The following is a 56,885-nucleotide window of genomic DNA, read 5'->3' as shown; positions in this document are numbered from 1 at the left end:
CACCGAGGCAGCCATTGGCGGCGGCCTGGGTGGTGCAGGCGGCAACGTTGCCGGGCGAAGTATCGGCGGCAGCAGTGGCGGCCTGATTGGCGCAGCCCTGGGTGGCGGAGCCGGTGGCGCACTGGGTAACTATTACGCCAATGAAAGCCGCTCTGACGACCACGATGGCCATCGTCGCGACCACCACTACCGTGATCGCGACCGACGCGGCTGGAAACATCACAAGCATCGCCATAACAAACACTGGAACCGCGGCTGGCGCCGTCGATAGCACCTGAGCGCAGTCCCGCCAATAGGAACTTTAGTGCCATTTAACCATCGAATAACACAATGAAGCTGTGTGCATGCCTTTAGGGCATTGGCTCCACACAGCCATTCCCCGATTTGGGCGTCTGGTACGAGGTTTTTATGCGTAAGTTAATCATTGCAGTGGCGCTTGGCGCACTGACAACACCTCTGGCTTTCGCCGACGATGGCAAGGTAGCCATTGGCAGTGGCGTTGGTGGTGCCTTGGGTAACGTTATCGGCCAACAGGTTGGCGGCAGCACTGGCGCAGCGGTAGGTGCAGGTCTTGGCGGCGCAGCCGGTGGCGCCATGAGCTCGCGCGACGGCAACAAAACCGAGGCGGCCCTGGGCGGTGGCCTGGGGGCAGCTGGCGGCTCAGTACTGGGCAACCAGGTCGGCGGCAGCACCGGCTCGACCATTGGCGCAGGCCTTGGCGGCGCGGCAGGGGGTGCGCTGGGTAATAACCTGGCGGACGATAACAACCGTCATGACGGCCATGGCAAGCACAAACACAAGAAGCACAAAAAGCATCACTGACATCTGCTCCACGCTTCACGGCTGCCAAACAAAAGCCCGCATCTTTGCGGGCTTTTGTGTGTTCGGGCCTTGGGCCTGCAGAAAGGGCCTTATTACTCGACCACAAGCCTGGCCAAGGCGCTGCGCAACTGATCAGGAATGGGTACCGGGCGATTGCTTTGACGGTCAACAAAGACATGCACAAAGCGCCCGGCCGCACAGGCAAGCTCTTCACCCTGCTTGAACACGGCCAGCTCATATTGCACCGAGCTGTTGCCCAGCTTGCCAACCCGCAGCCCGATTTCGATCCGATCCGGAAAGGCAATAGAGGCAAAGTAATCGCAGCTCGAACTGACCACGAATCCAACCACTTCACCGTCGTGGATATCCAGGCCACCCTCCTCGATCAGGTAGCTGTTCACGGCACTATCAAAGTAGCTGTAGTAGGTGACGTTGTTAACGTGGCCATAGATGTCATTGTCGTGCCAGCGCGTGGTGACAGCTTGCAAATGCCGGTAATCAGTTCGCAGGTGTTGGGCTTGGTTCATGCAGGATCCTTATCCGAAATAGCTATCGAAGAGTCAGTACGCAGACTGATAAATCGCCAAGGCATGCTGCTCGGTCATCTCGCGCGGGTTATTGACCAGCAAACGCTGTTGCAGCATTGCATCGCGCGCCAGTTGCTCAAGCATGTCTTGCCCAACCCCGGCGTCCCGCAGCCGGGTTGGCAGGCCACTGCGCTCGCTGAAATCGGCCAACTCCATGATGAACTGCTCGGTTTGATCAACCGCCGCGCCCGTACGTAGTTTCTCGCCCAGCACCAGTGGCGCAAGCTCCGCATACAAAGGTGCCGCGACACTGGCATTGAAGCCCAGTACATGGGGCAGAACCAATGCGTTGCTCAAGCCGTGGGGAATGTGAAAGTGCCCGCCCAGTGGATACGCCAGCGCATGCACCGCCGCAACCGGTGAGTTGGCAAATGCCTGACCAGCCAGGCAAGCCCCAAGCAGCATTGCCTGGCGTGCCTCACGGTTGCTGCCGTTGTGCACCACCTCATCAAGGTTGGCCGCCAGCAGACGCAATGCCTCGCGGGCCAGCATGTCGGAAAGCGGATTCTTTTTGTGTACGCTGGTATAGGCTTCGATCGCGTGCACCATGGCGTCGATACCAGTGGCAGCCGTCACTGCCGGTGGCAAGCCCAGGGTCAAATCAGCATCCAGCAGGGCCAAATCCGGGAGTAACAGCGGCGAAACCGCGCCCATCTTGCTGGTTTCGCCAGTGGTCACAATCGCCACTGGGGTGACTTCTGAACCCGTGCCAGCGGTGGTCGGCACCTGGATCAACGGCAAGCGCTGGCCCGTCGCATTACCTACACCATAGATATCAGACAGCTGCTGGCTGTTGTGCGGATGAGCAAGCAAGGCAATCAGCTTGGCAACATCCATCGAACTGCCACCACCAAAGCCCACAATCAATTCAGCCTTCAGTTCCCGCGCCTGGGCAAGGGCAGCGTCAACTATGGCTTCTGGCGGGTCGGCAACAACCTGGTCAAATACCTCGAAGGCAACCTGTTCGCTGGCAAACCCAGGCAGCACCGGGGCCAACAGGCCAAGCTGGGTGATACCGGGATCGGTGACGATCAGCACACGCTTGGCACCACGCTCGCGGCAGAGCGCAGCCAGTCGATTGGAAGAGCCTGACTCGCAGATAATCTGTGCGGTTGTCGCAAAGCTGAATGGGCGCATGATCCATGTCCTCTTATTCTCGGTTTGACGTACGGCGCCCTGGAGCGCCACAACAGCCTCACCCATTAAAACGCAAAACTGGCCTCGGGCATGGCCATCAGACAGTCGGCGCCTCCCAGGAGAGCTTCACGATGCATGCTGGCACGCGGCAAAATACGCTGCAGGTAAAAATTCGCACTGTGCAATTTGGCCTGATAGAACTCAGCATCCGTATCACCGGCATCAAGCTGGTCTTGCGCACGCGCGGCCGCCTGTAACCAAAAGCCTGCCAACAACACATAGGCGCAATACTGCAGGAAGTCCACCGAGCAGGCGCCAATCTCCTGGGGGTCACGCTTGCATGCAGCTATGACTTGCGCAGTCAATTCACCACACTCGACAAAGCGTGCCTGCACTGTGGTGGCCATGGCTTGCAAGGCAGGACGCTGAGCTTGCGCGGCACAGAGTTGAGTGAACTCATCGCACAGCTCGGCCAACTGCTGGCCACCGTCCCCCAGCAGTTTGCGGCGGATGTAATCCAACGCCTGAATACCGTTGGTGCCTTCATAGAGCTGGGTAATGCGACTGTCGCGCATGAGCTGCTCGATGCCCCACTCACGGATGTAGCCGTGCCCGCCGTAAACCTGCACGGCATGGCTGGCGACCTCCTGGCCCATGTCGGTAAAGAATGCTTTGACTATAGGAATCAGCAGCGCCACGCGCTTGCCGGCAGCCTTGCGCGCCGCTGCATCGGGATGGCCATGCTCCAGATCGAGCAAGCGTGCCGTGTAGGCCGCCAACATGCGCGAGCCCTCGACCAGAGTCTTCTGGGTCAACAGCATGCGCCGCACATCCGGATGCACGATAATCGGGTCCGCCGCCTTTTCAGGCGCAGCCGGGCCAGTCAAGGCACGCGACTGCAAGCGCTCACGGGCATAGCGCAGCGCCCCTTGATAAGCAGCTTCGGCGATACCCAGCCCTTGCAAGCCAACCTGGAAGCGCGCGTCATTCATCATGGTGAACATGCCAGCCAGGCCTTGATTGGCTTCACCAACCAACCAGCCGGTAGCGCCATCAAAATTCATGACGCAGGTTGCCGCGCCCTTGATGCCCATCTTGTGCTCAAGCGCGCCACAACTCAGGGCGTTGCGCTGGCCAAGGCTGCCATCGGCATTGGCGATGAACTTGGGCACCAACAGCAAGCTGATGCCCTTGACCCCGGCCGGCGCATCGGGCAGGCGGGCCAAGACCAGGTGGACAATATTCTCGCTGAGGTCCTGCTCGCCACCGCTGATGAAAATCTTATTGCCACTGACCCGGTAACTACCGTCGGTCTGGGGTTCGGCCTTGGTGCGCAGCAAAGCCAGGTCGGTGCCAGCCTGCGGCTCGGTCAGGCACATGGTGCCGGTCCATTCGCCACTGACCAGCTTGTGCAGGTAAGCCTGCTTCAACTCTTCGCTGCCGTGAACATTGAGCGCCAATACCGCGCCTTCGGTCAGCCCCGAATAAATCCGGAACGACAGGCTGGCGCCCATCAGCATTTCATGAAAGTTGCATGCCAGCAGCTGTGGCAGCGCCTGTCCGCCAAAGTCAGCCGGACCGGTCATGCTCGCCCAGCCGTTATCCACATATTGCCGGTATGCCTCGCTGAAGCCATCCGGCGTTGTCACCTGGCCATCAACCAGGCTGGCACCTTGCTCGTCGCTGTTGCGATTGAGCGGGGCGACCACCTCGCTGGCATAGCGTGCCGCTTCCTCGAGCACGTCATCAACCAGCTCGCGCTCAAGGCCGTTACCCAGTGTCTGGCAGTGTGCGCTGATATCAAATAACTCATGCATGACAAAACGCATATCACGCAGCGGCGCTTGATAACTCATAGCGATCCCTCCTGCACATCAGCAAAACCCTTGTCGCTGGCAGCCAGTTGCGAAATCAACTGCGCAGGACGCCAATGCTCGCCACGGTTTTCCTGCAGATAGCGTAGTCGCGCCTGAATATCGGCCACGCCCTGGCTATCAGCCCAACTCATTGGCCCGCCCTTATCGGCGGGAAATCCATAACCGTTGAGGTAGACCAGGTCGATATCATGGCTATTGGCAGCGATATTTTCCTGAAGGATTTTCGCCCCTTCGTTGACCAGCGCCAGCAGGCAGCGCTCAAGGATTTCGTCCGGACCGATATCACGGCGCTTGAAGCCAAGCCGCTCGGAAACACCAAGCACCAGCGCATCCACTTCTGGATCATGCTCTGCCTGGCGGCTGCCTTCGGCATAGCGGTAATAGCCCATGCCTGATTTCTGCCCGAAGCGGCCCAGCTCGCAAAGACGATTGTCCACTTGAACCTCTGGCGCATCCTGGCCCCTGCCCGCCAGCTCACGGGCGCGCCACTCGAGATCGATACCGACCACGTCGTACATGCGAAATGGCCCCATGGCAAAGCCAAAGCCTTGCAGGGCTGCGTCTACCTGATGCGGATAAGCGCCTTCAAGCAACATCATCCGCGCTTCTCGCACGTAGGTATGGAGCATGCGATTACCAATAAATCCATTGCAGTTCCCAGCCACAACACTGACCTTGTCGATGCGCTTGCCTAACGCCAGGGCTGCATCCAAAACGGCTTTCGAGGTCTTTTCGCCGCGCACGATTTCCAACAGTTTCATGATGTGTGCGGGGCTGAAAAAGTGCAGGCCCAACACATGGTCCGGGCGCTGGGTAACAGCGGCGATTGCATCGATATCCAGCGCCGATGTATTGCTCGCCAGAATCGCGCCTGGCTTGAGCGTGGCATCAAGGGTGCGGAAGATCTGCTGCTTGAGCTCGAGGTTCTCGTACACCGCCTCGATCACCAGGTCGGCATCGGCCAGCGCGGCGTAATCCGCAACCGGGGTAATACAAGCAAAGCGCTTGGCGGCCTGCTCAGCAGTGATACGCTCCAACTTGACGTTGTGATCGTTGGTCTTGGCGACCATTGCCAACGCCTGCTCAAGCATTTGCGCATTATTGTCCAGCCAAAGCACCTGGATGCCCGCGTTCGCCAGGCTCATGACAATGCCACGGCCCATGGTCCCGGCGCCAATCACGGCGGCGCACTGAATATCAAAAACACTGCTCATGGTTATCCCTCTTGTAATTGAGCGGGCAAAAGATCGCCCATCACCATAAGCAACGCGCTACTATTTTTGAAATTTAGTGTTGTGATACTTAATATTCAGACTATGAATATACTCAGTTTCGACCTTAATCTACTGCGTGTGCTCGATGCACTCATGCGCGAGCAAAACGTATCGCGCGCCGCTGAGCGCCTGGCACTGAGCCAGCCAGCGGTCAGCAACGCACTTAATCGCCTGCGGGTATTGCTCGATGACCCACTGCTGGTCCGCACAGGCAGAACCATGCAGCCAACCCCCCGGGCGCAGGCCCTTGCCGGGCCGATCCGCATGGCCTTGCAGCAAATCGAGCAGAGCCTGAACGCGGGGCAAACCTTTGATCCCGCCAGCAGCAGCCAACACTTCAATATTGCGCTGACCGACTATGTCGAGTTGATCTGCATGCCGCAGTTGATGCGCAAGCTCAGTGACTGCGCGCCAGGCATACGTATTGATATTCACCACCTGAATCCACGCTTGCCCGTAGAGGCGCTGGATAACGGCGAGCTGGACCTGGTCCTGGGCCGTTTCCTGGACATTCCGGCGCGGTTCAGCCGCCAGCATTGGGCCAGCGAGACCTTGCAGCTCGCAGTGCGCAGGGATCATCCACTGGTCAGCCACGGAGTGGATCTTGAGTTATTCCTCAAGCTTCGCCAGCTATGGGTACACGGCGGCCAGACACGCGGCATGGTGGACCAATGGCTCAATGAGCAAGGCCTGCAGCGCGAAGTGGTCTACACCACCCCAAACTACCTGCAAGCGGCGCACATTGTTGCCAGTAGCGACCTGGGCGCAGTCTTGCCGGACCAACTGGCCCGGCATTTTGCGGCGCTGCTGCCCTTGCAACTGTTCGACTTGCCCTTCGAGCTGGAGGCCTTCCACCTCGAAGTGGTCAGCCTCAGCCAGCGCCAGCGCGACCCGGCCCTGCAATGGCTGATCGAGCAACTCCTGAGCATTGCCGCCGACTCGTCCTAGGCTTCAACACAACGGTACAATCACTACACAAACCAGCCCCTGCGGCTAGGCTTTGAAAGGATCCGATAAAATTACGCCCAGCCAGACACCCCCGTAAATGGAGTTACCTGAATGAAACCAATCAAACACCTGTACCTGTACTTCCAAGACGGCCAGCGCTTGGCGATGCGTTTCCCCCAGCAAAGTGCAGACCCCGTCGAGGTTGCGCGGGGAATTCGCAAACAGCTGGAATCACCGTTCCTATCGATCGAAGTCGATGGCGACTTGCTGATGATTCCGCGTGAGAGCATCAAGTACCTGCAAATATCACCGGCGCCGGTTTCGCTGCCTGACCCGGTCATCTCCGGCGCCGAGATGATTGACTAGCACCGCTACTCGAACGTCCTGCCGTCATGCTTGAGCCAGCCATCAACATGACGGCGTCCCGGGTCCCGGTGCGTCCAGTGCACGACGCCGCCTTTGGCGTTCCACTCGTATTCGCCGTAGAACTCCACGCTGTCACCGGCGCGCAAGCCGTCAATGCGTGGCGCAAGATCAATATTGTGGGCGACCAGCACGCTGGGGCCGCCTGCAATCTTGAGAATAAACTTTTGATGCCGCGAGCCTTTGAGATCGTCGCGCAAGACCTTGACCACAACCCCGGAGCCTTGAACCTGAACATCACTCTGCTGGCGGCTGTAGGCCTGCAAGAGCTCGGAGTTGCCAGCCGGTGCCGTGTCGCTGAACCCCGGGATCGAGACGCCCTGCTCCCTGGCAAAACCATAAGCCAGCACCAGCGCCACAATCAGGTAAGCAAGTTTCTTCATCTCGATTCCAGTCCATGTGTTGTGTCGCATTTGGCGACTGTCCCTGTGGAGGCTAGGATTCTAGCCCAGCGCCCCAGACGCTGCACAAACAACCTGGTTCGGTTGTGGCAGTGCAAATTTTGCTACTGTTGCCAGCAAGGTGAGCAGGCTAAACTGGACCCATGACGACAGCCCCCTTTATCAACGCGCTTCCATTAGACCGCAAGGATGCAGGTTCTGGCCTGCGTATTGGCGGCGATTGGACTCTGGCACACTTCGCCACGCTCGAACCACAAGTCATGCAAGCCCGGCAAGATGTAGCAGCCGATGCCACGATCATCCTCAACGACATCAACCAACTGGATACCGCTGGCGCTGCACTGCTGGTCGACCTACTCGGCGAAGCGCGGCTTGAGACCCTTGAAACCTGCTCACCGCAACTGAGCGCAGAACGGCGCCAACTGCTGCAAAGCGTGGGTCATGCCATCACTGAATCCAGAAAGACGCCCCCTGCGCCCCGCCCTTCATCCATCAGTGAGTTTTTCGGCCACATCGGCATTGCTGTTGACGATTTCCTCTGCAAGGCCCGCGAGCTGGTCGGTTTTTTTGGATTGACCGTCTGCACCATGCTCAGCGTAATGCTCAAGCCCAGCCGCTGGCGCATCACCTCGCTGACCTCGCACCTGCAACAAACCGGGCTCAATGCGGTACCAATCGTGGCGCTACTGACCTTTCTGGTCGGCGCTGTGGTGGCATTTCTAGGTGCCACAATCCTGGCCGACTTCGGCGCCAGTATCTACACCATCAACCTGGTCGCGTTCTCTTTCCTGCGTGAGTTTGGCGTGCTGCTCACGGCAATCTTGATGGCTGGGCGCACAGCCAGTGCCTTCACCGCGCAAATTGGCTCGATGAAGGCCAACGAAGAAATCGATGCCATCCGCACCCTCGGCCTCAGCCCGATTGAGCTGCTGGTGGTGCCGCGAGTGTGCGCCATGCTGATTGCCCTGCCCGTGCTGACGTTTATCGCGATGATCTGCGGCATAGTCGGCGGCGCCATGGTCTGTGCATTGACCCTGGATATCTCGGTCACCAGCTTTATCAGCATCTTTCACGAAAGTATTGAGCTGAAGCATTTCCTGGTGGGCATGGTCAAAGCACCGATCTTTGCCTTCTTGATTGCCATCATCGGCTGCCTGGAAGGCTTCAAGGTCACCGGCAGCGCCCAGTCGGTGGGTGAGCGCACGACCTCCAGCGTGGTCCAGTCGATTTTCGTGGTGATCCTGCTCGATGCCATCTTCGCGTTATTCATGGTGGAGATGGGCTGGTGACCAAAGAAGCCGTGATTGAAGTGCGCGGGCTGTGTAATCGCTTTGGCGCGCAGAGCGTGCATGAAAACCTCGACCTCGACTTATACCGGGGCGAAGTGCTCGGGGTCGTCGGCGGTTCTGGTACCGGCAAATCGGTGCTGCTGCGCTCGATTGTCGGTTTGCGCACGCCCAACGAAGGCAGCGTCAATGTTTTTGGACAAACCCTGCTGGAGCTGGACGAACACCAGCGCTCATTGATCGAACGCCGCTTCGGTGTGCTTTACCAGCGTGGCGCGTTGTTTTCGTCACTGACGGTTACCGAGAACATCGCGCTGCCACTGATCGAGCATGCCAAGCTCAGCCGCGCCTCGGCCGAACGCCTGGCACGGGTCAAGCTGGCCTTGGTCGGCTTACCCTGCCTGACTGGCGACAAGTACCCCTCGGAGCTGTCTGGGGGCATGGTCAAGCGTGCCGCATTGGCCCGCGCCCTGGCGCTGGAGCCAGACATACTGTTTCTCGACGAGCCCACCGCAGGTCTCGACCCCATTGGCGCCGCTGATTTCGACCAGTTGATCCTGACCCTGCGCGACGCACTCGGCCTCAGCGTATTCTTGGTCACCCATGACCTCGACACGCTCTACACCATTTGCGACCGCATTGCCGTGCTCTCGCAGAAACGTGTGCTGGTGGCCGACACCCTGGAAAAGGTCGCGGCGACCGATGACCAATGGATTCAACACTATTTTCATGGCCCGCGTGGACGCGCGGCCAAGCAGGCAGCGGACAACGCGCCACGGAGAGCTTAATGGAACCTCGCGCACATCATGTTTTGATCGGCCTGTTTACCGTGCTGGTGGTTAGCGCGGCGCTGGTCTTTGCGATATGGCTGAGCAAACACTCCGCTGACCAGCAATACAACGAATACAGCGTGGTATTCAATGAGACAGTAAGCGGCTTGTCGCGCGGCAGCTCCGTGCAATACAGTGGCATCACCATCGGCGATGTGCAGCGCCTGTTTCTTGACCCCAAGGACCCGCGCAAGGTCATTGCCTGGATACGTATTGTCAGCAGCACCCCGATCAAGACCGATACTCGCGCCCGCCTGTCGATCACCGGCATCACCGGAACTGCGGTCATCCAGATGCATGGCGGCACACCGAAAAGCCCGGCGCTGCTCGGCGAAGATGGCGAACGGCCCAGGATTATTGCCGACCTTTCTCCTCTGTCAAAATTGCTCGCCAACGGCGATGACCTGGTCATCAACGTCAATCACCTGATCAACCAAGCCAACCACCTGCTCAACGACGAGAACCTGGCGCAGGTCTCCAAGACCCTGAAAAACCTCGAAGCAGTCAGTGCAATGGTCGCCGAACAGCGCGACACACTGAACAAAACCGCCCAGGAAATCAGCGTCGCCAGCACTGAAACCGTCAAGCTGATGCGCAATGCCAATAGCCTGCTCAACGACTCTGGGCGCAAGAGCTTTGCCAACATCGAGCGCATCAGTGCATCGCTGGAACGCAGCAGCAGCAATATCGAGCGCATCCTCGACGAGAACCGGGACGCGCTGCGCCAAGGCATGCAGGGTGTAAGCACTCTAGGCCCGGCAATCAATGACCTGCGCGACACCCTGAGCACCATCCGCTCGTTCTCACGCCGGATTGAAGACGACCCGGCCTACCTGCTGCGTAGCGATACCATCAAGGAGTTTCAACCATGAGCCGGTTTATCCGCATCAGTGCCCTCGCACTCAGCGCGCTTATGCTCAGCGCCTGCTCTATCCTGCCGGAGCCCGAGCAGCTGCATGTCTATCGCTTGCCCGGCACCGCGCCGAGCGTTAGCACTCTGGCAACACCCAGCCCCATGACCTTGCAGGTCAATCGCCCCAGCAGCAACCAGATTCTCGACAGCTCACGGATTGTCGTACTGCCCGATGGTAACCAGGTCAGCACCTATCAAGGCGTGCGCTGGAGCGACCGGGCACCGACCATGCTCCGCGATCGCTTGATCGACAGCTTTATCAGTGCCAATAGCTTTGCTGCCGTGAGCAGTGATGACAACCACCTGCAAACCGACCTGCAACTGGTCAGCACCCTGCGTGCCTTTCAAAGCGAATACCGTAACGGCGCGCCACAGGTGCAGATTCAACTCGATGTACAACTGGTCGACAGCCAGCAACAGATCATCGCCAGCAGACGCTTCAGCGTCAGCCAGGCGGCAACAGGCACCTCGGTCGAAAATGTTGTCGAAGCCTTCGGTAGCGCGGTCGATAACCTTTCAACCCAGCTGCTGCAATGGACCCTGAGCCAGAGCCATAAAAGCAACCGCTGAACGCTTACACCTGGGCCTCGACCCACTCACGCACCTGGGCGTAGGGGTAGTCCTGCAAAGCAGCGAACCCCGCCAGGCTGCGCGCCTTTAGCTTGGTCAACAGCGGCACGCTGATGCCACAGAAAAAACGAGTCAGGCATTCGTGACTTGGCATGCCTCCCTTCAATCCCTGGTAACGCTGGATAAATTCAGCGCCCAAGTCACTCACCCTGTACTGATCGAGCGACGCCAGTGCCGGCGGCTCTGGCAGGCGGGCAACCTGGCCCTGGCACACCGAGCAATGCCCACACCGCACTGGCGCCTGGCTATCGCCAAAGTAGCCGGCCAACCGCTGGCTCAGGCATTGATCGCTGGCAAACAGGTCGAGCATGGCGTGAATACGCTCGATCTCGCTGTGCTCTTGCTGCTTGAAGTAGCGATGCAACTCCGCGCCGAGCCGGGCAGGATCAAATGCAGCGTCAAGCAGGGTATAAACCTCGGTCATTTGCTTGCTTTCAAGTTCGATCCAGGCTTTTTCCTGAAAGTAATCCAGTGCTTTTATCACTCGGCTACGCTCGGCCTGGTGCAGTTGGTAAAGCTGATCAAAGTCGACAGTGCACCAGGTTCGCGCGCGTTTCGATGACGCCACCAGGGCCTCGACGAAACCTCGTCGCTCACCATCGAATCTGGCGATCAGCTGCTCAGGCTCAATCAAGTATTTGAAGCGATATTCGGCAAAATAGGCGTATTTAGGCGCAATAACACCTCTAAGCTCCAACTGTACCAGCAGCGTTTTCAAGGCCAGCAAGCGAATATTGCTTTGCTCGGAAAGCGCATTGAATGTCAGCTCCCACTGCCCATCCGCGCCACAGGCGAGCAACTCATTGAGCACATAACCAATGCCTTCCAGTTCGGGCGTGTCGCCGTAGACGAAGTTTTCCAGCACATTGAGGCTGTCGCGGTTGGCCATGACCCAGCAATCCGAAGGTTGGCCATCGCGTCCGGCGCGGCCGATTTCCTGGCTGTAGTTCTCTATCGACTTGGGCAGGTCGTAGTGCACAACGTTGCGGATATCACTTTTATCGATGCCCATGCCAAAGGCGATGGTAGCGACGATGCAGTTCAACTGACCGCCCATGAACTGGCGCTGGATCGACTCACGCCGCTCATGTGGCATGCCGGCATGATAGGCACTGGCAGGAAAACCTTTGGCTGCCAGCAAATCAGCCACCTGCTCGGCGGTTTTCTGCTGGGTGACATAGACAATGCTGGGTTGCCCTGCCTTGGCCGATAACCACTCGACCAAGCGCCGCTGCTTGTCAGCCCCCGCCACCGGTTCTACCCACAAGTTGAGGTTGGGCCGATAAAATCCGGTGGTCACCACATCCGCCTCGGCTATCTCGAATTTTTGCTGCATATCGGCGATGACCGGCGGGGTTGCCGTCGCGGTCAGCAGCAACACCTGGGCAATGTTGAATTGGCGTCGATAGTCCGGCAGCTTCAGGTAGTCCGGCCGGAAGTTATGCCCCCACTCGGAAATACAGTGCGCCTCATCCACCACCAACAGGGAGATCGGCACCTGCTGGATGAAATTGCGAAAGCGCTCGTTTTTCAAGCGTTCGACTGAAATCATCAGGACCTTGAGCTCACCACTCTTGGCATCATGCATCACCTGCGCGATGTCCTCCCGGCTCTGGGCTGAATCGATACTGGCCGCCTTGATCGAGTGGCGCTGCAAAAAAGCCAATTGGTCCTGCATCAAGGCCAGCAGCGGCGAGACCACCAGCGTCAGGTGGGGCAAGTGCATGGCGGGCAACTGATAACACATCGACTTGCCGGAGCCGGTGGGAAATATTGCCGCGACCGAACGCCCTGCCATCACGGCCTTGATCGCGGCCTCCTGGCCAGGACGAAACTGCTGGTAGCCAAAGGTGCGGTGCAAGCTGTCGTAAATCAACAATCTATCCTCGTGGATGCCGTGCTTGATGCTTAAGCAGACAGGAATGTGACAGCTTGAAGGGCCAGTGAACACCATCTCGACGACTGGTCGAAGGCACAAGACCCCGTGGAGTCAGGCTAATCGCCCGTATTCACGGGCCTCCAGGCCGACATCAGGTGCTAAGGGAATATCAATTCGCTGGCTATGACCAATCCATCTAACGCCAGGCGTTACCTTGGAGTAGATTGAACTCATGAACAGTTGCACAGGAGCTTTATATGAAGGAATCGGTTTTTACGGCAGCTTGTCTGCTTTGAGCTGAACCATCAACAAAGCGGGCCGAACATCCTACGCACCTCATGCTCTTGCCTGACAAGAGCCGGTACACGAGGCCAACGACCTTGCCACTGGTTGAGTATCAAAACCCTCAAGTTAGCCGACAACTGGGCCTGGAAACTCCACGTAGCGTGGCCAGCTCAACGTTCAGCACCAACAGTTTGTAGCCGCAAACCAGCATAGGTCGGATGACCACCAGCAAATCTGGAGTTGGCAGCGCTCAGACCGGTTGGACCTACTGCAGAACCGCGAATGACAACGTTGCTAAGTATTCAGAGCACAGCACATAGGCAACATTTATAGCCGTGATGAGCGGCCCCGTTTCACCTGTATCTCCGTAGCTCCACCTGCGTAACGTGTTGGAACTGTATCAGCAGTCACACACAAAAAGCCGCCCTAAGGCGGCTTTTCCGCGTGTGCCTCAATTGCCGGAGCGGCGCAGCGCTTGTGGCGTAAAGTCACGCGGGGTCAGGCCCACGTTGAAGTTGTACATCGGCTCATTGTTATCCAGGCCATCGACAAAATAACGCTCGCCCTTGAAGTCGTAGATGGTTTCCAGGGTGCTGCCAAACATCGGCACATCGTAGTAGCTGATCGGATGGCTTTCCTGCAGGCCACTCAACTCACCATCCTTGTTATAAAGATCGACCGCGAGGATTTGCCAGCTGTCTTCATCGATGTAGAAGCGCCGCTTGGCATAGGGATGGCTAAAACCCTTGCGCAAATCCGCCTCGACAATCCAAACCCGATGCAGCTCATAGCGCAGCAGGTCAGGGTTGACCGTGTTGCGCTTGAGAATGGTCTCATAGGGAATACCCTGCTGGTGTACCGCGTAGCTGTTATAAGGCACCAGCATTTCCTGCTTGCCCAACAACTTCCACTCATAGCGATTCGGTGCGCCGTTGTAGGAGTCGACAACGTCTGCCGTGGCCATACCGTTGGTGTCCGGCTGCAGGGTGTCATACGCCAGCATTGGCAAGCGACGCACACGGCGCTCGCCACGGTTGAAGCGCCAGGCCTTGCGAATCGCCAGTACCTGGTCGAGGGTCTCCTGCACCACCAGCGCCGAACCTGCCAGCTTGGATGGCGCAACCACCTTGTATTTGTAATAGAACAAGGTGTTATCAAGATCCTTCGGCGTTACCCCCTCACGTCCGTACAGAAAGTACACATCGCGTTCGAGCTTGAGCAGGTTGTAGGCCCCATTGGATAGTACCGCAGCCTGGTTTGTCACAAAGCTGATCTGGTCGCCACGGTAACGCATGATGTGGTTCCAGATGGCTTCCTGGCCATTTTGCGGCAGCGGGAACGGGATGCCCGATGCCACTCCCTCCACACCGTTGCCGCCGGATATCAACTGGGCGTTGAGCGCATTGTAGCGAGTGGCATCGTAGATACGTTGCGGCGCAGCTGCGCTACGGTGGGTCGGGAAAACCCGCAGGTGATAATCCGGGTTCTTTTCCAGCAGGACTTTCAAACCCGCAGGCAGCTTGGCTTGATACTGGTTCATGTTTTGGCTGTTGACCTGATACAGCGGCTTCTCGCCCGCGTACGGGTCAGGATGATGCATGCCAGGCGAATAGCTGGCCGGCGGCGTCGCCAATCCACCTTCCCAACGCGGGATGGTCCCTGCGGCATTGCCCGCCATTTCACCACCGAGCGGTGTCAGGTCCTGGCCGAGCCGGCCAGCCTGCGCTTCATCAACCTTGGCTTGAGCCTGCAGCGCCACTGCAGCCAACAACAGAATCGAAAGTTTTCGCAACACAGTACTCCCCCACAGCGCAGACTTCTTTCATGCACCGCTTTTTTATGCGCCAGCATTGACTTGCGCTTTATTGGTCAGTCTTGGTGAGAAGCCATCCTGGCGCCGGGTTTTCCCGGTCTGGTATTCCATCCCTGAAGTGGGCCTGCTGAGGCTGCGTGCATGCCTATTGGCAAGGCGCAGCTTAGCGGCCGCGCGCAGTTTACTCGTTCAAACAAGCATTTGCTTCGGGTGATATGCGAATTAGCGGTTCACTGCACATCCAGCGCCGCATCTAAAGCTGGAATGGCGGGGGCCAGGGCAATTGCAGTTTTTTGTAACCGTCAGGCTCAAGTCGCCAGGCTCGAGGTCAAGCTGGCGTGCGCAAGGTACGGGGACAGATGCAAGCGCAGCCGGGAAGGCCGCGCTTGTTTAGAAGAACCAACGAGCGCTGGCAAAGCCTGGACGGTTTAGCCCTGACGCTCGAACTTCAGGTCCCAGACCCCATGGCCAAGACGTTCGCCACGGCGTTCAAACTTGGTAATGGGACGTTCTGCCGGGCGCGGCACATAGGTGCCATCAGCCGCCAGATTCTGATAGCCGGGCGCCGCGTTCATCACTTCCAGCATGTACTCGGCATAGGGCTGCCAATCGGTAGCCATGTGCAGCACACCCCCGACCTTGAGCTTCTGTCGTACAAGCTCGGCAAACTCGAGCTGCACAATACGCCGCTTGTGATGACGGGCCTTATGCCATGGGTCCGGAAAAAACAGCATCAGTCGGTCAAGACTGTTGTCGGCCACGCAGTTACGCAGCACCTCCAAGGCATCGCAGCTGTAAACGCGCACGTTGCTGAGATTCTGGGTGAGCAACCCATTGAGCAAGGCACCCACGCCCGGGCGATGCACCTCAACGCCGATAAAATCCTGTTCAGGTGCCGCAGCAGCCATCTCAAGCAAGGAATGGCCCATGCCAAAACCAATTTCGAAAGTACGTGGCGCACGGCGACCAAAGACCGCGTCAAAATCCTGCAGGCCGTCCTCAAGCTTCAAGCCAAACTTGCTCAGCCCCTGATCCAGCCCCCGCTGCTGCCCTTCAGTCATGCGCCCGGCACGCATAACAAAGCTCTTGATGGTTCGCAGCTTGGGCGAGGTTTCAGGCGTGGCCTGTGGGGAATCAGTCATTTCGTACTCTTTAATTCGGTCGTACTACGCCATCCAGAGCCAAGGATCAGGCCAATGCCGGATGACAAATAATTAATAGATGAAACTCGAAAACCCTAGCGCAGTGGTTTTCGGTGATTAATCAGCGAATCATACCCTCAAGAGGCGACGAAGCACTGGCATAAAGTTTCTTCGGCATGCGCCCGGCCAGGTAAGCCAAGCGGCCAGCTTCGATAGCGTACTTCATGGCTTCAGCCATCATCACCGGGTTCTGCGCATGGGCAATGGCGCTGTTCATCAGCACTGCCTCGCAGCCAAGTTCCATGGCGATGGTGGCATCGGATGCGGTACCAACCCCGGCATCAACCAATACCGGCACCGTGGCCTCTTCAAGGATGATCCGCAGGTTGTAGGGGTTACAAATCCCCAGGCCAGTGCCAATCAGGCCAGCCAGTGGCATTACCGCGATACAGCCCATCTGCGCCAGTTGCCGGGCGATAATGGGATCATCGCTGGTGTACACCATTACATCGAAACCATCCTTGATCAGGACTTCGGCTGCCTTGATGGTTTCGATGACATTGGGAAACAAGGTCTTCTGATCGGCCAGCACTTCCAGCTTGACCAGGTTATGCCCATCAAGCAGTTCGCGAGCCAGGCGACAGGTACGTACAGCTTCGGCAGCGTCGTAGCAGCCAGCGGTGTTGGGCAGGATGGTGTAGCGATCAGGCGAAATAACATCAAGCAGGTTTGGCTCACCCGGTGTCTGGCCGATATTAGTGCGGCGCACCGCCACAGTAACGATCTCGGCGCCAGAAGCTTCAATGGCAACCCGGGTTTGTTCCAGGTCCTGGTACTTCCCGGTTCCCACCAACAAACGCGATTGATAGGTACGACCGGCGAGCGTGAAAGGCTTGTCGTTACGAACTTGGCTCATCGAAAACTCCTAGTGCGGGTTGCGCGCTTTAAGCCAAACGCCGTGCATAAGCAGCGGCGTAACTTAGAGCACCGGGCAAAATAAATCGGTGCGGGCCTGGCTCAGCCACCACCAATGGCATGGACAACCTCGACCCGATCACCTTCAGCCAAGACGGTGCTGGCGTGCTGGCTGCGCGGCACTATATCCAGGTTGAGCTCGACCGCAACGCGGCGACCCACCAGGTCTAGCTGAGCAATCAGCCCAGCGACAGTCTGGCCATCGGCAAGCTCTAGTGGCTCGCCATTCAATTGAATGCGCATGACGTAACGGTCACAAATCTAGAGGGGTCTGCATTCTAGCCCGATCAAACGCGATGACCAAGGCTAAAGGGCCTCATTTGCTCTGTTTTCTGACGCGCGAGTCAGTTTAGAAGCTGCCCCCGGCTGCTCAGTTCGGGGTTAAGCGCCAGGCAGCCATGCCCAGGCACAACCAACCCAGCAAGAACGCCAGGCCACCAAATGGCGTGATAATCCCCAGCTTGCCTATTCCACTCAGGGTCAGCGCATACAAACTACCGGAAAACAGCACGATTCCAGTGGCGAAGAACGCACCCGCCAGCGTGACCCAGCGCCCCGGCGCATAGCATGCAAGCAGCCCAACACCGAACAACGCCAATGCATGGATCAGTTGGTAATGGGTGCCGGTCTGGAACACGGCCAGATAATCGGTGCTCAGGGTTTTCTTCAAGCCGTGGGCGGCAAACGCGCCAAGGCCCACACCGCTGAAACCCGCAAGGGCTGACAAGACAATCCACAAACGCGCCATCAATCACTCCAGACAAGGCCAGTACGATCGCTATAATGGCTCGCAAACTCCGCCGGGCCAAGCACGCATGTTTCAAACCATCCGCCGCATCCTGATCAAATCCCTGCTCTGGTTCATGGCTGGCTCGGCCCTGCTGGTGCTGGTCCTGCGCTGGGTGCCACCGCCGGGCAGCGCACTGATGGTCGAACGCAAGGTGCAATCCTGGATAGATGGCACGGCAATCGACCTGCAGCGCACCTGGCGACCATGGGCAGAGTTGCCCGACGACTTGAAAATCGCGGTTATCGCCGGTGAAGACCAGAAGTTTGCAGACCACTGGGGGTTTGATATTGCCGCGATCCGCGCAGCCATCGAGCACAATCAAGAAGGTGGCAATGTGCGTGGCGCCAGCACCCTGAGCCAACAAGTCGCCAAGAACCTGTTTCTCTGGTCTGGGCGTAGCTGGCTGCGCAAGGGCATCGAGGTCTGGTTCACGGGCCTGATCGAGCTGTTCTGGCCGAAACAACGTATTCTCGAAGTGTATTTGAACAGCGCTGAATGGGGCGTTGGCATATTCGGCGCACAGGCCGCAGCAAAGCACCACTTCGGTATTGGCGCACCCTATTTGTCGGCCCATCAGGCGAGCCTGCTAGCGGCGGTGCTGCCCAACCCCCGCAAATGGAGCGCCAGCCGACCAACCGCCTACATCAACCGCCGAGCGACTTGGATTCGGCGGCAAATGCGCCAGCTCGGCGGCAGTCATTACCTGAATCAACTCAGCGCTTCAAAGCCGCAATGGCTGGTCGCAGTACTGGGCAAATAACCCACGCCGCACTATGGCGCGAGCAAGCGCTGCGGTACGACAAACAGCAGATCAACATCCTCGTCAAGGGTATGTGCGGTCAGGCCCAGCTGGGGAAAGACCAAGGCCTGGCCACCTTCCTTGAGCTCCAGGCGCAGCTTGGGTTGGCCCAGACTGCTGATTATCTGCGCCGTGCTGACGTCGTCCAATGGCTTGAGGCTCAAATAAATAATTTCATAATGCCCCAACTGCCTGACCATTTGCGCACTCAGCGGCTGCTCCTCGCCGGTCTCGTCGACACCAGCCGCCGCCATCAGGCTGACCAACTCATCATCACTCAGAGCAATGCGGGCCTCGACGCTCCAGACTTGATCATCGGCCTGCAATTCGCCCCGGTACAGCAGCCGGGAACCATCGAGACGCGGCTGCAACCACAGCTCACCGCCCTCCTCGACCCGCTCGCTCAGATGCTTAAGCGTCAATTGGTCGTCAGCCAGTGGCGCGAAGATATCGGCCTGCCATTTCTGCAGCCAGGCCAGCGGCTCGACCATTTGCGGGCCGCGCATCAACCATGCGCCCCAGCTAGAAAAGATCAGCGCAACAGCTGCAAAAATCAGCCAGTGCTGCGCTCGCAACGGCGGCAACTTCATACTTTTCCTTAAGGATCTTTTGAAAAAGGTAGCGCACAAAGGGAGTACAAGGCGCAACGACAAACGGGAGCAACAGCCAAAGGCTCGCCACCGGGCCAGCCTAGCAAGTTAAGAACCGCGAAAAAGCGACCAGAGTCGCAGCACGGGCGGCCCCAGCATGGACTGCCCTATCACTTCCAGAGATTCCTCAGGCAGAAAAAAGCCGCACATCAGTGCGGCTTCTTGAATCGCTACGCTCAGGCTGCAATCGAACCCTTGAGCTTGCTCATTGCATTTTTCTCTAACTGGCGGATGCGCTCAGCAGACACGTTGTACTTGGCTGCCAGGTCATGCAGGGTCGCCTTCTCTTCGGACAACCAGCGCTGATAAAGAATATCGCGGCTGCGCTCGTCCAGGCCATCCAGCGCTTCATGCAGGTTCGCCGTGGAGCTGTCGCTCCAGTCAGCGTCCTCGAGCTGCACAGCAGGATCATAGCGGTGATCCTCGAGGTACTGGGCAGGCGTCTGGAATGCACGATCATCATCGTCATCCGCCGCTGGGTCGAATGCCATGTCGTGGCCGGTCAGACGGCTTTCCATCTCACGCACTTCGCGTGGCTCGACGCCAAGGCTTTCAGCCACTGCGTTGACTTCGTCGTTGTTCAACCAGGCCAGGCGTTTCTTTTGGCTGCGCAGGTTAAAGAACAGCTTGCGCTGGGCCTTTGTGGTTGCCACTTTGACGATGCGCCAGTTGCGCAGGATAAACTCGTGAATTTCTGCACGAATCCAGTGCACGGCGAACGACACCAGCCGCACGCCCATTTCTGGGTTGAATCGTTTGACCGCCTTCATCAGGCCGACGTTGCCTTCCTGGATCAGGTCGGCTTGCGCCAAACCGTAACCCGAGTAGCTACGCGCGATATGCACGACAAAGCGCAGGTGAGCGAGCACCATTTGCCGAGCAGACTCTAGATTCTGTTGATAGAAGAGGCTTTCGGCCAGCTCGCGCTCCTGCTCTGGAGTCAGCAGCGGGATGCTGTTGACCGCATGCACATAAGCCTCCAGGTTGGCGCCTGGAACTAAAGCATGAACAGGTTGCAAGGAAGTGGACATTTGTATCCTCCGAACGACTTAAACAGGTGCAGTCTAGCACTGCTCAATATGACTTATAACGTCTCTACGAGTTCCGTCACTAATAGTCAATATCAATCAAATCAATAACTTGTCACTTGGGTGCCAGCTCGCGCAAATGCCGCGCTACCGCTAGCCAGGCGCCAATATAACCGAGCAACACCGCGCCGAGTAGTAGTGACAGACCATCGGCTACCGCCACCCCGCCCAAACTGAAGTCGCTGCCATACAAATCGGCCAGGCGCACCACCGCACCATCGAGCCAGTGCAGGCCGTATGCAAGCACCAGCCAAGCCAGGATACCGGCACCCAGGCCGTAGAGCGCGCCCATGTACAGGAATGGCCTGCGCACGTAGCTGTCAGTGCCGCCAACCAGCTTGATAACCTCGATTTCCGTTCGCCGGTTCTCGATGTGCAGGCGGATGGTGTTACCGATCACCAGCAGCAGCGCCATGATCAACAACAATGTAAGGCCAAAGATAAAACGTTCACCCAACTTAAGGATTGCGGTCAAACGCTCGACCCAGAGCAGGTCCAGCTGCGCCTGCTGCACCTTGGGCAATGCCGCAAGCCGGGTTCGCAGTGCCTCAAGCGCCACTTTATCGACCTCTTTTGGGGTGACCAGCACCACGCCAGGCAATGGGTTTTCAGGCAGCTCCTTCAGCGCCTGGCCCAGGCCGGACTGCTCCTGGAACTCAGCCAGGGCTTGCTCGCGGCTGACCCAGTCGGTCTCTGCCACATCGTCCATCTTGGCGATTTGTTCGCGCAACGCCTGGCCATCCGCGTCGCTGGCGTCAATCTGCAGGAACAGCGAGATCTGCGCCGCACGCTGCCATGAACCGCCCAAGCGCTCGACATTGTTGAGCAACAACGACAAACCCATAGGCAAGCTCAGCGCGACTGCCATCACCAGGCAGGTAAAGAAGCTGCCAATCGGCTGCTTGGCCAGTCGACGTACGCTGTCAGCCAGGCTGGCGCGGTGGTTTTCCAGCCAGGAATGCAGCTGGGTCTTGAAATCCGGCCCATCTTCAAGGCTGTTGTGTTCGGCTTTTTTGGGCGCGGCACCAACACGTTGTGCTGGCTGCGGCGGTGGCATGCGGGTCGCACTCATCAGACAGCGTCTCCATCACCAATCAAACGGCCGCGCTGCAATGTCAGCATGCGATGGCGCATACGCGCGATCAACGCCAGGTCGTGACTGGCAATCAGCACGCTGGTGCCGAGGCGGTTAATGTCTTCGAACACACCCATGATTTCCGCAGCCAGGCGCGGATCCAGGTTACCGGTTGGCTCATCCGCCAGGAGCAACGCCGGGCGATGGACAATGGCGCGGGCAATGCCGACGCGCTGTTGCTGCCCCGTGGAGAGATCACCCGGGAACTGCTCGGCCTTGTCCGACAAGGCCACGCGCTCGAGCGCAGAACCGACCCGCTCGCCGATCTCGGCCTTGGACAAGCCAAGGATCTGCAGCGGCAATGCCACGTTGTCGAAAACGCTACGATCGAACAGCAATTGGTGATTCTGGAACACCACTCCAATCTGGCGACGCAGAAATGGAATCTGCGCATTGGTGATTTGCCCCAGGTCTTGCCCCGCCAGCAACAGCTTGCCGCTGGTTGGCCTTTCCATCGCCAGAATCAGGCGCAACAAGGTACTTTTACCCGCGCCGGAATGACCGGTGACGAATAAAAATTCCCCACGGCGCACACGAAAGCTGAGCTCGTGCAGCCCTACATGTCCATTTGGATAACGCTTACCGACCTGCTCGAATCGAATCATCGAGGGTGTGTCCTAATCAAAAACAATTGAGAACCTTTCGAACGGCGACCATGCTTTTCGAAGGATCCTAGGCAGTAAACTAACGCTCGGCAAACAGTGCCTTGACGAAGTCATCTGCAACAAAAGTACGCAAATCATCAATCCCTTCGCCAACACCGATATAGCGGATCGGCAAGCCAAACTGTTTGGCCAGGGCAAAGATCACTCCACCTTTAGCGGTACCATCCAGCTTGGTCAAAACCAAGCCACTCAAGTTCACCGTCTGATTGAATTGTTTGGCCTGATTGATAGCGTTCTGCCCGGTACCGGCATCCAGCACCAGCAAAACCTCGTGTGGAGCGGTATCGTCGAGCTTACCCATGACCCGACGGACTTTTTTCAGCTCCTCCATCAGGTTGTCTTTGGTGTGCAGGCGGCCAGCGGTATCTGCAATCAAGACATCCACGCCACGGGACTTGGCGGCCTGCACAGCATCAAAAATCACCGAGGCTGAGTCAGCGCCGGTGTGCTGGGCGATAACGGGAATATTGTTGCGCTCACCCCAGACCTGCAATTGCTCTACCGCCGCTGCGCGGAAGGTGTCACCTGCGGCCAGCATGACTTTCTTGCCATCTTGCTGCAGTTTTTTCGCGATTTTGCCGATGGTGGTGGTTTTGCCCGCGCCGTTGACTCCGACCACCAGGATTACATAAGGGGTCTTGCTGCTGTCGATCTTCAGCGGCTGCTCGACCGGCTTGAGCAGCGCCGCCAGTTCGTCTTGCAAGGACTTGTACAACGCGGTGACATTGGTCAGTTGCTTGCGTGCAACCTTCTGGGTCAGGTTCTCGATAATCAGCGTAGTTGCCTCGACACCAACGTCGGCCACCAGCAATCGTGTTTCAATTTCGTCGATCAGGTCGTCATCGATGGTTTTCTGGCCGAGAAACAAACTGGCCATGCCTTCGCCGAGACCGGCGCTGGTCTTCGACAAACCTTGCTTGAGGCGATTGAACCAACCACCCTGGTAGCCTGGTTTTTCTTGCTCGACAGGCGCTGCGACAACCGCTTCGGCCACCGTGTCAGCACTTGGCTCGACCGGCGTGGATACAGGCGCTGCCGGTGCAACAACAGGCTCGGGGCTTGCGTCTCGCGGCGGCTCAACCACCTCGGCAGGTTCAGCAGCAGGCGCGCTCGGCTCTGCGGGCGCAAGGGGCTGTGCCGGAGCAGCTGTTGGTTCTGGCGCTTTCTTGCGTAACCAGCCAAACAGGCCTTTCTTCTCGGCAGTCTTATCAGCAGTTTGCACGGGTTTGTCCGTGTCAGACACTGCTGGGGTCTTCTTATCGTCGTTGGAACCAAACATGGAGGCCGGCTATCTCAAAGAAGCGACGTGCCAGTATCCATGCTAAAAACCCAGGCGAAGCAGGACAAATAGTCGCAGCTAACCGTCTGATGGTAGTTTTTAGTCACTTTTACAGGCATGGTCGTCAGTAAAACGGATGAGTATCCTAGCATCTCAGTACCGGCGGACGCTAAGCCCTCACACATCAGACTGACCAGCCGCTGCTTGCGACTGTATTAATGAATGCTGGGTATGTGATGATCTGCCAAGGCGCCGGATTGAGCTGGAGAAGAAACACTTGTTGGCCCATCAACCTCAAACGCTTCAGGCGCACCGACTTGCGCTCCCATCATTCTTACCTGGCGAACCCTTATCTTCGGTGACCACCTCCTTATGAATACCATTGCCCGCCGCGCTACCGGCTTGCTGATTGGCATGCTTTGCATTCCGCTCACAGCATTCGCCGCCGAGCCCCAAGCTACTCATGAGTTCAGCCTCGACAACGGCCTCAAGGTTATCGTCCGTGAGGATCATCGCGCCCCCGTGGTTGTTTCCCAGCTCTGGTACAAAGTGGGCTCCAGCTTTGAAACACCGGGACGCACCGGCCTTTCACACGCCCTTGAACACATGATGTTCAAAGGCAGCAGCAAACTCGGGCCTGGCGAGGCATCCCATGTACTGCGCGATCTCGGCGCCGAAGAAAATGCCTTCACCAGCGATGACTACACCGCTTACTACCAAGTGCTTGCCCGCGACCGCCTGAGCGTGGCGATGGAGCTCGAGGCCGACCGCATGGCCACGCTGAAGCTGCCTGCCGAGGAATTCAAGCGCGAAATCGAAGTGATCAAAGAAGAACGGCGCCTGCGCACGGACGACAAGCCGACCAACCTGGCCTACGAACGCTTCAAGGCCATGGCCTATCCCGCCAGCGGCTACCACAACCCAACTATTGGCTGGATGGCCGACCTGAAGCGCATGAGCATCGACGAGCTGCGCGACTGGTACCAGGCCTGGTACGCACCGAACAACGCCACGCTGGTGGTGGTCGGTGATGTCAGCGAAGCTGAAGTCAAAAAGCTTGCGCAGAAATATTTTGGTGCCATCCCCAAACGTGCCGTGCCAGCGGTCAAGATCCCCAAGGATCTCGACGAGCCCGGCGAACGCCGCCTGACCCTACACCTCAAGACCCAACTGCCAAGCCTGATCATGGGGTTTAACGTACCTGGCCTGGCCACAGCCGAAAAGCCACGCAGCGTGCACGCCCTGCGTTTGATAGCAGCCTTGCTCGACGGCGGCTACAGCGCACGCCTGCCGACTCATCTTGAGCGGGAACAAGAGCTGGTTTCAGGCGCGTCTGCCTGGTATGACCCCTACCCGCGTGGCGATAGCCTGTTCATGCTCACAGCCACACCAAACACGCAAAAAGGTAAAACCATCGAGCAGACCGAGGCCGGACTGTGGAGCGAGCTGAAGGATCTGCAAAACAATCCGCCATCGGCTGAAGAGGTTGCCCGCGTACGGGCGCAGGTAATCGCAGGCCTGGTTTACGAACGTGACTCGATCACCAGCCAGGCCACCTCGATTGGCCAACTGGAAACAGTCGGTTTGTCCTGGAAGCTGATGGACAAGGAACTCAGTGAACTTGAAGCCGTGACCCCCGCAGACATCCAGCAAGCAGCCAGGAAATTCTTTACCCGCGAGCGCCTCAGCGTCGCTTATGTTCTACCGGAGGAGAAGAGCGATGAGTAAGCGCAACTACCTGCGTCCAGGCTTGTTGAGCCTGGCCCTGCTATCGACTCTATCGCTCGCCAGCCTCATGGCCAACGCGGCAGCTGCCGAGGTTAAAAGCGGCAGCAAACTGCAATCGTTGAGCGAAATGAGCGAGACGGTCAGCCACCGCAAGCTGGATATCCAGACCTGGAAAACCAGCGAAGGCGCGAAAGTGCTGTTTGTCGAGGCTCACGAGTTGCCGATGTTCGACCTGCGCCTGACCTTTGCCGCTGGCAGCAGCCAGGATGGCGACGCCCAGGGCTTGGCCATGCTGACCAACGCCATGCTCAATGAAGGCGTGCCGGGCAAGGATGTCAGCCAGATTGCAGCCGGTTTTGAAGACCTCGGCGCTGAATTCAGCAATGGCTCATACCGCGACATGGCGCTCGCAGGCCTGCGCAGCCTGAGCGCGAAAAAGGAACGCGAGCCGGCTTTGGCCCTGTTCAACCAGGTCATCGGCCAGCCGACGTTCCCGAAGGACTCCTTCATTCGCATCAAGAACCAGGCGCTTGCCGGCTTCGAATACCAGAAGCAAAACCCTGGCAGCCTTGCCGGTATCGAACTGTTTAAGAAGCTGTACGGCCAGCACCCCTACGCGCACCCAAGCGACGGCACCGAGAAATCAATCCCGGGGATCACAATCGAGCAGCTCAAAGCCTTCCACAAAAAAGCCTACGCTGCAGGAAACACCGTGATTGCACTGGTTGGTGACCTGAGCCGCAGTGAAGCCGAGGCAATCACCGCCAAAGTCTCCGCTGCGCTGCCCAAGGGTCCTGCCCTGGCGACTATAGCCGAGCCACAAACCCCGCCCGCAAGTAACAACCATATCGAGTTTCCATCCAAGCAAACTCACCTGATGCTGGCTGAACTGGGAATCGACCGGGCAGATCCGGATTATGCCGCGCTCTATATGGGCAACCAGATTTTTGGTGGCGGCGGTTTCGGCACGCGCCTGATGGAGGAAGTTCGTGAGAAGCGTGGCCTGACCTACGGCGTGTATTCAGCCTTCACCGCCATGCAGGTACGCGGCCCGTTCATGATCAACCTGCAAACCCGCGCCGAACTCAGCGAGGGCACGCTGAAGCTGGTCAAGGACCTGTTGCGCCAATACCTCAAAGATGGCCCAACCGAGAAAGAGCTGGACAATGCCAAGCGCGAACTGGCCGGCAGTTTCCCGCTGTCCACAGCAAGCAACTCGGCGATTGTTGGCCAACTAGGCGCGATCGGCTTCTATAATCTGCCACTCGACTATCTCGAAACCTTTATGCAGAAGATCCAGGCGCTGACCGTCGAGCAGGTCAAGACCGCCATGGCCAAACACCTGGACCCAGATGCAATGGTCATAGTGACCGCAGGCCCCACAGTCGAGCAAAAGCCACTGCCGCCACCCACTGACAACCCTGTCGAGCAACCGCTGGGCGTTCCGGAGCATTAATGAGTAGACAAGCAGGTAGAACGGGTGCCCACGGCGGGCTGGGACAGGTGCGAATCATCGGTGGCGAGTGGGGCTCCCGACGCTTCACGTTTCCGGATGCGCAGGGCCTGCGCCCAACCCCGGACCGAGTGCGTGAAACCCTGTTCAACTGGTTGGCGCCCTACATAGAAGGCGCCCGCGTGCTCGACCCCTTTACCGGTAGTGGCGCCCTGTTCCTGGAGGCGCTATCGCGCGGGGCTTCCAGCGCATTGGCGCTCGACCTGAACCCTGACTCGGTGGCATCGCTGCGCGGGCACCTGCAAACACTGCGCTGTGACAATGGCCAACTCCTGCAAAGCGATGCACTTAATTATCTGCAAAACCAGACTGCAAGCGCATTTGACCTGGTATTCCTCGACCCGCCCTTTCATCAAGACCTGCTGCTGCCGGCCTGTGAACTGCTTGAGTCCCGCGGCTGGCTAAGCGATGATGCCTGGGTCTATTGCGAAAGCGAAAATGCCCCGTCAAAACTGGGCTTGCCGAGCAACTGGCGCTTACATCGCGAGAAAAAATCCGGACAGGTGTATTACTCGCTGTGGGAGCGCAGTGTCTAAGCCCTCGCGCCTCAACCACGGGGGCGCATTACGGGACTCGAATACAGGCGTTCACGGCAACACGCATGAATAACACCTTCAAACCGGCATGGTGGCTACCTGGCGCGCACTCGCAGACGCTATGGAACTCAATGTGCCGCACCCCACCCAAGCTTGAACGCCGTCGCGAACGCATGTGGCTCGAAGACGGTGATTTCCTGGATATGGACTGGTACGGCCCGCACCAGGTCGATGCCCCGCTGGTCCTGCTGCTGCATGGCTTGACTGGCTCTTCCAACTCGCTGTACATCCTGGGCGTGCAGCAATCGCTTGCCGCCCAAGGCTGGGCCAGCGTTGCCCTGAACTGGCGAGGCTGTTCGGGCGAGCCCAATCTGCTACCCCGTGGTTACCATTCCGGTGCCAGCGAAGACCTGGCTGAAACTGTCGCACACCTGCGCGCCCAACGCCCAACCGCGCCGCTATATGCCGCAGGCTACTCACTGGGTGGCAATGTCCTGCTCAAATATCTCGGTGAAACCGGCGAAGACAGCCAGTTGCAAGGCGCCGTGGCGGTTTCGGTGCCTTTCCGGCTAGACCAGTGCGCTGATCGCATCGGCATGGGCTTTTCAAAGGTGTACCAGGCCCACTTCATGCGTGAGATGGTCGCCTACATCAAAGACAAGCAACGCCTGTTCAGCCACAGCGGACAAGCCGACCAGCTATCGATAATCGAAAAGCTCGGGCCACTCGATGGACTGCGCACCTTCTGGGACTTCGACGGCAAGGTCACCGCCCCGCTCCATGGTTTCAGTGATGCCCAGGACTACTACAAACGCTCGTCGAGCCGCTATTTTCTCGGAAGAATCAGCACCCCAACCCTGTTGATCCAGGCCAAGGACGACCCCTTCGTGTTCGAACACAGCCTGCCGCAGCCCCATGAGCTGGCCACGTGCATCGAATTCGAACTGCACGCCAAGGGTGGTCATGTTGGCTTTATTGAAGGCTCGCCCAAACGCCCTGGCTACTACCTTGAACGGCGCATCCCGCAATGGTTCAGCCAGCACGCCGGGCGCGGCTAGCGGCTATACAAAAGCCTGGAGCGGCACGCAGTATCGCTGATGCAGCGCTTCGACCTCGGCCCGCACCTGCGGGGCGATAAAACCTATCTCCAGCGCCATCACCTGATAAATACCCCGTCGCAGCATCTCCTCACTGAGATCGCCCGAAGTGCCTTGCAAGGTGCACAAAAAGCGCACCCAGGAGGTCAGGATGATCCAGCTATTGAGGGTCAGCGCCTCCACCTGCTCCGCCGTCATCAGCAAAATACCGGCATCGCAGAATCCCTGATAAATCGCCAGCGCTCCCTGCAGGCAACGCTGGGAAAACAGTCGGTAACGTTCAGCCAGTAAAGGGTCGCTGTCGAGCAGGTGCTCAAGGTCGCGGTGTAAAAACCTATAGCGCCACATCGCTTCAAGTAGCGATTCAAGATAGAAATTCTTGTCTTCAAGACTGGGCTCACGGCCTTCAGGCAGCCGCAAGAAGCTGTCCACATCCGTTTCGTAACGGATAAACAGCTCGGCAATGATCGCCTGCTTATTGCGGAAGTGGTAATACAGATTGCCGGGTGAAATGCCCATGAACTCAGCGATATGGTTGGTCGTAACGCTGCGTTCGCCCTGGCTGTTAAACAGCTCTAGGCTAGCCTGGATTATGCGTTCACGGGTTTTCGGCACAGCTGCCATAAGCAACAAAATCTCACTGCATTAACGATGACTGAATGCTCAACCAGCAAGAAGGTTCGAGCAACGGGTACCCGCAGGCACTGCAAACGTGGAGTTTACCGGCAAGCCGCTGGGCAGCACCCAACTTTTTACATAGCTACAAACTCGTGCAGTAGCGGTAAGCTATTTGACAATATAGAGTAATTGCTCTAAAAATCTCAACTCAATAGTTTCAGGCCCCTGAAAAGCATAGCGAGCGCAGTGGTTTTTCAGAGGTTCCTAGCCTTGTGCTACTACCTGAACAAGGTCCACGCCGAACCGTAGAGAACTCAATCATGGTCGCCAACGTCGCTTACCTAGAACAAAACCAAGAGCAAATTAACCAGTTGGACAGCACCCTTGCACTGCAGCGCAAGGCCTATGAAGGCAATCCCATGCCGCCGGCCGAACAGCGTATCCAGTGGCTCAATGCGCTGCGTGACCTGATCAAGACCGAGCAACAGGCCCTGATCACAGCAGTCTCAAAGGACTTCAGCAATCGCTCCGCAGACGAGACACTGCTTGCTGAAATCATGCCCAGCCTGCACAACATCCATTACGCAACCAAACGCATCAAAAAGTGGATGAAACCTTCGCGACGCAGCGTCGGCATGCAATTTATGCCAGCAACGGCCAAGGTCATTTACCAGCCGCTGGGCGTGGTCGGCGTAATAGTGCCCTGGAACTACCCGCTGTTTCTGGCCTTTGGCCCGTTGATTGGCGCCCTGGCTGCAGGTAACCGGGTGATGATCAAGATGAGCGAATCAACCCCTGTCACCTCGCAATTGGTCAAGGACCTGCTGGCTCGGATCTTCCCTGAAGACCTGGTCAGTGTTGCGCTGGGTGAGGCCGAGGTGGGCATGGCCTTCTCCAAGCTGCCTTTCGATCACCTGCTGTTCACTGGCGCAACCAGCATCGGTAAGCATGTAATGCGCGCCGCCGCTGAAAACCTGACCCCGGTAACCCTGGAGTTGGGAGGCAAATCACCTGCCATCATCGCCAATGACGTCCCCCTGGATGATGCAGCCGAGCGCATCGCCTTCGGTAAAACCATGAATGCCGGCCAGACCTGCGTGGCGCCTGACTACGTACTGGTACCCAAGGACCGGATTGATGGCTTCATCGAGGCTTATCGCAAGGTGGTATTGCGCTTCTATCCAAAGCTCGAAGACAACCCCGACTACACCGCGATCATCAATGAGCGCCAACAAACCCGCCTGAACAGCTACCTCAACGACGCGCAAAGCAAAGGCGCCAAGCTGATCCCGCTGTACCCCAGCGCCCAAGGCCGGCGCGTGCCGCATACCCTGTTGCTCGACGTGAATGACGACATGGTCATCATGCAGGACGAAATCTTCGGCCCGCTGCTGCCAATAGTGCCTTATGAGCGCATCGAGGATGCATTCGCCTACATCAATCAACGTCCGCGCCCACTGGCTCTTTACTACTTTGGCTACAACAAGGGCGAACAACAGCGCGTCCTGCATGAAACTCACTCGGGTGGAGCCTGCATGAACGACACCCTGCTCCATGTCGCCCAGGACGACATGCCGTTCGGCGGTATTGGCCCCTCAGGCATGGGCCATTATCACGGCCACGAGGGTTTCCTGACCTTCAGCAAGGCCAAGGGCGTGCTGATCAAGCAACGTCTCAATGCCGCAAAAGCCATCTACCCGCCTTATGGCAAGTCGATCCAGAAAATGATTTACAAGCTATTTGTGCGTTAAGTTCACTCTGAAAAAGGTAGCGAGCGACGCTAGTACAGGGCACAGCGCCAAACGGGAGTAACAGTCCGAAAGGCGAGCGCAGCGAGTGAAAACCGCAACATGGGCTGCCCCAGTAATATCTAGCGAAGTAGTTTTTCAGAGCGTTGTTAACCCATCGCCGCTCACAGCGACATTGTGAGCGGCATGCAACCCTGACGGTAACAATAAAAATGACAATGAATTCCCTCAATACTGCCGAAATAAGCCGCCGGGGCTTCTTGAAGACAGGCCTGATCGGTACCGCGTTTCTGGCAACAGCCGGGCTGACGGCAACACTGAGCGGTTGCTCGGCCAGCACGCCCGCCAATGGTTTCAAAGTTATTCGCACATCCGACATAGCGCTGCTCACTGCAATCATCCCGGTAATAATCGAAGGCGCCGTCCCTCCTGCGCAAATGCCACAGGCTGTCGCTGGTACGCTGCAAAGTCTCGACAACAGCCTCGACCACCTTTCGCCCGAGCTGCTCAAGCTCACGATCCAGCTGTTCGATGTACTGGCATTGCCAGTGACGCGCGGACCGCTGACCGGCGTGTGGGGCAGTTGGGAAAACGCCAGCGCAGCCGATGTTCACCACTTTCTGGACCGCTGGCAGAACAGCTCCATCGGTCTGCTGAAAATGGGTCATGAGTCGCTGGTCAAGCTGGTACAAATGAGCTGGTACAGCCGCCCGGAATCCTGGGCAAGCTGCGGCTATCCAGGGCCACCGACCGTTTAACCCATTGCTTGTCACTCCATCTAATAAGAATCACCCAGAGAGCTGCCTGATATGCCTGTACCTGATCTTTTTGCCGAAGGCCTGAGCCGCGGCTGGAAAACCTACAACGGTTCTCGCCTAGAGCAAGACCTGACGCTTGAAGCCGACATAGTGATTGTCGGTACCGGCGCAGGCGGCGGTACCAGCGCCGAGTTCCTCAGTGCAGCGGGCTATAAGGTCCTGCTGGTCGAGGAAGGTCCGCTGAAAACCAGCAGCGACTTCAAGATGCAGGAGGCCGAAGCCTACCCGGCGCTCTACCAGGAAGGGATCGGGCGCATGAGCAAGGATGGTGCAATCACCATTTTGCAAGGCCGGGCAGTCGGTGGCACCACCCTGGTCAACTGGACATCAAGCTTTCGTACCCCCCACCAAACCCTTGAACACTGGGCCAAGGAACACAACGTAAAAGGCCATAGCGAGGCCGAAATGGCCCCTTGGTTCGAGCGGATGGAGCAGCGCCTGGGTGTTGCCCCGTGGGCCATGGACCCCAACGCCAACAATGATGTGATTCGCAGTGGCTGCGAAAAGCTGGGCTACAGCTGGAAGGTTATCCCGCGTAACGTTCGTGGTTGCTGGAACCTGGGTTATTGCGGCATGGGTTGCCCAACGAACGCCAAGCAATCAATGCTGGTGACGACCATCCCGGCCACGCTGGAAAAAGGTGGCGAGCTGCTTTACCTGGCGCGAGCCGAACGACTGATACATGACGGCAATCAGGTCAGCGCGCTTGAGTGCCTCGCGATGGATGAGCGCTGTGTCGCACCGACTGGGCGCAAAATCAAAATCAAGGCGCGCCACTATATTCTCGCCGGAGGCGGCATCAACACCCCGGCGATCCTTATGCGCTCTGAAGCACCGGACCCTTATGAGCGCGCTGGCAAGCGAACCTTTATTCACCTGGTTAACTTCTCCACGGCACTGTTTGAAAAAGTCATCAATCCGTTCTACGGCGCACCACAATCGATTTATTCCGATAATTTCCAGTGGAACCAGGGCACTGCCGGACCACTGTCCTACAAGCTCGAAGTACCGCCGCTGCACCCGGCACTGGCCAGCACGCTGCTGGGCGAGTTTGGCGTCGAAAATGCCCTGCGCATGGAACAACTGCCGCACACCAACATGGTGCTGGCGTTGATGCGTGACGGTTTTCATCCCGAGAGCGCTGAAGGCACGGTGGAGTTACGCGCAGATGGCAGCCCGGTGCTCGATTACAAAATGACCGACTACACCTGGGACGGCATTCGCCGTGCATTTCATAGCATGGCCGAGATTCAATTTGCGGCCGGGGCAAAGTCGGTGCTGCCAATGCACGCAGATGCCAAATCCGCGACTTCGCTGGCGCAAGTGCGCAGCCAGATCGACAGCCTGAGCATGGAGCTCTACCGCACTCGCCTGGGCAGCGCACATGTCATGGGCGGTTGCGCAATGGGCGAGGACGCCAAGTTGGCGGTAACCGACAGCCTGGGTCGCCACCACCAACTGGGCAACTTGTCGATTCACGACGGTTCCCTGTTCCCGACCAGCATTGGCGCCAACCCACAGCTGTCCGTTTACGGGCTGACAGCGCAGCTATCCAGCTTGCTTGCCGAACGCCTGAAAACCGCATAAGACCAAACCGGGGCAATTGCCCCGGAAAGTTTTTAAGCGCATCAGCCCCCTCTAAAGCGGGGGTTTAATCGCAAGTGCCTTGCACACAGGCTTGGCCGCTGCGGACTGCTGCGCTACCATCCGAGTCCCTAACGGACTCGCCAGGATTTCACGATGAATCGAGTGTTATACCCGGGCACCTTCGACCCCATCACCAAAGGACACGGTGATCTGGTTGAACGCGCCTCGAAATTGTTCGACAGCGTGATCATTGCGGTAGCGGCCAGCCCGAAGAAAAATCCGTTGTTCCCGCTGGAGCAACGTGTTGCTCTCGCGCAGGAAGTCACCAAGCATCTGCCCAATGTCGAAGTGGTGGGTTTCTCCAGCCTGCTCGCGCACTTTGCCAAGGAGCAAGGTGCCAATGTACTGCTGCGCGGCCTGCGCGCGGTGTCGGATTTCGAATACGAGTTCCAACTGGCCAATATGAATCGCCAGCTGGCGCCGGATGTCGAAAGCCTGTTTCTGACGCCATCTGAAAAATACTCGTTCATTTCATCCACACTGGTTCGCGAGATTGCGGCCCTGGATGGCGACATCAGCAAGTTTGTCCATCCAGCCGTAGCCGAAGCCCTGAACCAGCGTTTCAAGAAATAAGCCACCATCCAGCTATACTTGAGCAGACCCGAGAGTCCAAGCCAGAGGCCCTGAAGAGCACTGGCTTGGCGTGAACAATGGCGCCCACCGTGACAATCCGGCACAATTGACGTCTCGAAGTTTGAAATCGTCGACGCTATGCGCCTCGACAGGAGCCGTACCGCATGTCCCTGATCATCACCGACGATTGCATCAATTGCGACGTCTGCGAACCTGAGTGCCCGAACGCTGCGATCTCTCAAGGCGAAGAGATCTACGTTATCGACCCTAACTTGTGTACCGAATGCGTCGGCCATTACGATGAGCCGCAGTGCCAACAAGTATGCCCGGTGGACTGCATTCCGCTCGACGAAAACAACGTCGAGAGCAAAGACGAACTGATGCAGAAATACATGATAATTACCGGTAAGGCGTGATCAATCGCGGTATCTTGTCGCCCTGCCCTGTAACGGCTGATCACAGGTATTGATGCCTGGGACCCCAGTCAGACCCTCGCTGCGACAACAACCGATGGTTACCATGACTCGACAGCTATTTCTCTGCGCACTACTTCTCCTTGGTTCTTTCAGCCTGCAAGCAGCCACCGGTCCAGATCAGGCTGCAGTTGCCAGCGCTCACCCAGCGGCTACAGTTGCCGGCGAAGAAACCCTGGCCCATGGCGGCAATGCATTCGATGCGGCAGTCGCGGTCAGCGCTGCACTCGCGGTGGTCGAACCCTACAGCTCCGGCTTGGGTGGCGGTGGTTTCTTTCTCCTGCGCCAAGCGGGTGAGCAACCCAGTTATCGCTTTCTCGACGCCCGCGAACGCGCACCTCTGGCGGCGCATTCGGACATGTATAGGCGCAAGGGTAAAATCCAACCCGAACTGTCACTCGATGGCCCGCTTGCCGCTGCGATTCCCGGCCTGCCAGCAGCCCTGGTTGAACTGGCCCAACGCTACGGCCGACTGCCCCTGAAAGACTCCTTGCTACCGGCGATTCGCCTGGCGCGAGATGGTGTTTCCTATGACAGGATCTACCGTGAGCGAGCCCGCTGGCGACTGGCGGCAATGCGTGACGACCCGGAAACCGCGCGGATCTTTCTGCACAAGGGGGAGATTCCAAACGAATTTGGCTTGCTGCGCCAACCCGACCTGGCGCGCACGCTCGAACGTATCGCCCGCGACGGCAAGGCTGGCTTCTATAGCGGCGAAACCGCTCGCAAACTGGTGGATGGCGTACGTAAAGCAGGCGGTATCTGGACCCTGCGCGACCTCAGCGAATACAGGGTGGTTGAGCGCAACCCGCTGCGTTTCCAGCTCGCCAATGGTCGTGAACTGATTAGCGCACCGCCGCCGTCAGCTGGCGGCATCGCCATTGCCCAGAGCCTGGCGATGCTGCAGCAACTGCCGTGGCAAAAGGCCGAGCCCGTGCAGCGCACGCACTATGTGGTCGAAGCATTGCGCCGTGCTTATCGCGATCGCGGCCTGATTGGTGACCCCGACTTTATCAGCAACCCTGCCCCACAATTGCTCGACCGCGCTTACCTGAAACAACTCGCACAAAGTATCGACCCACAACGCGCCACCCCAAGTTCGAGCCTGCCCCCGGCTGGTAAGCTGCATGAAGGCAATCACACCACCCACTTCACCGTGCTCGATGCCGATGGCAACGCAGTTTCTGCCACCTTGTCGATCAACCTGCCTTTTGGCGCGGCCTTCGTCGCTCCCGGGACCGGCGTATTGCTCAATGATGAAATGGACGATTTTGCCGCTGACATCGAGGGGGCAAACGCCTACGGACTGACCGGAAGTCGCGCCAATGCAGTGGATGCGGGCAAGCGTCCGCTATCAAGCATGAGCCCGACCTTTATCGAGAGCCAAGAAGACTTCGCCAGCTTCGGCACGCCGGGCGGCAGCCGCATTCCGAGCATGGTGCTGCTCGCTATCTTGCAGTACCTGGACGGGCAACCTATTGCCAGTTGGCCGAGCGTGGCGCGCTATCACCACCAGTACCTGCCTGATGTGATCGAGCATGAGCCAAATACCTTCAGCACCAAGCAAATCGTCGACTTGAAGGCTCGCGGCTATCAACTCAAAGCACTGAACCGCCAGTACGGCAATCAACAGGTGTTGTTCTGGCACAAGCAGAACAACCTTGTAGAGGCGGCCAGCGACCCGCGCGGCATTGGCACCGCACAGGTCATCAAAAAACAGGCAGGCGCCAAGCCTGAATAACGCGGGCATCCACGCCGATCACCCCAGGGTGGGTGGCGCTTTTTTCACCCACCATTTGCGGCTGCAAACAACTGAGCTGACTACCCGCAAGCCCTTGCTAGACAAGCTTAGCCTTGTCTCACCCCACAGCTTGCGCTCTAGCGGAATGCCAGGTCGCGCAGGAACAAGGTGATGGGCGGGAACATGATCAGCAATACCGACATCAGCAACAGAATCGCGAAGAACGGCAAGCTGCCCCGGATAACCTCGAAATAAGGCCGTCTGAATACCGCAATGGCCGTGAAGATATCGCAGCCAAATGGTGGCGTGGCCGACCCAATGGCAGCCTGCAAGGTAATGATGGTACCGACCAGCACCGGATCGAGGCCAGACATGCGCACCGCAGGGGCAAATATTGGGACAAGAATCAGCATGACCACGATAGGGTCGACAAACATGCAGCCGATAAAGAATGCGATCGAAATGATCACCAGCAACTCCGTCGGCGATGCACTCATGATGCCGATACCGCTGAGGATCTGCTGGGGTATCTGGGCAAACGAGATCACCCAGGAAAACGCCGACCCGGCTGCCACCAGAATAAATACCACAGCGGTAATCAGGCCTGTGGACAGGGCAATCGATGACAACTCTTTGAGCTTTACCCGACGAAAGATAAGCACTTCAAGGATGAGCGCATAGAGCACCGAAACAGCTGCCGCTTCAGTCGGGCTGAACACCCCGGTGTAAATACCGCCTATGGTCATCACTGGCAGCAGCAAGGGTAATATCGCGCGACGGCACGTGACCAAACGCTGCATCCAGGTAAATTTCTCACCGGAAGGAATACCGGTAATGCGCGCATAGATGTAGCAATAGCCGCAAAGCAGGCACATCAGCAGCAAGCCAGGGCCTATGCCGGCGATAAACAACTCTGCAACCGAGGTGCCCGAGACCACGCCGTAAATGATCATGCCGATGCTAGGTGGAATCAACAGCGCAATGTCCGAGGCATTGATGATCAGGGCCATGGCAAAGCTATCCTTGTAGCCTTGCTGCAGCATCTTGGGGCGCATGATGCTGCCCACCCCCACCACGGTCGCCTGGGTCGAGCCCGACAACGCGCCAAACAGCGCGCAACTCAGGGCCGTGGTCACAGCCATGCCGCCACGCACATGCCCGACAAAGGCCATGGCCACATCAAGCAAGCGATTTGCCGTAGCGCCACGCGTAATGATATCCGCCGCCAGGATAAACATCGGAACCGCCACCAGGGCGGCCGGGCGTATACCGGCAATCATCTGCTGGACGATAAACTCCGGACCCATGGTGAAAAACAGGGTAAAGCCCGCCGCAGATGCAGCCAGTAGGGTCGTCATCATCGGAAAGCCACACAGCAGCAATACCAGCATGATGATCAATAGCGTGGTCGTCATATCCATGGGTGTGGGCTCAATGCTGCGTAGGAATGGTGGCGTCGACGTGCAATGCCGGGGCCTCACGAAGGCCCAGCAACACCTGCAACTGGACAAAGGCGTGGCGTACGAACTGCAAACCAGTCATGCCCAGCCCCAATGGAATCACCAGGTAGATGTAATGCAGCGGCACTTGCAGCGCTGACGATGAACGCCCTATGCGTGCTGCCGACTCCACATAGCCCACCGATGCCCATGTCAGCCAAAGCATCAAGGCGGCGGTGACAGTATTGATGATCAACAGGGTTAGCGCTGCAGGCTTGCCGGTGAGGTGCTCGATAAAGGCACTCATGCTGATATGTCGGCTATGTCGCGCGGCATAGCTACAGCCAACGAACGTGACAAAGATGATCAGGAACTGGTTGAGCTCTTCGGAAAAGTAGATGCTCTGGTTGAACAGGTAGCGCCCGAATACGTTGCTGACCGAGTTGAGCGCCATGAGCAAGATGCCGCTTGCGAGGATGAAGGCCTCAAGCTTCTCCAGCATCCAATCCAACTTACGCAGCCAAGCCATAGCGACCTCCAGTCCGGCTCGTACGAGCGGACACTGTTCTTGTTGTGGAGGCCAAACCTTATCGCCGACAAAAAACCATGTCAATTATTTATTTGAATCATTACAAATGCTCAATAATCGAGCACATGTAATGATTTTGCGCTGTTTTAGAACACAAAATGCATGGGCGGAGGCGTTTCAAGCACCAGGCCGTTCAAGGTGGTCAGCCCCGTCTCTATTCGTGAGCGGCTCTGCTCGGCCCCCAGGCTGATGCGGATGTGCTGGTTGGTTCGATCGACAGCGGCGAGAAAGGGCTCTGCTGGAAAAATCATCACGCCTTCCTGCCGCGCACGCCGTGCAAACTTCTCTGGCGACCAATGCCCCGGCAGTTCAGCCCAGATATGCATACCATTGGGGTCGGCCTTGAACTGACAGGCCGTCAAGTGTTCACGAGCCATGGCCTGGCGCACGGCAAACTCCTGCTGCTGGAAGCTGATCATGCGATCCAGAGTGCCATCCTGCATCCACCAACTGGCAATCTCGAAAGGCACCAGGGTCGCCATCCAGGTGGTACTGCGCAACCGCCCGATCGCTTGCTGGACCATATTGGGCGGAGTCACCAGGTAACCGGCGCGCATACCGGGCAGGGATATCTTGGTCAGGCTGGTCGCATAGAAACTGCGCTCTGGAATAAAAGCCGACAACGGCGGATGACGGTCAGGCTGCAAGGCGCCGTAGACATCATCCTCAACCACTGTGAGGTCGTATTTGCGCGCCAGCTCCGCAATGGCCTGGCGCCGCTCAAGCCCCATGGTGTCGGTGGTTGGATTGTTCATTGTCGGCGTACAGAACAGCACGCGCGCGCCTCCTTGCTTGCAGGCCGCCTCCAGCGCATCAGGCAAAAGCCCTTGCTCATCGGTTGCCAACCCCTTGAGCTTGAAGTGCAGGGTCTGCGCCAACGCCATCAGCAACATGCCGGTTTCATGCTCGCAAAGTACGGTATCTCCGGGCTTGAGCAAGGTTGCCATGGCAATCGTCAGGGCGTGGGCTGCGCCATTGCAGAACAGCATGTTGTCCGGGTTGACCGGTAGCTTCTGCTGCGCCATCCAGCCACAGACCACCTCGCGATGCTGGGTCAGGCCCTGGGTCGGGTGGAATGAAGTAATGAAGTCATCGCGCCCCTCACGGGCCAGGCGCTCAAGGCTTTCGCGATACAGCTTGACGTGCCGCGGGGTGCACACCGGATGGGCCGTGGACAGGTCGATGCCACGACTCGGGTCATCATGTTCATCGGTCGAAAGGTAATCCGACTCATGACTGATATGTCGGCTACGAACAAAGGTGCCACTGCCGACTTGCGCATAAATAGCGCCCTGCTTTTCGGCATGTGCGTAGGCATTGCTGACGGTTTGCACACTGACGCCAAGCGTATCGGCCAACTCGCGATGAGTTGGCAACTTGCTGCCAGGCAGCAATGCGCCTGTGTTGATTGCTTCGGTCAGCGCATTGCCGATGGCCAGGTATTTAGGCTGGCCAGGGCGCATAAATGGAATTAGGTCAATTGTCATAGGTCAATAAATCCCTTGACGATAATTGTAATGGTCATGATATTGATCTCTAAACGTATTGACCTGCATTTGTCACGGTTACTTTAGCAGGCTTCAGTACAATTTCTCCAGCAAGCGCTCATAACTAATCCAAGCTGAGCGCCCGGGGAAGATCCATGAAACTGCGCAAATGCGCATGCCAGTGGGTCGCAGCACAGGTGCCCGCCTGACACTGCCAGCGGGCTGATTGAGTTCTGAATGCGCTTGCGTTCGTTATCGAGATGCTGTCATGAGTGAAATTGCATTGAATTTCAGCCGTGCCGAGTACGCCCAGCGTCTGGCCAAGGTGCGCGCCGCAATGGTCGCCAAAGGGATCACGACCTTGATTGTGCATGATCCATCAAACATGGCCTGGCTCACCGGCTATGACGGCTGGTCGTTCTACACACCGCAGTGCGTGGTGGTGGGCGAGCAAGGAGAGCCGCTGTGGTTCGGCCGGGGGATTGACGCCAATGGTGCTCGGCGCACGGTTTACCTGGCTGAAGAAAACATCGCCTCCTACAGCGACAACTATGTGATGAACCCGCCACATCACGCGCTCGACTACCTGTGTGAGCAGGTGCTGCCCGCTCGCGGCTGGACCAGCGGCGTGATCGGCGTGGAAATGGATAACTATTACTACAGCGCCACCTCCCATCAGGCGCTGCAGCGCGGCTTGCCCAAGGCACAGCTGGTCGACAGCACAGGACTGGTCAACTGGTGCCGGGCAATCAAGTCTGCCCAGGAAATCGAATACATGAGCGTGGCCGCGCGCATTGTTGAAAACATGCACCGGGCCATCTTCGAAATGATCGAACCCGGCCTGCCAAAAAACATTCTGGTGGGTGAAATCTACCGCGTGGCCTGTGCCGGCCACGACGGCAAATTCGGTGACTATCCGGCAATAGTGCCAATGCTGCCGTCAGGCAAAGATGCCTCGGCACCGCACCTGACCTGGGATGACCGCCCCTTTATAAAGGGCGAAGGCACATTCTTCGAGATTGCCGGCTGTCACAAGCGCTACCACTGCCCGTTGTCTCGCACGGTTTACCTGGGCGAACCCTCTGCCGCATTTCGCAAGGCGGAAGAAGCCATCAATGCAGGGCTGCAAGCCGGTCTTGCGGTTGCAAAACCCGGCAATACCTGCGGCGACATCGCCCGCGAACTAAACAGCACCCTGCGCCGTTACGGTTATGACCGTGGCGACAACCGCTGCGGCTACCCGATCGGCCTGAGTTATCCGCCAGACTGGGGCGAGCGCACCATGAGCTTGCGTGAAAGCGACACCACGGTGTTGCAACCGGGCATGACCTTTCACTTCATGCCTGGCCTGTGGCTCGACGACTGGGGGCTGGAAACCACCGAAAGCATTCTGATTACCGAAACCGGTGCCGACCCCCTTTGCGATTATTCACGTCAATTGTTTGTGAAGGCCTGAGATGAGTATTGCGGCAATGAACATTTCACCCGAAGCTGAGTTGCAGACGACCCGAACGCCAGGCGCCAAAACCCTCGCGGCAAGCACCATCAGCGTGACCGTTGATTTTGACCAGGACGGCGTACAGCACGGTTTTCTCAAGCTGCCCTACTCCCACGATTTGTCGGCGTGGGGCTGCATCATGATTCCGATTACCGTGGTAAAGAACGGCAATGGCCCGACCGCGCTGATGACCGGGGGCAACCATGGCGATGAATACGAAGGCATCACCGCCTTGCTCAAGCTGGCCAGTGAACTGCGCGCCGGAGACGTGCAAGGCCGGGTGATTATCGTCCCGGCCATGAACTACCCTGCAGTTCAAAATGCCAGCCGTACCTCACCGATCGACAAAGGCAATATGAATCGATCCTTCCCCGGCAATCCTTATGGCAGCATGACCGAGCGCATTGCCGACTACTTCCAGCGCACCTTGATTCCGCTGTGCGACTACGCGCTGGATATCCATTCCGGTGGCAAAACCCTCGATATCCTGCCTTTTGCAGCGGCCCATCGCTTGCAGGACCCCGAACAAGAGGCCAAGTGCATTGCAGGCGCCCAGGCGTTCGGCACTGCGGCAAGCATGATTCTGTTTGAGTTGGACGCAGCCTCCTTGTACGACACCGCAGTCGAAGCCCAAGGCAAGGTGTTCGTCACCACCGAACTGGGCGGCGGCGGCACCAGCACCCCGAAAACCATGGCGCTGGCGGATCGTGGCGTGCGTAACTTCCTCAGGTTTGCTGGTATTACCCAAGGCCAGCTTGAGCCTGCGGACGAACCACAGGTGTTATTGGATATGCCTGATGCAAGCTGCTACGTACAAAGCCTGCATCGCGGCATTCTCGAACTCAACCTGAGCATTGGCGACCGCGTTCGCCGTGGCGACCTGGTCGCCCGAGTACATGCATTCGAACGCACAGGCACGCCAGCAGTCGAGTATCACGCCGAGCGCGATGGCTTGCTGGTTGCCAGGCGCTTTCCGGCGCTGGTGGACATAGGCGATACCCTCGCAGTGATTGCCGACATAGTGGAAAACTGACAACAACCTGCACTTAAAAAGAAGAATGGAGAAAGCACCATGAGAAAGTTCAGCACCCTGAAAAAAGCAGCCATGGCAGCCGCCATGGGCTTGGTTCTGGCGGGGCAGGCGGGCCTTGCGGCGGCAGAGGAATGGAAGTTTGCACTCGAAGAGATCAGCGGCAGCGTACAAGACGCCTATGCGCAGAAATTCAAACAACTGGTCGAGGAAAAAAGTGGCGGAAAAATCACTGTCACGGTTTACCCCTACGGCTCACTGGGCGAATCGGAAGACCTGACCGAACTGGTGGCCAATGGCGTTATTCAGTTCACTCACGGCTCAACCGGGATTCTCGGTTCCACCGCGCCATCCATGCAGGTGTTCTCTGTGCCTTACCTGTTGTCGCAAGACAACAAGGTCAACCTCAAGGTGCTGACTGAAAGCCCGACCATCTACGGCCCAATGGCTGACAAGCTCAGGACGCGCAACCTGCGACTGCTGAGCATGTACCCAGAAGGCGAAATGGTCTGGACCACCAACAAGGAAATCCACAAGCCTGCGGATTTCGAAAACGTAAAGATGCGCGTCATGGCCTCGCCCATGCTGGTTGAGGCCTACAAGGCCTTCGGCGCCGTACCCACGCCACTTCCCTACTCGGAAGTCTATGGCGCACTGCAATTGAAGATGGTCGACGGCCAGGAAAACCCAATCTTCGCCATTGAAGAGATGAAGTTCTACGAGGTCAACGATGTGCTGACCTGGTCGGGCCAGCAGCAGTTCACCGTGGCCGTTCTGTCGAACGAATCCTGGTATCAGGGCCTGCCCGATGATGAGAAAAAGATTATCGATGAAACCGTTGCCGAACTCGGCCCATACATCTTCGATACCCAGGAAGAGTACAGTAAGACCCGCCTGGAAAAGATCAAGAAAGCCAAGCCGAGCATCAAGATCGTGCACCTGACGCCGGAAGAGAAAGAAGTATTCCGCAAGGCGAGCCTGCCACTGCGCGACAAGCTGGTCGAACTGGCTGGCGAGGATGCAGGCAAAACGCTTAAAGCCTTGCAGAAAGAAATTGCCGACCTGGAAAACCAGTAGGTAACCCACAAGAGCGCCGCTGGAAAGCACTGCATTCGCATGACTTTTCCAGCGCTACTCTGGCCGACGAGCCCCTCGTCGGCCTGTCTACATCAGGAGCGCAGGTGCTCTGCGCCGGAGCACAAGCATGCGTCTGGACAGTTACGACCTGAAGATTCTGCAGATCCTGCAGAGCAATGGCCGCATTACGAAATCCAGCTTGGCTGAAGCGATCAACCTGTCGGTCAGCCCTTGCTGGGAGCGGGTCAAACGTCTTGAAGAAGCCAGGATTATTCGTGGCTATAGCGCTCAATTGAACCCCGAAGTGCTGGTCAAGCGTGCGCCGGTGCTGGTCGAGATCAGTCTCAAGCAGCACAACCGGGAAGCCTTCCAGCGTTTCGAGCGCGCCATCAACGAATGCGCCGAAGTCACCGAGTGCTATGCCACAGGCGGCGGCATTGACTACATCATCAAGGTCATGGCCCGCGACATTGACCAATACCAGCGTTTGATCGATCGCTGGCTAATGGCTGACCTGGGCATTGAGCGCTACTTCACCTACATAGTGACCAAAACCATCAAGCAGTGCGAACCACCGTTGGATATAGACAACGAGCCGACTTGAGCCGCTGTTTTGTGCCAGCCAAAAAAACACCCGATTAGGCACCGGCAAAGCAAAAAAACCTCGGGCACAACCCCTGCAAAGAGAAAAAACCAACCGCCAATACCTCCTAAAGTGGAAGCCATAACAACGCACCACGCCCTGGACTGAATGACACCAGAACAGGCCAGTAGAGAGGATGCAGCGCATGCACAATTTCGAAGATCCACGCTTGATTCGCCAGTTGGCCTATATCAATGGCAAATGGACCGCAGGCACATCCGGGCGCGATGAAGCGGTGATCAACCCCGCAACAGAAGAAATCATTGGTCGCTGCACCCAACTCGACGAGCCTCAGGTCGTGCAAGCCATCGAGGCCGCCAACAAAGCATTTCCTGCCTGGCGGGCGATGTCACTTGAAGCCCGTGGCCAGATCCTCAAGAAATGGCACGACCTGCTGCTCGAACATAAACAGGATCTGGCCCGGCTCATGACGCTGGAGCAAGGCAAGCCATTGTTCGAGGCCCTGGGCGAGATCGACTATGCGGCCTCGTTTATTCCCTGGTTTGCAGAAGAGGCACGCCGCAGTTATGGCGAAACCATTCCGAGCCATATCAACAATGCGCAACTCGGCAGCGTCCGCGAGCCCATCGGCGTCGCCGCACTGATCACGCCCTGGAATTTTCCCTGTGCGATGATCACACGCAAAGCCGCTGCAGCATTGGCCGCCGGCTGTACCGTGCTGGTCAAGCCGGCGGGAGAAACGCCCTTCTCGGCCCTGGCCCTGGCCGAACTGGCTGAACGCGCAGGATTTCCGGCGGGTGTATTCAACGTCATAGTCGGCGAACCCGAAATGGTTTCAAAGGTGCTATGCGCCAGTGACAAGGTCAAAGCCTTGTCCTTCACCGGCTCGACCCGCGTGGGTCGCCTGCTGCTGGAACACTCCGCGGCGACGGTGAAGAAATGCTCCATGGAACTCGGTGGCAACGCCCCCTTTATCGTATTGCCCGATATGGATGTGGAGCAGGCTGCCCAGGCCGCCATCGATGCAAAATTCCAGACCACCGGCCAGGATTGCCTCGCCGCTAACCGCATCTTCGTGCACCGCTCGCTATACCAGCCATTCCTTGAAAGCTTCGCCCGGCGCATGGGCGAGCTGACGCTAGGCAACGGCCTGGTTCGAGGCGTCAATCAAGGCCCGCTGATCAACCAGAAGGCCGTTAGCAAGGCCCAGGAGCTGGTCGAGGATGCCATGGCCAAAGGCGCGCGCCTGCTCGTTGGCGACCAGGATCAGGCGCCCGGACGCAACTTCTTCGTACCGACCCTGCTGGCCGATGTCACTCCTGAAATGCGCCTGTACCGCGAAGAGAATTTTGCACCTGTTGCGGGCGTGCTGCCCTGGGACGACATCGAGCAATTGATCACCCAGGCCAACGACACCGAGTACGGCCTGGCCGCCTATATATACGGCTACGACATCCGCCAGATCTGGCAACTGTTGCGCGCTTTAGAGTTCGGCATGGTCAGCGTCAACTCGGTGAAGATGACCGGCCCACCGGTGCCATTCGGCGGCGTCAAGCAGTCAGGGCTGGGCCGCGAAGGTTCGAGCCACGGCCTGGATGAATACACCCAGATCAAATACTACTGCCTGGGTAACTTGCCCAGTGTCAGCGGTTCCTAATTGCGTTCGGTCAATTGAGCGCCAACCTATCAACCAAGGACATAATCATGACCCTCGACACCCAGAAAATCATCGAGATTGATCGCCAGAACGTCTTCCACGCCTCGACTCACCTCAAGCAGCATGCCCATGGTGAAAGCCCGGCGCGCATCATCACCGGCGCCCAGGGCATCCGTATTCAGGACTCGCTCGGCAACGAATTTATCGACGGCTTTGCCGGCCTGTATTGCGTCAACATCGGCTATGGCCGCACTGAAATGGCCGAGGCCATTTACGAGCAGGCCAAGCAGCTGGCCTATTACCACACCTATGTTGGCCACACGACTGAAGGCATGGCACAGCTGTCGGAACGCATCGTCAAGCTCGCCGGCCAGGGCATGAGCAAGGTCTATTACGGCATGTCCGGTTCGGATGCCAACGAAACCCAGCTCAAGTTGGTCTGGTACTACAACAACATCCTCGGTCGCAAGGATAAAAAGAAAGTTATCTCCCGTGATCGTGGTTATCACGGTTCGAGCATCGCATCCGGCTCAATGACTGGCCTGCCGGTCTTCCACGCCCACTTCGACCTGCCCCTTGAACGCATCAAGCACACTGTCGCGCCGGTTTACTATCGCCGCGAGGATGACGCCATGAGCGAGCAGGAGTTCTCGGTTTACTGCGCACAGAAACTTGAACAAATGATCCTTGCCGAAGGCCCGGACACCGTGGCGGCGATGATCGGCGAACCAGTGCTCGGCACCGGCGGTATCGTGCCACCGCCAAAGGGCTATTGGACTGAAATTCGCAAGGTGCTGGATAAATACGACATTCTGCTGATCGCCGACGAAGTGGTCTGTGGCTTTGGACGCCTGGGTGTGGACTTCGGCTCGCAATACTATGAAATGCAGCCCGACCTGATCACCGTGGCCAAGGGCCTGACCTCGGCCTACCAGCCGCTTTCCGGGGTGATAGTCGGCGAACGCGTGTGGCAGGTGCTTGAACAAGGCACCGACACCTACGGCGCCATCGGCCATGGCTACACCTACTCCGGCCACCCGATGGGGATCGCCTCGGCAATCGCCAACCTGAACATCATCGAGCGTGAAAACCTCACAGGTAACGCCCGCGATACCGGCGCTTACCTGCAACAACGCATGCAGCAAACCTTTGGTGATCATCCGTTGGTCGGTGAGGCACGAGGCATTGGCCTGCTGGCTGCATTGGAGTTCTCCAGCGACCGCAGCAAGCGCCAGCACTTCGACCCGAACCTGAAGGTGGGCGCACAGATCTCCGCTGCCTGTCTGGAAGAAGGCCTGATCGCCCGCGCCATGCCCCACGGCGATATTCTTGGCTTCGCCCCGCCGCTGGTCGTCAGCCGTGATGAAGTCGATGACATAGTCGCCCGCGCCGAGCGCGCAGTGAACAAGGTCACCGACAAGTTGATCAGCAGCGGCGACTGGCAAGCCAAGTAACAACTGCCAGAACCCCGGCCGGACGCGATCAGCCTCCGGCCTTGCCAAAGCCTGGACGGCGGACAATATGCAAAACGAACTGACCCTCAAAGACATCTATCTGGCCCAGCAACGCATTGCCGGGCTGGCTGAGCGCACACCGCTGTTGCGCAGCGAATCGCTGTCACGCCGCTGGGATTGCAATGTCTGGCTCAAGCTCGACAACCTGCAACCCACTGGCGCATTCAAGTTGCGCGGTGCGGTCAACGCTTTACTGGGGCTGGATAAGGCCCAGCGTGAACGTGGCGTGGTAACCATGTCGACCGGCAACTTTGGTCGTGCACTGGCCTATGCCGGCCAGCATCTGGGGATTGCCGTGACGGTTTGCATCTCGAAGCTGGTGCCGGACAACAAGGTTGCCGCCTTGCGCGAAAGCGGTGCGCAGGTGGTCATTGTCGGTGACACCCAAGATGACGCAGACATCGAAGCGCGACGCCTGCAACAGGAAGAAGGCCTGGCCTATATTTCGCCCTTTGATGACCCGCTGGTGATCGCCGGGCAAGGCACTTGCGGGCTGGAGATCATCCAGCAACAACCGCAGATCGATACCGTCTTCGCCGGGCTTTCCGGTGGCGGCTTGATTGCAGGGGTTGGCCTGGCCGTCAAATCGATCAATCCCCACGCAGAAGTCATCGGCGTCAGCATGAATCAAGGCGCGGCCATGCTTGAAAGCCTTGCTGCGGGACAACCGGTGCAAGTGCAGGAAGTAGCTTCGCTGGCAGACAGCCTGGGTGGCGGCATTGGCCTTGATAACGCCTGGACATTCGCCATGACGCAACGCTACATGGATCGCGGCTATCGCGTGGACGAACAGCAAATTGCCCGCGCCATGCTGCACCTGTTCAACCATGAGCGCCTGGTTGTAGAAGGCGCGGCGGCGGTAGGTATCGCCGCGATTGAACAACATCAAATTGACCTGCGCGGCAAGCAGGTTGCGCTGGTGATCAGCGGCCAGAATCTATCCAACAACAGCTTTGCCCAAGCCTGTCATCTCGCGGGAGAGCCCAACTATGCAGATTTATAACCGGCACCAGATAGCCGAAGTGGTCAAGCTCGACTGCGCAGCACTTGAGGCAGTTGAGGCAGGCTTTGCTGCGCTTGGCCGTGCCGAGGTTGAAATGCCGCCGATCCTGAGCATGAACATCGCCGAAAGCAATGGCGAGGTGGATGTCAAAACCGCCCACATTCATGGCTGGCCACGCTTTGCCATCAAGATCAGCCCCGGCTTTTTCGACAACCCGAGCCTCGGGCTGCCCAGCCTCAACGGCTTGATGCTGCTGTTTTCAGCCAAGACCGGGCTGGTCGATGCAGTATTGTTCGACGAAGGCTACCTGACCGATATTCGTACCGCGCTGGCTGGCGCTATTGCCGCCAAACACCTGTCACGCACCAACTCACAACGGGTTGCGGTGATCGGCGCGGGGGTGCAGGCAGAGTTGCAAGTCGCAGCCCTGCGCCTGGTGCGCGATATCCGCGAGGTTCATGTCTACAGCCGAGACCCGAGCAAGGCACAGGCTTACGCAACCCGCATGCAGGATCAATACGCGCTCAATGTGAAGGTGCACGACAACGCTGCCAGCGCCTGCGCGCAAGCTGACATCGTGGTCACGACCACCCCGGCGCGGGAACCTGTGCTGAATTGGTCGGACCTGCCCAAAGGCGTGCATGTCACAGCCATGGGCTCGGACAACCCGCACAAGAACGAACTGCATCCGACAATTCTGGCCAGCGCCGATGTGCTGGTGGTCGACCGTATCAGCCAGTCGCGCGCGCTCGGCGAACTGCATCACGCGCCCGCGTTGCAACGCGAAGTTTTAGAGCTCGGCAGCTTGATCAGCAACCAGCAATCCGTGCGTAACAGTGACCAGCAAATCACCGTCTGCGACCTGACCGGCACCGGCGTGCAGGACACCGCAATCGCCAACTATGCCGCGCGTCTGCTTGAGGACGCTTGAAATGATCGAAAGCTTCGCCGAGTTTCAGGCCGTGCAACAACATTTCGACCACCAAAGCGCCTGCGACAATGGTCGCGTGCGTATTGGCCTGATCCAGCTGGCCAGCGACTTCACCCTGGAAAACGAATGGCGCCAGCTGCTTGGCGAGCGGGTTGAGTTGTACAGCACGCGCACCCCCTGCAGCCCGACAGTAACCCCCGATGGCTTGCGTAGAATGGCGCAAGACCTGACGCAATCTGCCGCCTTGTTGGTCCCGGGCCTACCCCTCGATGTGCTCGCCTTCGGTTGTACTTCAGGCAGCATCTTGATTGGCGAACAGGAAGTCAGCCGGCTGATCAACCTGGCTCATCCAGGCATTGCGGTGACCAACCCGTGGAGTGCGGTCAAGGCTGCATTGCGTGAGTTGAACGCCCGAAAGGTGGCGGTGCTCACACCCTATATCGGCGAGGTCAATTACCCCATATACCTCGGCTTGCAACAAGCGGGGTTGGAAATCAGCGCATTCGGCACCTTTGCCGTACTCGATGACGCCTTGATCCCAAGGATTCCAGCTGATGCCATTGCCCAGGCAGCCGAGCAGTTGTTGCTTGGCAGCAAAGCAGATGCACTGTTCCTGTCATGCACCAACCTGCACAGCCTTGAGCTGTTGGACGAACTGGAGCAGCGCCTGGGTTTGCCGGTCATTTCCAGCAACCAGGCGCTGTTTTGGCACGCACTGCAACTGACCAACTGCATCCATCGTCCGCAAAACTTTGGCAGCCTGCTGCGTTGAGCCAATGATTTCCAGCCCCAACGGCAAACAAAGAAACCCTGTCCGCCAGAGCTTCAACCTAGGGTGCGGCAACGCGAAGCTCGCCCACCCGCACTCAAGTACCGCAAAACTTGAAAATCCTCCCAGGTGCACAGCCAACAATGGTCGACACCTGATGGTGCGCCCGGGGCTGAAAATGTAGCATTGGCACCGAATCATCATGGAGGCGCGCATGGAGCTTGCGACGTTAGCCTTATTCCTGCCCGCGTGCTTTGCCTTGAATATGGCGCCCGGGCCGAACAACCTGCTGTCTATCAGCAATGCAACCCGATACGGACTGCGTACATCCTGTATCGCGGGCGCCGGGCGCTTGCTGGCCTTCGCGATCATGATCGCACTGGCGGCGGCGGGTTTGGCTATGGTGCTACAAACCTCGGAACTGGTCTTCCATGGGATCAAGATAATTGGCGCTGGCTACCTGTTCTACCTGGCCTACCAGCTATGGGGCGCGCCGACAAAAGCCGAATCCGAGCCCGAACACACTCACGCAGATTTATGGACCCTGGCACGCCAGGAGTTCCTCGTCGCGGCAGGCAACCCCAAGGCCATCCTGATATTTACCGCATTCCTGCCACAGTTTATTGATCCGGCAGCAGGCATTGGCGCTCAATTTACAGTCCTTGGATTATGTTTCCTGGCATTGGAATGGATCGCGATCGGCATCTACGCATACATTGGATTGCATATGCGCCGCTGGTTTGCCCAGCCTTGGGGCCAGAAGATCTTCAATCGATGCTGTGCCGGACTATTGTCCACTGCCGCCTCGATACTCTTGATGGCACGTCGGGCCTGACGAACATTAGCGGGCTCGCCTGATACCCTGGGCACGTGAGTGCTGCCATTGCCTTTTTCGGGCACAAAAAAACCGGCATTCACCGCCGGTTTTTTGCTTTGGGTAGAACTCAGTTATTGCCTTTGTAGCCTACGCTGGTGCAACCCAGGCAACGCTGGAACGCCTCGCGACCAGGCTCCTGAATCAACGCGGTAGCGGCTTCATCAATGTTACCGCCGAGCGCAGTAAATGGCAGGCTGACGATAAATGCAGCCGTGCCAATGATGGTTGCACCAATCAGCAGTGGGCGTGCGATCAGCAAATCGCCAATCATGGAATAGGCCTTTGGCGCATCAGCAGTGTAGATAGGATCGCCACTGGTGTTGACGTCTTCCCGAACCACTTCAGCCGACGCCGGGAGTGCCAGCAGGCCAGAGGAAAGCGCCAGGACAACAGCGATCGAGCGAAACAGATTCATGGAGTAATCCTTCAACGATACAGAGTCAGTGCTTATAACTATATCAGCGCTGCGCCAATTGTCAGCGTGATTAACTTCAATATCCGTGCACAACCACCGTTGAACCGACTCTTTGCCTTGATAACGCAGACTGCATCACTCTTTGGCGGTATCTCGACGTCGCCAAAACGCCTGACTGACCTGCAATAACGACCTAGCGTTGGCACCGTCCACAATAGACACTGGCGCGCTGCCCCAGCTTGAGCTCACGCAATGTGCTGCCGCAGACCTTGCAGAATTCACCGCCACGCCCATAGGCGAAAAGCTCTTGCTGGAAATAACCGGGCTGGCCGTCACCGCCGATAAAATCGCGCAAGGTGGTGCCGCCACGTTCGATGGCGTGGGCCAGGATGCGCTTGATCTCCAGCGCCAGCTTGGCATAGCGCGCCTTGGAAATGCTGCCGGCCTCGCGACGCGGGTCAATCCCGGCGGCAAACAAGGCTTCGGTCGCATAAATGTTACCCACACCGACCACCACGGCGTTATCCATGATGAATGGCTTGACCGCCATCGAGCGACCACGGGATTTTTCATACAGGCGCTCACCTGAAAAGGCTTCAGTCAGCGGTTCCGGCCCCAGCTTGCTCAGCAGCACATGTTCCAGTGGCGCCTGGCTCCAGAGCAGCGCGCCAAAACGGCGCGGGTCGGTGTAGCGCAGCGCCATCCCCGACTCCAGCTCGATATCGACATGTTCGTGTTTGCCTGCGGGGGAGCCACAGGGCACCAGCCGCAAGTTGCCAGACATGCCCAGATGGCTGATCAGGCTGCCGGTTTCGAGCTTGATCAACAGGTACTTGGCCCGTCGCTCGACGGCTTCGACCCGCTGCCCCGAAACCACAATGTCCAGGTCCTCGGGAATCGGCCAGCGCAAACGCCGGTCACGCACTATGACCCGGCTGATACGTTGGCCGACCAGATGAGGCGCGATGCCGCGACGGGTAGTTTCGACTTCAGGTAATTCGGGCATGGGCCGCCATTTCTTGAGGTATTTCAGCCACTAATATTCCCATGATCCCATGGCTAAAACCAGCAGACACAGGCGCCAAGGGCTGCTACTGCGCTATAATTTCGCTCTTTTTCCGGAGAGTGCCCAATGTCCCTGCCAAGCCTGCGCCTGAAAGCCAATGCCGACCGACGCCTGCGCGCCGGCCACCTTTGGGTCTACAGTAACGAAATTGATGTCGCTGCCACCCCGCTCAACGCTTTTGCCGCTGGTGACCAGGCGATTCTCGAGGCCGCTGGCGGCAAGCCGCTTGGGGTTGTGGCGCTGAGCCCGAACAACCTGATCTGCGCGCGCCTGCTGTCGCGTGACATCAAGCATGTGCTGGACAAATCCTTGCTGGTGCATCGCATCAACGTGGCATTGAGCCTGCGCGAGCGCCTGTTCGACAAGCCTTGCTATCGCCTGATCTACGGCGACTCTGACCTGTTGCCTGGCTTGGTGGTCGACCGTTTCTTCGACATCCTGGTGGTGCAACTGGCGTCCGCCACCATGGAACGACACAAAGATGATGTGCTCGCCGCATTGATTCAGGTGGTCAAGCCCAGCGGTATCCTGTTCAAGAACGACTCGGCCGCCCGCGACGCCGAAGGCCTTGAGCGTTATGTCGACACCGCCTTTGGCGTGGTGCCTGAATGGGTGGCGCTGGAAGAAAACGGCGTTAAGTTCGAAGCGCCGGTCATCGAGGGCCAGAAAACCGGCTGGTTCTATGACCACCGCATGAACCGCGCTCGCCTGGCGCCCTACGTCAAGGGCAAGCGGGTGCTGGACCTGTTCAGCTATATCGGTGGCTGGGGCGTGCAGGCAGCCGCGTTTGGCGCCACTGAAGTCATGTGCGTCGACGCCTCAAGCTTTGCCCTGGACGGCGTTGAACGTAATGCCACGCTCAATGGCTTATCCGAGCAGGTAATCTGCGTTGAAGGCGATGCCTTCGCCGCGCTCAAGGAATTGAAGTCGGCCGAAGAGCGCTTTGATGTAGTGATTGTCGATCCACCCGCGTTTATCAAGCGCAAAAAAGACATGAAGAACGGCGAGGCCGCTTATCGCCGCCTCAATGAGCAGGCCATGCGCTTGCTCAATAAAGACGGGATCCTGGTCAGCGCTTCCTGCTCCATGCACCTGCCGGAAGACGACCTGCAGAACATCTTGCTGACCAGCGCACGTCACCTGGACCGCAATATCCAGTTGCTTGAGCGCGGCGCGCAGGGCCCGGATCACCCGGTGCATCCAGCCATTCTCGAAACACGTTACATCAAGAGCCTGACTTGCCGGTTGCTGCCAAATAGCTAAAGCCTCCTTGCACCTGCCACATTCACAATCGCTGAATGTGGCAGGGTAGCACTCGCCAACCACGGCCTGCCCCGCATACCCGAGACGACCACGCACTAATGCGGTGCGAGCAGATCGGTGCCCGTTACTTTTTTTGCCCTGCTGCTGTTACTGCTTTCTACACCTTGATGGCCAAGTGCCAAGCTCGCGACCGATTTTATCGACCCTACGCCCCATCAAATGGACCATTTGTTTGGCTTGGCGTGTTAATTGCTTTGCTCTGGTGCATAAACGGGTCAATAACAGCAGATCGCAGATGAGCAGGCGCTACTGCTGATAAAAGTACACAGGTTCTGGTCATGAGCCGGAGCTTGTTTTTGTTTTCGGGCGGGGAGATGTATGGCTGATCAAGCTGGGGACAAACCGTTCCTGCAATTCACCAACGTAAAAAAGACCTACGACCACAAGAGCCTTGTGGTCAAAGACTTCAACCTCGATGTAGCCAAGGGCGAATTCATCACCCTGCTCGGCCCATCTGGCTCAGGCAAGACCACCTGCCTGATGATGCTCGCTGGCTTCGAAGACGTAACCAGCGGCGAAATCCTCATCAACGGCCGCCCTGTGACCAGCATTGCGCCCTACCAGCGCAACATCGGCATGGTCTTCCAGCAGTACGCGCTGTTTCCGCACATGACCCTGCGTGAAAACCTTGCCTACCCCTTGAAAGTCCGCAAGATGGCCAAGGATGAAATCAACGCCAAGGTCGATGAATACCTGGCGCTGGTTGAACTGCAGGATTTTGGCAATCGCCATCCCGGCCAGCTTTCCGGTGGCCAGCGCCAGCGCGTGGCACTGGCCCGCGCGCTGATTTTCGCCCCCGATATCGTATTGATGGATGAACCCCTTGGCGCGTTGGATAAGAAGCTGCGCGAGCAGATGCAGTTTGAAATCAAGCGCCTCCATGACCAATTGGGCTTCACCGTAATCTACGTCACCCATGACCAGACCGAAGCGCTGACCATGAGCGACCGCATTGCGGTATTCAACAATGGCATCGTCCAGCAATGCGCGGCGCCGCACGTCTTGTATGAGCGCCCGGCCAACCTGTTCGTTGCAGGCTTTATTGGCGAGAGCAACACACTCAGGGGCACCATTGCCTCGGTCGAGACCGACACAGTAACAGTGCGTCTCGAAGACGGCGCACAGGTCAGTTGCCTAAAGGCCAACTGCACTGAAATCGGCGCGCCGACCACCATTTCGATCCGCCCCGAGAAACTCACCTTTACCGACCGGCTTGGCACCACCGGCAACCAGATCAAGGCACGCTTCGTCGCCCGCCACTATGTCGGTGAATACATTCGCTACCAGTTCGAAACTGCAGACAAGACCGAGTTGGTGGTCAAGAACCTCAACGACAGTTCTGCACCGCAGTTCAGCGCCCAAGAAGAGGTCGCACTGGCCTGGCTGGCAATAGACAGCCAGGCGCTGGACCGGCCACAGGCTCAAGCAGCGACCTAGGAACGGCCGAGCATAGCCACGCCAAAAGCGAGCGAGGTCATGACCGATCAACAACGCAATGGACTGTCGCAACAACCTCTAGAGCAGTAGTTTTCCACCACATAAAAACAGGTAATGGAGCACTGATATGGCTAGATCACTGAGCACTGGAATTTCCGCTTTCGCCCTAGCGGCCGCCATGGGTTTGGCGTCGCTGGGGGCACACGCAGAGGAAAGCTTGACCGTGGTTTCATGGGGCGGCTCATATGGCGCTGCGCAAAAGAACCACATGATCGATCCCTTCCAGAAAGACACTGGGGTCAAGGTTCTGTTCGAGGATTACTCGGGCGGCGTTGCCGAGATGAAGGCTCAAGTCGAGTCCGGCAATATCCAGTGGGACGTGGTCGACGTTGAAGTTATCGACCTCGAGCGCGCCTGCTCCGAAGGGCTGCTGGAAACTATTCCGCATGACATCCTGCCAGCTGGCGCAGACGGTACACCGGCCGAAAAAGACTTCATCCCCGACGCCCTGTCCAACGAATGCGCCATCGGCAATATTGTCTGGTCGGTAGTCTATGCCTACAACGAAAAAACCATCGGCAATACCAAGGCAACCAGCATCGCCGACTTCTTCGACACGGCCAAGATCCCAGGCAAGCGCGCCATGCGCAAGCGTCCTCAGGTCAACATGGAATGGGCATTGATGGCTGACGGCGTTGCGCCTAAGGATGTCTATGAAGTGCTGGCAACACCTGAAGGCCAGGAACGCGCCTTCAAGAAGCTCGACACCATCAAGAAAGACATCGTCTGGTTCGACTCCTGGTCGCAGGCACCACAACTGCTTAACGACGGCGGCGCGGTGCTGGTGCAATCGGCCAACGGTCGCTTCTATGACTCGATCCGCAAGGAAGGCAAGCCTTTCGTTATCGTCTGGGACGGCCACGTCTATGACCTCGACGCCTGGGCAGTGCTGAAAGGTTCGCCGAAAAAAGACCTGGCGTTCAAGTTCATCGCCTACGCCACCCAATCCAAACCCCTGGCAGGCATGAGCGATGTGGCTTATGGCCCAACCCGCAAATCTTCGACGCCTATGATGGACCCTGCCGCCGCACCGCACCTGCCAACAGCGCACCTGGACAAAGGCATCCGTGCCGGTTCTGAGTTCTGGGCCGACTACGGCGAGTCGCTCGGTGAAAAATTCAACGAGTGGTTGCTCAAGTAAGTAAATCCGCCACCCGCTGGGCCAGAGCCACCACGGCTCAGCGGGCTTGACCATTTATCCAGGACGACGGAGTTCAGGCTTGTCATCGTTAACCACCACCGAAGCCAGACAAGCAGCCAGCGCACAACGCAAGAAACGCATCACTGCGTTTATGTTCGTGGTGCCACTGCTGGTGTTTATTTTACTGACCTTCGTTGCGCCCATCGCCAGCATGCTCTGGCGCAGCGTGCATCACCCGACAGTGGCCGAGCTGATTCCGCACACCCTCGAAGCCCTGAAAGACTGGGACGGTAAAGCCGTACCCGATCAGCACACATTGCAGATTTTTGCTGTCGAACTTAATGGGCTGGCCAAAGAACGCCTGTCCGGCAAGCTCGCAGAGGAGTTCAACCGAGCCTACACCGGCATGTCCAGCGTGGTTAAATCCACCGCCCGTAAAGTCGCCAAGCTCAAGGGAGACGATCTCAGGGACAAAGGCGCCCAAACCCTGCTCGACGCCAACCCCAAGTGGCAACGCACCGATCTTTGGTATGCCATCCAGCGCGCAGGCGAAAAATATACCTACGACTATTACCTGACTGCACTCGACCTTGAGTTGAAGCCCGACACAGGCATCCAGGTACGCGAAGAGACCCAAATCTACCTGCAGCTTTACAGCAAGACCCTGACCATGGCGCTGGTCATCACCCTGCTGTGCGCCGCACTGGGCTACCCGCTTTCCTACTATTTGGCCGGCCTTTCGGAAAATCGCGCGAACTTGCTGCTGGTGTTGGTATTGCTGCCGTTCTGGACATCGCTACTGGTGCGTACCACGGCGTGGATTGCACTGTTGCAGACCAACGGGGTAA

55 protein-coding genes (2 of these 55 cut by a window edge) are annotated in these 56,885 nt (G+C 57.9%); 33 read left to right on the top strand and 22 right to left on the bottom strand.

The features are described 5' to 3' along the window. Positions 1-271: the 3' portion of a glycine zipper domain-containing protein gene (locus CHB79_RS13875; protein ID WP_010489514.1), read on the top strand. It extends 209 nt beyond the left edge of the window; the window shows 271 of its 480 coding nt (coding positions 210-480); its start codon lies off the left edge, out of view; the stop codon is at positions 269-271. A gap of 137 nt (positions 272-408) precedes the next feature. Continuing rightward, positions 409-822, top strand: a complete 414-nt coding sequence (locus CHB79_RS13870) for a glycine zipper domain-containing protein (RefSeq protein WP_089360334.1) — start codon at positions 409-411, stop codon at positions 820-822. 92 nt (positions 823-914) lie between these two features. Here the strand turns inward: CHB79_RS13870 and CHB79_RS13865 are convergent, their stop codons facing one another. From CHB79_RS13865 to CHB79_RS13850, 4 genes are all read right to left on the bottom strand, one after another. Then, positions 915-1,349, bottom strand: coding sequence for an acyl-CoA thioesterase (locus tag CHB79_RS13865; RefSeq protein ID WP_089360333.1), 435 nt, complete (start codon positions 1,347-1,349; stop codon positions 915-917). A 33-nt stretch (positions 1,350-1,382) separates the two neighbouring features. Next, positions 1,383-2,546 carry an iron-containing alcohol dehydrogenase gene (locus CHB79_RS13860; protein ID WP_089360380.1) on the bottom strand — a complete coding sequence of 388 codons (1,164 nt, stop codon included), beginning with the start codon at positions 2,544-2,546 and terminating at the stop codon, positions 1,383-1,385. 65 nt (positions 2,547-2,611) lie between these two features. Next, a complete protein-coding gene (locus CHB79_RS13855; protein WP_089360332.1) occupies positions 2,612-4,402 on the bottom strand; it encodes an acyl-CoA dehydrogenase C-terminal domain-containing protein in 1,791 nt (596 codons plus the stop codon). Beyond that, complete coding sequence (locus CHB79_RS13850) at positions 4,399-5,637, bottom strand: 3-hydroxyacyl-CoA dehydrogenase (RefSeq protein ID WP_089360331.1); 1,239 nt, start codon at positions 5,635-5,637, stop codon at positions 4,399-4,401. The genes CHB79_RS13855 and CHB79_RS13850 overlap by 4 nt, the downstream gene beginning before the upstream one ends. Before the next feature lie 102 nt (positions 5,638-5,739). Between CHB79_RS13850 and CHB79_RS13845 the strand changes: the two genes are divergently transcribed. Both CHB79_RS13845 and CHB79_RS13840 read left to right on the top strand, forming a co-directional pair. Then, positions 5,740-6,645, top strand: a complete 906-nt coding sequence (locus CHB79_RS13845; protein WP_089360330.1) for a LysR family transcriptional regulator — start codon at positions 5,740-5,742, stop codon at positions 6,643-6,645. A 111-nt stretch (positions 6,646-6,756) separates the two neighbouring features. Next, positions 6,757-7,011: a hypothetical protein gene (locus tag CHB79_RS13840; protein ID WP_010489505.1), complete on the top strand. Its 255-nt coding sequence runs from the start codon at positions 6,757-6,759 to the stop codon at positions 7,009-7,011. A gap of 5 nt (positions 7,012-7,016) precedes the next feature. Here the strand turns inward: CHB79_RS13840 and CHB79_RS13835 are convergent, their stop codons facing one another. Beyond that, a complete protein-coding gene (locus CHB79_RS13835) occupies positions 7,017-7,451 on the bottom strand; it encodes a DUF3465 domain-containing protein (protein ID WP_089360329.1) in 435 nt (144 codons plus the stop codon). A gap of 161 nt (positions 7,452-7,612) precedes the next feature. Between CHB79_RS13835 and CHB79_RS13830 the strand changes: the two genes are divergently transcribed. From CHB79_RS13830 to CHB79_RS13815, 4 genes are read left to right on the top strand one after another with little or no spacing between them, the layout of a single operon-like run. Next, positions 7,613-8,758, top strand: coding sequence for an MlaE family ABC transporter permease (locus tag CHB79_RS13830; RefSeq protein ID WP_010489503.1), 1,146 nt, complete (start codon positions 7,613-7,615; stop codon positions 8,756-8,758). Then, entirely contained in the window at positions 8,752-9,543 is a 792-nt protein-coding gene (locus tag CHB79_RS13825; RefSeq protein ID WP_176443190.1) for an ABC transporter ATP-binding protein, read from the top strand. Before CHB79_RS13830 ends, CHB79_RS13825 begins: the two co-directional genes overlap by 7 nt. After that, complete coding sequence (locus CHB79_RS13820; protein ID WP_089360328.1) at positions 9,543-10,457, top strand: MlaD family protein; 915 nt, start codon at positions 9,543-9,545, stop codon at positions 10,455-10,457. The genes CHB79_RS13825 and CHB79_RS13820 overlap by 1 nt, the downstream gene beginning before the upstream one ends. After that, complete coding sequence (locus CHB79_RS13815; RefSeq protein WP_089360327.1) at positions 10,454-11,068, top strand: ABC-type transport auxiliary lipoprotein family protein; 615 nt, start codon at positions 10,454-10,456, stop codon at positions 11,066-11,068. The genes CHB79_RS13820 and CHB79_RS13815 overlap by 4 nt, the downstream gene beginning before the upstream one ends. Before the next feature lie 4 nt (positions 11,069-11,072). Here the strand turns inward: CHB79_RS13815 and CHB79_RS13810 are convergent, their stop codons facing one another. The 6 genes from CHB79_RS13810 to CHB79_RS13785 form a co-directional block, all read right to left on the bottom strand. Further along, positions 11,073-13,004: a RecQ family ATP-dependent DNA helicase gene (locus CHB79_RS13810; protein WP_089360326.1), complete on the bottom strand. Its 1,932-nt coding sequence runs from the start codon at positions 13,002-13,004 to the stop codon at positions 11,073-11,075. 739 nt (positions 13,005-13,743) lie between these two features. Beyond that, positions 13,744-15,087 (bottom strand): DUF1329 domain-containing protein, encoded by a 1,344-nt coding sequence (locus CHB79_RS13805; protein WP_089360325.1) that lies wholly within the window; start codon positions 15,085-15,087, stop codon positions 13,744-13,746. A gap of 446 nt (positions 15,088-15,533) precedes the next feature. Further along, entirely contained in the window at positions 15,534-16,205 is a 672-nt protein-coding gene (gene trmB / locus CHB79_RS13800; RefSeq protein WP_217898868.1) for a tRNA (guanosine(46)-N7)-methyltransferase TrmB, read from the bottom strand. A 163-nt stretch (positions 16,206-16,368) separates the two neighbouring features. Then, positions 16,369-17,163, bottom strand: a complete 795-nt coding sequence (locus tag CHB79_RS13795; protein WP_089360323.1) for a thiazole synthase — start codon at positions 17,161-17,163, stop codon at positions 16,369-16,371. A gap of 101 nt (positions 17,164-17,264) precedes the next feature. Then, positions 17,265-17,465 (bottom strand): sulfur carrier protein ThiS, encoded by a 201-nt coding sequence (gene thiS / locus CHB79_RS13790; protein WP_089360322.1) that lies wholly within the window; start codon positions 17,463-17,465, stop codon positions 17,265-17,267. A gap of 127 nt (positions 17,466-17,592) precedes the next feature. Then, the gene (locus CHB79_RS13785) at positions 17,593-17,970 is read right to left on the bottom strand and encodes a DUF423 domain-containing protein (protein ID WP_089360321.1); all 378 of its coding nucleotides are present in this window, start codon (positions 17,968-17,970) and stop codon (positions 17,593-17,595) included. A 67-nt stretch (positions 17,971-18,037) separates the two neighbouring features. Between CHB79_RS13785 and mtgA the strand changes: the two genes are divergently transcribed. Continuing rightward, positions 18,038-18,772: a monofunctional biosynthetic peptidoglycan transglycosylase gene (gene mtgA, locus CHB79_RS13780; RefSeq protein ID WP_089360320.1), complete on the top strand. Its 735-nt coding sequence runs from the start codon at positions 18,038-18,040 to the stop codon at positions 18,770-18,772. Between the two features lie 11 nt (positions 18,773-18,783). Here the strand turns inward: mtgA and CHB79_RS13775 are convergent, their stop codons facing one another. The 5 genes from CHB79_RS13775 to ftsY all read right to left on the bottom strand — a co-directional run bounded on the left by CHB79_RS13775 (position 18,784) and on the right by ftsY (position 23,628). Next, positions 18,784-19,401, bottom strand: a complete 618-nt coding sequence (locus tag CHB79_RS13775) for a hypothetical protein (RefSeq protein ID WP_089360319.1) — start codon at positions 19,399-19,401, stop codon at positions 18,784-18,786. A gap of 236 nt (positions 19,402-19,637) precedes the next feature. Beyond that, a complete protein-coding gene (gene rpoH, locus CHB79_RS13770) occupies positions 19,638-20,492 on the bottom strand; it encodes an RNA polymerase sigma factor RpoH (RefSeq protein WP_010489491.1) in 855 nt (284 codons plus the stop codon). 112 nt (positions 20,493-20,604) lie between these two features. Beyond that, positions 20,605-21,621, bottom strand: a complete 1,017-nt coding sequence (ftsX, locus tag CHB79_RS13765; protein WP_089360318.1) for a permease-like cell division protein FtsX — start codon at positions 21,619-21,621, stop codon at positions 20,605-20,607. Further along, complete coding sequence (gene ftsE / locus CHB79_RS13760) at positions 21,621-22,289, bottom strand: cell division ATP-binding protein FtsE (RefSeq protein ID WP_010489490.1); 669 nt, start codon at positions 22,287-22,289, stop codon at positions 21,621-21,623. Before ftsE ends, ftsX begins: the two co-directional genes overlap by 1 nt. 79 nt (positions 22,290-22,368) lie before the next feature. After that, the gene (gene ftsY / locus CHB79_RS13755; RefSeq protein WP_089360317.1) at positions 22,369-23,628 is read right to left on the bottom strand and encodes a signal recognition particle-docking protein FtsY; all 1,260 of its coding nucleotides are present in this window, start codon (positions 23,626-23,628) and stop codon (positions 22,369-22,371) included. Between the two features lie 372 nt (positions 23,629-24,000). Between ftsY and CHB79_RS13750 the strand changes: the two genes are divergently transcribed. From CHB79_RS13750 to CHB79_RS13735, 4 genes are all read left to right on the top strand, one after another. Continuing rightward, the gene (locus CHB79_RS13750) at positions 24,001-25,356 is read left to right on the top strand and encodes a M16 family metallopeptidase (RefSeq protein WP_089360316.1); all 1,356 of its coding nucleotides are present in this window, start codon (positions 24,001-24,003) and stop codon (positions 25,354-25,356) included. Next, entirely contained in the window at positions 25,349-26,812 is a 1,464-nt protein-coding gene (locus tag CHB79_RS13745) for a M16 family metallopeptidase (protein ID WP_089360315.1), read from the top strand. The genes CHB79_RS13750 and CHB79_RS13745 overlap by 8 nt, the downstream gene beginning before the upstream one ends. After that, a complete protein-coding gene (gene rsmD, locus CHB79_RS13740; protein WP_010489486.1) occupies positions 26,812-27,405 on the top strand; it encodes a 16S rRNA (guanine(966)-N(2))-methyltransferase RsmD in 594 nt (197 codons plus the stop codon). Before CHB79_RS13745 ends, rsmD begins: the two co-directional genes overlap by 1 nt. Positions 27,406-27,470: 65 nt before the next feature. Continuing rightward, on the top strand, positions 27,471-28,463 hold the full coding sequence (locus CHB79_RS13735; protein ID WP_089360314.1) for a hydrolase: 993 nt from the start codon (positions 27,471-27,473) through the stop codon (positions 28,461-28,463). 3 nt (positions 28,464-28,466) lie between these two features. Here the strand turns inward: CHB79_RS13735 and CHB79_RS13730 are convergent, their stop codons facing one another. Next, positions 28,467-29,126 carry a TetR/AcrR family transcriptional regulator gene (locus CHB79_RS13730; RefSeq protein ID WP_089360313.1) on the bottom strand — a complete coding sequence of 220 codons (660 nt, stop codon included), beginning with the start codon at positions 29,124-29,126 and terminating at the stop codon, positions 28,467-28,469. 314 nt (positions 29,127-29,440) lie between these two features. On the opposite strand from CHB79_RS13730, the gene CHB79_RS13725 reads away from it, so the two are divergent. The 6 genes from CHB79_RS13725 (at position 29,441) to ggt (ending at position 36,120) form a co-directional block, all read left to right on the top strand. Then, entirely contained in the window at positions 29,441-30,871 is a 1,431-nt protein-coding gene (locus tag CHB79_RS13725) for a coniferyl aldehyde dehydrogenase (RefSeq protein ID WP_010489483.1), read from the top strand. A gap of 209 nt (positions 30,872-31,080) precedes the next feature. Next, the gene (locus CHB79_RS13720) at positions 31,081-31,626 is read left to right on the top strand and encodes a twin-arginine translocation pathway signal protein (protein ID WP_089360312.1); all 546 of its coding nucleotides are present in this window, start codon (positions 31,081-31,083) and stop codon (positions 31,624-31,626) included. Positions 31,627-31,677: 51 nt separating this feature from the next. Then, the gene (locus CHB79_RS13715) at positions 31,678-33,273 is read left to right on the top strand and encodes a GMC family oxidoreductase (protein WP_089360311.1); all 1,596 of its coding nucleotides are present in this window, start codon (positions 31,678-31,680) and stop codon (positions 33,271-33,273) included. A 153-nt stretch (positions 33,274-33,426) separates the two neighbouring features. Further along, complete coding sequence (coaD, locus tag CHB79_RS13710; protein ID WP_010489480.1) at positions 33,427-33,906, top strand: pantetheine-phosphate adenylyltransferase; 480 nt, start codon at positions 33,427-33,429, stop codon at positions 33,904-33,906. A gap of 164 nt (positions 33,907-34,070) precedes the next feature. Further along, positions 34,071-34,322 (top strand): YfhL family 4Fe-4S dicluster ferredoxin, encoded by a 252-nt coding sequence (locus tag CHB79_RS13705; protein WP_010489479.1) that lies wholly within the window; start codon positions 34,071-34,073, stop codon positions 34,320-34,322. A 103-nt stretch (positions 34,323-34,425) separates the two neighbouring features. Beyond that, positions 34,426-36,120 (top strand): gamma-glutamyltransferase, encoded by a 1,695-nt coding sequence (gene ggt / locus CHB79_RS13700; protein ID WP_089360379.1) that lies wholly within the window; start codon positions 34,426-34,428, stop codon positions 36,118-36,120. A gap of 137 nt (positions 36,121-36,257) precedes the next feature. Here ggt and CHB79_RS13695 read toward each other — a convergent pair whose 3' ends face one another. From CHB79_RS13695 to ehuR, 3 genes are all read right to left on the bottom strand, one after another. Beyond that, positions 36,258-37,535: a TRAP transporter large permease gene (locus tag CHB79_RS13695; RefSeq protein WP_089360378.1), complete on the bottom strand. Its 1,278-nt coding sequence runs from the start codon at positions 37,533-37,535 to the stop codon at positions 36,258-36,260. Positions 37,536-37,551: 16 nt separating this feature from the next. Next, positions 37,552-38,088, bottom strand: coding sequence for a TRAP transporter small permease (locus CHB79_RS13690; protein WP_010489475.1), 537 nt, complete (start codon positions 38,086-38,088; stop codon positions 37,552-37,554). A gap of 146 nt (positions 38,089-38,234) precedes the next feature. Then, on the bottom strand, positions 38,235-39,635 hold the full coding sequence (gene ehuR, locus CHB79_RS13685; RefSeq protein ID WP_089360310.1) for a MocR-like ectoine utilization transcription factor EhuR: 1,401 nt from the start codon (positions 39,633-39,635) through the stop codon (positions 38,235-38,237). Positions 39,636-39,903: 268 nt separating this feature from the next. Between ehuR and doeA the strand changes: the two genes are divergently transcribed. The 10 genes from doeA to CHB79_RS13635 all read left to right on the top strand — a co-directional run bounded on the left by doeA (position 39,904) and on the right by CHB79_RS13635 (position 50,553). Continuing rightward, positions 39,904-41,091: an ectoine hydrolase DoeA gene (doeA, locus tag CHB79_RS13680; protein WP_010489469.1), complete on the top strand. Its 1,188-nt coding sequence runs from the start codon at positions 39,904-39,906 to the stop codon at positions 41,089-41,091. A 16-nt stretch (positions 41,092-41,107) separates the two neighbouring features. Further along, the gene (gene doeB / locus CHB79_RS13675; RefSeq protein WP_089360377.1) at positions 41,108-42,166 is read left to right on the top strand and encodes a N(2)-acetyl-L-2,4-diaminobutanoate deacetylase DoeB; all 1,059 of its coding nucleotides are present in this window, start codon (positions 41,108-41,110) and stop codon (positions 42,164-42,166) included. A gap of 39 nt (positions 42,167-42,205) precedes the next feature. Further along, a complete protein-coding gene (locus CHB79_RS13670) occupies positions 42,206-43,240 on the top strand; it encodes a TRAP transporter substrate-binding protein (protein ID WP_010489465.1) in 1,035 nt (344 codons plus the stop codon). A gap of 127 nt (positions 43,241-43,367) precedes the next feature. After that, positions 43,368-43,844, top strand: a complete 477-nt coding sequence (locus tag CHB79_RS13665) for an Lrp/AsnC family transcriptional regulator (RefSeq protein WP_089360309.1) — start codon at positions 43,368-43,370, stop codon at positions 43,842-43,844. Between the two features lie 184 nt (positions 43,845-44,028). Beyond that, a complete protein-coding gene (locus CHB79_RS13660; RefSeq protein WP_245851476.1) occupies positions 44,029-45,501 on the top strand; it encodes an NAD-dependent succinate-semialdehyde dehydrogenase in 1,473 nt (490 codons plus the stop codon). Positions 45,502-45,548: 47 nt separating this feature from the next. Continuing rightward, positions 45,549-46,955 carry an aspartate aminotransferase family protein gene (locus CHB79_RS13655; RefSeq protein ID WP_089360307.1) on the top strand — a complete coding sequence of 469 codons (1,407 nt, stop codon included), beginning with the start codon at positions 45,549-45,551 and terminating at the stop codon, positions 46,953-46,955. A 67-nt stretch (positions 46,956-47,022) separates the two neighbouring features. Then, positions 47,023-48,018, top strand: a complete 996-nt coding sequence (gene eutB, locus CHB79_RS13650) for a hydroxyectoine utilization dehydratase EutB (RefSeq protein ID WP_089360306.1) — start codon at positions 47,023-47,025, stop codon at positions 48,016-48,018. Then, the gene (locus CHB79_RS13645; RefSeq protein ID WP_089360305.1) at positions 48,005-48,949 is read left to right on the top strand and encodes a cyclodeaminase; all 945 of its coding nucleotides are present in this window, start codon (positions 48,005-48,007) and stop codon (positions 48,947-48,949) included. The genes eutB and CHB79_RS13645 overlap by 14 nt, the downstream gene beginning before the upstream one ends. Position 48,950: 1 nt before the next feature. Continuing rightward, positions 48,951-49,721 carry a maleate cis-trans isomerase family protein gene (locus CHB79_RS13640; protein ID WP_089360304.1) on the top strand — a complete coding sequence of 257 codons (771 nt, stop codon included), beginning with the start codon at positions 48,951-48,953 and terminating at the stop codon, positions 49,719-49,721. A 211-nt stretch (positions 49,722-49,932) separates the two neighbouring features. Further along, positions 49,933-50,553 (top strand): LysE family translocator, encoded by a 621-nt coding sequence (locus CHB79_RS13635; protein WP_089360303.1) that lies wholly within the window; start codon positions 49,933-49,935, stop codon positions 50,551-50,553. Positions 50,554-50,662: 109 nt separating this feature from the next. Here the strand turns inward: CHB79_RS13635 and CHB79_RS13630 are convergent, their stop codons facing one another. Both CHB79_RS13630 and mutM read right to left on the bottom strand, forming a co-directional pair. Then, positions 50,663-51,010, bottom strand: coding sequence for a hypothetical protein (locus CHB79_RS13630; protein ID WP_010489456.1), 348 nt, complete (start codon positions 51,008-51,010; stop codon positions 50,663-50,665). Positions 51,011-51,203: 193 nt separating this feature from the next. Further along, positions 51,204-52,016, bottom strand: a complete 813-nt coding sequence (gene mutM, locus CHB79_RS13625; RefSeq protein ID WP_089360302.1) for a bifunctional DNA-formamidopyrimidine glycosylase/DNA-(apurinic or apyrimidinic site) lyase — start codon at positions 52,014-52,016, stop codon at positions 51,204-51,206. 126 nt (positions 52,017-52,142) lie between these two features. On the opposite strand from mutM, the gene CHB79_RS13620 reads away from it, so the two are divergent. From CHB79_RS13620 to CHB79_RS13605, 4 genes are all read left to right on the top strand, one after another. Next, on the top strand, positions 52,143-53,339 hold the full coding sequence (locus CHB79_RS13620; RefSeq protein ID WP_089360301.1) for a class I SAM-dependent rRNA methyltransferase: 1,197 nt from the start codon (positions 52,143-52,145) through the stop codon (positions 53,337-53,339). A 378-nt stretch (positions 53,340-53,717) separates the two neighbouring features. After that, the gene (locus CHB79_RS13615) at positions 53,718-54,836 is read left to right on the top strand and encodes an ABC transporter ATP-binding protein (RefSeq protein WP_089360300.1); all 1,119 of its coding nucleotides are present in this window, start codon (positions 53,718-53,720) and stop codon (positions 54,834-54,836) included. A gap of 127 nt (positions 54,837-54,963) precedes the next feature. Beyond that, positions 54,964-56,037 carry an ABC transporter substrate-binding protein gene (locus CHB79_RS13610; protein WP_089360299.1) on the top strand — a complete coding sequence of 358 codons (1,074 nt, stop codon included), beginning with the start codon at positions 54,964-54,966 and terminating at the stop codon, positions 56,035-56,037. A 79-nt stretch (positions 56,038-56,116) separates the two neighbouring features. Next, positions 56,117-56,885, top strand: partial view of an ABC transporter permease gene (locus CHB79_RS13605; protein WP_010489445.1) — the 5' portion only. 464 nt of this gene lie beyond the right edge of the window; 769 of the gene's 1,233 nt are visible here — the first part of the coding sequence; its start codon is at positions 56,117-56,119; its stop codon lies beyond the right edge, outside the window.

It is taken from the genome of Pseudomonas segetis (genome assembly GCF_900188155.1).
Classification (GTDB): domain Bacteria; phylum Pseudomonadota; class Gammaproteobacteria; order Pseudomonadales; family Pseudomonadaceae; genus Aquipseudomonas; species Aquipseudomonas segetis.
The sequence above is the reverse complement of the archived record's forward strand: the minus strand, read 5'-3'. Positions and strand labels throughout refer to the sequence as shown.

Bases quoted from the DNA above. Each gene is read 5' to 3' on its own strand.
- CHB79_RS13870 (WP_089360334.1), top strand. From the start codon at position 409: ATGCGTAAGTTAATCATTGCAGTGGCGCTTGGCGCACTGACAACACCT.
- CHB79_RS13865 (WP_089360333.1), bottom strand. From the start codon at position 1,349: ATGAACCAAGCCCAACACCTGCGAACTGATTACCGGCATTTGCAAGCT.
- CHB79_RS13860 (WP_089360380.1), bottom strand. From the start codon at position 2,546: ATGCGCCCATTCAGCTTTGCGACAACCGCACAGATTATCTGCGAGTCA.
- CHB79_RS13855 (WP_089360332.1), bottom strand. From the start codon at position 4,402: ATGAGTTATCAAGCGCCGCTGCGTGATATGCGTTTTGTCATGCATGAG.
- CHB79_RS13850 (WP_089360331.1), bottom strand. From the start codon at position 5,637: ATGAGCAGTGTTTTTGATATTCAGTGCGCCGCCGTGATTGGCGCCGGG.
- CHB79_RS13845 (WP_089360330.1), top strand. From the start codon at position 5,740: ATGAATATACTCAGTTTCGACCTTAATCTACTGCGTGTGCTCGATGCA.
- CHB79_RS13840 (WP_010489505.1), top strand. From the start codon at position 6,757: ATGAAACCAATCAAACACCTGTACCTGTACTTCCAAGACGGCCAGCGC.
- CHB79_RS13835 (WP_089360329.1), bottom strand. From the start codon at position 7,451: ATGAAGAAACTTGCTTACCTGATTGTGGCGCTGGTGCTGGCTTATGGT.
- CHB79_RS13830 (WP_010489503.1), top strand. From the start codon at position 7,613: ATGACGACAGCCCCCTTTATCAACGCGCTTCCATTAGACCGCAAGGAT.
- CHB79_RS13820 (WP_089360328.1), top strand. From the start codon at position 9,543: ATGGAACCTCGCGCACATCATGTTTTGATCGGCCTGTTTACCGTGCTG.
- CHB79_RS13815 (WP_089360327.1), top strand. From the start codon at position 10,454: ATGAGCCGGTTTATCCGCATCAGTGCCCTCGCACTCAGCGCGCTTATG.
- CHB79_RS13795 (WP_089360323.1), bottom strand. From the start codon at position 17,163: ATGAGCCAAGTTCGTAACGACAAGCCTTTCACGCTCGCCGGTCGTACC.
- thiS (WP_089360322.1), bottom strand. From the start codon at position 17,465: ATGCGCATTCAATTGAATGGCGAGCCACTAGAGCTTGCCGATGGCCAG.
- CHB79_RS13785 (WP_089360321.1), bottom strand. From the start codon at position 17,970: ATGGCGCGTTTGTGGATTGTCTTGTCAGCCCTTGCGGGTTTCAGCGGT.
- mtgA (WP_089360320.1), top strand. From the start codon at position 18,038: ATGTTTCAAACCATCCGCCGCATCCTGATCAAATCCCTGCTCTGGTTC.
- CHB79_RS13775 (WP_089360319.1), bottom strand. From the start codon at position 19,401: ATGAAGTTGCCGCCGTTGCGAGCGCAGCACTGGCTGATTTTTGCAGCT.
- rpoH (WP_010489491.1), bottom strand. From the start codon at position 20,492: ATGTCCACTTCCTTGCAACCTGTTCATGCTTTAGTTCCAGGCGCCAAC.
- ftsX (WP_089360318.1), bottom strand. From the start codon at position 21,621: ATGAGTGCGACCCGCATGCCACCGCCGCAGCCAGCACAACGTGTTGGT.
- ftsE (WP_010489490.1), bottom strand. From the start codon at position 22,289: ATGATTCGATTCGAGCAGGTCGGTAAGCGTTATCCAAATGGACATGTA.
- ftsY (WP_089360317.1), bottom strand. From the start codon at position 23,628: ATGTTTGGTTCCAACGACGATAAGAAGACCCCAGCAGTGTCTGACACG.
- CHB79_RS13750 (WP_089360316.1), top strand. From the start codon at position 24,001: ATGAATACCATTGCCCGCCGCGCTACCGGCTTGCTGATTGGCATGCTT.
- CHB79_RS13745 (WP_089360315.1), top strand. From the start codon at position 25,349: ATGAGTAAGCGCAACTACCTGCGTCCAGGCTTGTTGAGCCTGGCCCTG.
- rsmD (WP_010489486.1), top strand. From the start codon at position 26,812: ATGAGTAGACAAGCAGGTAGAACGGGTGCCCACGGCGGGCTGGGACAG.
- CHB79_RS13735 (WP_089360314.1), top strand. From the start codon at position 27,471: ATGAATAACACCTTCAAACCGGCATGGTGGCTACCTGGCGCGCACTCG.
- CHB79_RS13730 (WP_089360313.1), bottom strand. From the start codon at position 29,126: ATGGCAGCTGTGCCGAAAACCCGTGAACGCATAATCCAGGCTAGCCTA.
- CHB79_RS13725 (WP_010489483.1), top strand. From the start codon at position 29,441: ATGGTCGCCAACGTCGCTTACCTAGAACAAAACCAAGAGCAAATTAAC.
- CHB79_RS13720 (WP_089360312.1), top strand. From the start codon at position 31,081: ATGACAATGAATTCCCTCAATACTGCCGAAATAAGCCGCCGGGGCTTC.
- CHB79_RS13715 (WP_089360311.1), top strand. From the start codon at position 31,678: ATGCCTGTACCTGATCTTTTTGCCGAAGGCCTGAGCCGCGGCTGGAAA.
- coaD (WP_010489480.1), top strand. From the start codon at position 33,427: ATGAATCGAGTGTTATACCCGGGCACCTTCGACCCCATCACCAAAGGA.
- CHB79_RS13705 (WP_010489479.1), top strand. From the start codon at position 34,071: ATGTCCCTGATCATCACCGACGATTGCATCAATTGCGACGTCTGCGAA.
- ggt (WP_089360379.1), top strand. From the start codon at position 34,426: ATGACTCGACAGCTATTTCTCTGCGCACTACTTCTCCTTGGTTCTTTC.
- CHB79_RS13695 (WP_089360378.1), bottom strand. From the start codon at position 37,535: ATGACGACCACGCTATTGATCATCATGCTGGTATTGCTGCTGTGTGGC.
- CHB79_RS13690 (WP_010489475.1), bottom strand. From the start codon at position 38,088: ATGGCTTGGCTGCGTAAGTTGGATTGGATGCTGGAGAAGCTTGAGGCC.
- ehuR (WP_089360310.1), bottom strand. From the start codon at position 39,635: ATGACAATTGACCTAATTCCATTTATGCGCCCTGGCCAGCCTAAATAC.
- doeA (WP_010489469.1), top strand. From the start codon at position 39,904: ATGAGTGAAATTGCATTGAATTTCAGCCGTGCCGAGTACGCCCAGCGT.
- doeB (WP_089360377.1), top strand. From the start codon at position 41,108: ATGAACATTTCACCCGAAGCTGAGTTGCAGACGACCCGAACGCCAGGC.
- CHB79_RS13670 (WP_010489465.1), top strand. From the start codon at position 42,206: ATGAGAAAGTTCAGCACCCTGAAAAAAGCAGCCATGGCAGCCGCCATG.
- CHB79_RS13665 (WP_089360309.1), top strand. From the start codon at position 43,368: ATGCGTCTGGACAGTTACGACCTGAAGATTCTGCAGATCCTGCAGAGC.
- CHB79_RS13660 (WP_245851476.1), top strand. From the start codon at position 44,029: ATGCACAATTTCGAAGATCCACGCTTGATTCGCCAGTTGGCCTATATC.
- CHB79_RS13655 (WP_089360307.1), top strand. From the start codon at position 45,549: ATGACCCTCGACACCCAGAAAATCATCGAGATTGATCGCCAGAACGTC.
- eutB (WP_089360306.1), top strand. From the start codon at position 47,023: ATGCAAAACGAACTGACCCTCAAAGACATCTATCTGGCCCAGCAACGC.
- CHB79_RS13645 (WP_089360305.1), top strand. From the start codon at position 48,005: ATGCAGATTTATAACCGGCACCAGATAGCCGAAGTGGTCAAGCTCGAC.
- CHB79_RS13640 (WP_089360304.1), top strand. From the start codon at position 48,951: ATGATCGAAAGCTTCGCCGAGTTTCAGGCCGTGCAACAACATTTCGAC.
- CHB79_RS13635 (WP_089360303.1), top strand. From the start codon at position 49,933: ATGGAGCTTGCGACGTTAGCCTTATTCCTGCCCGCGTGCTTTGCCTTG.
- CHB79_RS13630 (WP_010489456.1), bottom strand. From the start codon at position 51,010: ATGAATCTGTTTCGCTCGATCGCTGTTGTCCTGGCGCTTTCCTCTGGC.
- mutM (WP_089360302.1), bottom strand. From the start codon at position 52,016: ATGCCCGAATTACCTGAAGTCGAAACTACCCGTCGCGGCATCGCGCCT.
- CHB79_RS13620 (WP_089360301.1), top strand. From the start codon at position 52,143: ATGTCCCTGCCAAGCCTGCGCCTGAAAGCCAATGCCGACCGACGCCTG.
- CHB79_RS13615 (WP_089360300.1), top strand. From the start codon at position 53,718: ATGGCTGATCAAGCTGGGGACAAACCGTTCCTGCAATTCACCAACGTA.
- CHB79_RS13610 (WP_089360299.1), top strand. From the start codon at position 54,964: ATGGCTAGATCACTGAGCACTGGAATTTCCGCTTTCGCCCTAGCGGCC.